Below are 57084 nucleotides of genomic sequence, written 5' to 3' on the forward strand. Positions count from 1 at the left end.
TGGCGACCGATGCCGGAGGTCGCCCCTGTGATCAGCACCCGGCCGCTCATGCGCCAAGCCTCATCTTGATGGTGCGCACCACGGGCCCGAGCAGCGGCAACTGCTCGTAGAGCATGGCGCCCAGGTCAAAATAGTCCCTGTGCTGGCACACCTTGCCCGCCTCGTCGAATTCGAGGCGGGTGGCCCCCTCCACCGTCACCGGCTCACCACCACGCAATCTGGGGTGCGAGAAGGTCATGGTCCAGCCGAGCCAGGCCTGAGGCCCTTGCTGCTGCTGACTGGTGATGACGAAGCGGCAGTAGGCGAGGCGCTGATAGAGGGCGGCAAAATAGTCGCCAAGGGCCGCCAGCCCCTCAATGCGGTGAGCCGGGTCGGTAAAGACCACCTGTTCGGCATAGACCTCGGGCAAGCGGTGCAACTGCTGTTTGTCCAGTTGCTGATAGAGGCCAATAAAGCGGGCCAGCGGCTCGTTCATCCTATTTCTCCAGAGAGCGAAACATCTCGATGGCTCTCACCCGGGCAACGGCGTGATCCACCATGGGTGCCGGATAATCCTGTCGCCCCTTGAGTCGCAGCCAGTCGTGGGGCTGATGCACATAAGCGGCGGGAATATCGGCCAGTTCAGTTACCCAGGTACGGATAAACTCCCCTTGTGGATCAAATCGTTGCCCCTGAGTGGTGGGGTTGAAGACCCGAAAATAGGGCGCCGCATCGGCGCCGGTGCCCGCCGCCCACTGCCAGCCGCCGTTGTTGGCCGCCAGATCCCCATCGATGAGCCGACTCATGAAGTAATCCTCCCCGAGCCGCCAGTGGATATGGAGATCCTTGGTGAGAAAACTCGCCACGATCATCCGCAGCCGGTTGTGCATCCAGCCGGTGGCGTTGAGACAGCGCATCGCCGCATCGACGATGGGGTAGCCAGTGCGCCCCTCGCACCAGGCGGCGAAGGCATCCGGATCCCAACTCCACGGCAAGTCCGCCGTCTCGGGCTTGAAGGGGCGATTCATGGAGAGGGTCGGGATCAGTACCAGCAGGTGGCGATAGAACTCGCGCCAGATGAGCTCATTGAGCCAGACAAAGCCGGGCTGGGCTTTCGACTGGGGTCGATAGCCCAGCCGCTGCTGGAGCGCCGCCACGCACTGACGCGGGCTGATGATGCCCGCCGCCAGATAGGGGGAGAGCACGGACGTGCCTGCGATGGCAGGAAAATCCCGGGTCTCGCCATAGTCGAGCACCGCCTGCTCCAGAAAATCGTTCAAACGGCGCCGGGCTTCCGCCTCCCCCACCAGCCAGCGTGGATCAGGCGTCAGCTCGCCGAGCGCTGCATCAACCCACTCCCGCTCGGCCAGCGGCTGCCACGGCAACGACTCGCCACGCGGTGTCGGCGCCCGATGAATGACAAACCCCTCTTCATCGAGGGCCTTGAGCCAGGCTCGGCTGAAGGGGGTGAACACCTTGAACATCTCACCCGAGCCGGTCAGCACCCGCCCAGGCGGCAATACGCAACAGCCGTTGAACCAGTGACAGCTCACCGCCTGCTCAGCCAGCGCGGCGCTGACGGCATGGTCGCGACGCTGCTCATCGATCTCGATAGCCTGATTGGCATAGAGCTGGGTCACACCCTGCTCGCGGCAGAGGTTTGCCAACGCAGCGGGCACCTCGGCAAAGGTCTCCACTCGCAGCAGATGGAGCGGGATGCCGAGCGCCGCCAGCTCGCGGCCCAACTCATCCACCTGCGCCAACATAAAGCGCTGACGGATGGGGGCCATTTTGTGCTGCCGCCACTGGGTAGGAGAGATGATAAAGAGCGCGGCGACCGGTCCATCACCGGCGCAGGCATGCCGCAGCGCCGGGTTGTCGGCAAGGCGCAGATCGTTGCGAAACCAGACCAGTTTCATGATTTTTTCCTCCCGCGTCCGCTGGCGCCAGCCGCAGCAGGTGCGTTCGCCATCAGCTCGGCAAGGCTCGCCTGCCAGCCGTGTGCTTTCAGCCACTCATCGTCGTAGAGGCGCCCCAGCTCGCCAAACAGGCGCGTGCCTGCGGGCCACTCGGCGGCCAGCTCCTGTTTGCCAAGCCCTGCCCCCAGCAATACCAGCCAGGGGGTAACGGCACGCCCCTCCAGCAAGCTGGCATGGCGCGGCTCGACCGCCCCCAGCAGTTGCACCTCATAACCCTGACCGATCAACTCGTAGGCGGCCCAGACCAGATCGAGGGGGCCGACTTGCCCCCAACTCGCCAGCGTGATCGGCACGCCCTTCTCCTGCTCGATCAGGTGGCGGGCGAAGCGGGTGTGGAGCCAGCCCAGCCACACCTGTTGCAGCAGCTCGCCATCGGGCCGTTCACGCCACAGCCCCAGCAGCCGCTCCACCAGCGGTTGCAGTACCCGGCTGCGCACCAGCTCGAACGGGTAGCTCGCCAGCAGGTCGTTAAGCTCGGACTCCGCCTTGCGCTGGTTGAAGGCAAGCAGCGCCTGACTGAACTGCTCCAGGGTTTGCTGCCAGTGATCGCTCACCGGCTCAGAATGGGGTTCGCTCAGGAGCCCCTTCACCTGCCCGATACTCACTCCCCGCTCCAGCCAGCTCAGGATCTCGCCGATCTGGCGAATATCCTGCTCGCTGTAGAGGCGGTGGCCCTTTTCGGTGCGGGCCGGTTGCACCAGACCGTAGCGGCGCTGCCAGGCACGCAGGGTCACGGCGTTGACGCCGGTGAGACGGGAGACCTCGCGAATGGGGTAGATCCCCTCATCAGCGAGAGGAGCAACTTCTTGCGATAAATCAGACATGACAACGTCCATCAAACAGAGGGGTAAGGCTCCCCGGCGCAAACCATGCGCCGGGGCAACAGAGCGGGTTCAGAGCCCGTAACGCAATTTGAGCGTATCGGGGTGCGGATTGAGATAAACCTGCTCGGCGAGATAGGGATTGGGGTACTCGCGCAGGTAGTGGCGGATCAGGGTGAGCGGCACCAGCAAAGGGAAGATGCCGGTGCGGTACTTGTCGATGGTATCGGCAAGCTCCTGCTTCTGGGCCGGGGTCAGCACCCGCTTGAAGTAGCCCTGCAGGTGCATCAGCACATTGGTGTGGCTGCGACGGTTGGCCCGCAGGGTCAGCGCGGTCATCAATCCCTTGATGTAGTTTTCGGCCACCTCCTGCAAATTGGTGGACTTGCCCAGATTGCCAAGCAGCTTGCCGAGCGCCCGGTAGTGGGTGGTGGCGTGGGAGAGCACCAGATACTTGTAGCGAGAGTGGAAGCGGATCAGCGCAGAGGCAGTGATGCCGCGGGCGCAGAGTTGCTGCCAGTCGTGGTAGGCGAAGACCCGCAGCACGAAATTCTCCCGCAGGATGGGGTCGCACAGGCGACCATCCTCTTCCACCGGCAACAGGGGGTTGGCCTCCATCAACGCCTTGGCAAAGAGGCCAATCCCCTCCTTGGCGCTCCCCTCGTTGTTGGCACCATAGACCTTGACCCGCTCCATACCGCAGCTGGGTGATTTGGCACAGAGGATATAACCGGAGATAAAGTCGAGCTGGCGCGCTTTCTGCTCGCTAAAGGCAATCAGCTTTTCGGTGACATCGAAGCTACCGTTGCTCGCCTCGGCGCGGATCTCGCCGTGACGCTTGACCAACCGGATGGCGGCACGGGGCGCACCGAGGCCAATGGCCATCTCGGGACAGACGGGGTGATAGTCAAAGTGAGCGCCAAGATCCCGTTCGCAGAAGCTGGAGCGCTTGTGGCCCCCATCGAAACGTACCTCTTGTCCCAGCAGGCAGGCACTGATACCGACTTTAATCTTGTACATGATGGCGCTCCTTGTATAAGCATTGATTCAGTTATAGCAGTTATACAAAAAAATGAAAGTTGTATAACTATTGCCGACTGATACGACACAAGGAGAAAAAAGAGATCACTGGAAAACGAAAAAACCCATGGCGAACGCCATGGGTAAAAATCAAGACACTACGGACTACTGGAAGGAGGATTAGAAGCTGTACTTCACACCCAGGCTGGAGATGGAACCTTTTTGCAGATCCCAGTTGCGATAGGTGTAATCGGCAGTCAGCGCCCAGTTCTGGTTGAGCTTGTAGGCACCACCCACCTTGAAGTCGTGCATATCGTCGGTCATGTTGGCGTAGCGGTAGGCAGTGGAGAGCTCGACATTGCCGATGTCGTAGCGCAGGCCCACTTCACCGTACATGCTGCCGCTATCTTTGCGAGCAACAGCATCCCACCCTTTGTTAGCGATATCGCTGGCAAGTTCACGCTCCAGCATGTAGCCGGTCACACCGGTTTCACCGTAGAGGTTCAGACCCGTGCTGAGCGGGGTAAATACACCGACACCAATGCTGGAGATCGACATGCTGTCGTTGCCGTTGCTGCGAGAGGTGTATTCAGTGCTGCCGCGACCATAGAAATTGGAGCCGAAGCTCTTGGAGAGATCCAGGCTCAGACCGCCAAAATCACGGGTTCCTTTGCTGTCATTGCTGAAGGTACCGTTGAGATAGTCGGATTTGGTGTGCGCCCAGGTGGCGGAACCCTTGGCGTAGCTGAAGGCATCCTGCGCCATGACGGAAGTAGAGGCAAACCCGGCCAGAACCAGAAGAGAGACAGTTGCTTTTTTCATGATGATAACTCCATGTGATTGGGCCCGTTGCTAGCGAGCTGGTATGGAGTCATTGTGCGATCAGGTTCCCGACTTGCCGAGCTGCAAGCTGTTGCAGAACCATGTCAGATGTAAGCAGATATTGCAGGGGGTGTCAGCGGCAACAAGTTGCCGGCCCACACGGTTTGCATGGGCCGGAACAACGCCAAATCAGCGGAAGACCACCTCGTCAATTTCGACACGCACCAGCGGCTGACCGGTCAATCCGGCAGGACGGGGGATCTCGAGGGCCAGCGACGGACGGGCTTGCCCCTTGCGCAGATAGGTCTCCGGCAGACGATTCTCGGCAACCCAGAAGCGGGCCTCCTGACGGCTCAGCTGCACCCCGTCAGCACTGAACAGGGTCACCATGCCACGTACCCCGACCACATTGCGGGTGCCGGTATTGCTCACCATAAAGGTCAGCAGCAGCGGGTCAGATCCCTCGATCTTGTCCAGCTTGACCACCACACCGTCACGCGCCATCTGGGCAAGCAGTTCCGGATTGGCCTTGGCCTGATCGGTCAGCACCGGAGCAGCGACGGCCACCACGGCCCCAGCCTTCCCATCAGCAGTCACGCCCTGCACGGACTCGGCCGGTTTGACTACCAGATACTCCCAGGTGAAGTCGTCGTTGAGCTGAACCTGCCGACCATCGGGCAGCGTCACCTGAGAAAGAGGGGAAGCCTGCGCCAGTACGGGGGAGAGGCACAGGGCAATCAGCAGACGGGAGAAGGGTTTCATTGGGCGAAGCTCGGTAACGGGTGAAAGGGCGACAGTATAAACAGTCCCGTCGCCCCTTGCCTATGACAGCACTCACGTTCTGGCACCCGCATCGCTTGCCCGCAGGCTAGATGGCGAGATCGTGCCGCTCTTTCTGTGCCATATCCAGGGTCACCAGATCGAACTTACTCCCCTTGAGGGCGGACAAAATATCCGATTGCATATCAAAGGCCTGCGCACGCTGATGCTCGGGCAGACGCACCCGGGCCAGGGTGGTGGAGCAGTCACACAAGGTATGGAAAAAGACCTGTGCCTCGTCCAGCCCCATGTCGGCCAGCATCTGCTCTGCCTGATCCACCATTCGCAGATAACGCTGCTCAAGCTGCCGTGGATTGGTGAAGCGATTGCTGAGGCAACCATTGCTCCCCTTGCCCCAACGACCGAGCTGACGCTTGTTGAAGCCGTAACGATAATCGCGGCGCATCAATCCGTTGTCGGCAAAAAACCAGATAGAGTTGGCAGGCAGAGACCCAAACTGAGCAAGATAATCATCACGCTCCTCCACCGCTGCCGGAACCAGCAACGGCAGATGAGTCCACTCCGGACGAGTCTGCACATACTCACCAATGCGGCGAACCGGGTCGATCAGCCCTTCAATATTTGGCAGGCGATCGCAAAAGACGATCTCGTCACTCTTGATGACCCAGTGATCGATGCCATAACGCTGGCAATAACGGCGGGCTCGGGCCACTTCGCTGCGACTACGAGTCGGATTATCGAGGGTAATTGCGTGGATTTTCACACCGGCAGCGCGGCACAGCTCGATGCTGTAGCAGGATTCCAACCGTCCCGAAAAAGAGACAACCAGCTCGTCAAAACTTGCCAGTCGCTCAATCAGCAGCTGTTCCCTGGCTTGAAAAGAGTGATCATATCCCTGATTCAGTACAACTACATTGGCACCCATTAAACAGCTCCGGATGATGAACAGGTGCAGTATTGTGCGGCAAACAAACTGAATAGACCCTTAAAGAGTCTGGTTAAAATTAAAACTTGATGATTATTTCCTGTGATTCTGCTGCTAAATCTTCATTTTGGGCGTCATAAATTCGTAATCTTGCCTGATGAACCTGATGGGCTCGCAAGAAACCCTGCGCCTGCTCCAGCGAAGTGAAGGTGAGGCGTCCTCCCTCGCTGTCGGTCAGGCAGAGGCACTCCCCTTCTGCCTCAACACAGAGCTGATAACCGCTGCCATCCTTGCAGGCGATGATCAGGGTCGCCTCGGGATAGTGACTGAGCCAATTGCGAAACCGGCCATGCTCCATAGTGCTCCTACAGGGGCATCACCCCTTACCGGTGGCAGGCAAACAGCCCAGCTCACCCAGTTGCTGACGACAACTCGCCGCATCGGTAAAGACGATCCCCCTGATACCGAGGGCCTCGGCGGCCGCAATGTTGGCGGGACTGTCATCGATGAAGAGACACTCTGCCGGTTTCAGATCGAACGACACCAGCAGATAGCGATAGATATCCGGCTCCGGCTTCATCATCCGCACCCGCGCCGAGACCACCTTGCCGCTGAAGAAGCGCCAGAAATCCTGATGCTGCTCCAGCCAGTCGATGCTGGCATGACCCATGTTGGATAGGGCATACAGAGTGTGCCCCGCCCCGTGCAGCTCGGCTATCAGGGTTAGCATAGCGGGATCTGGCAGCAGGGAGGCGGGAACTGCCTGTAAAATGGTCAGATTCTGTGCCGCAGAGAGGCCGGTACGCGCTTGCGCTTCCCGGGCCATGGTGTGGAGCGACATGGTGCCTCTGTCTACCTCCAGCCAATCCGGGTGGTTAAAGAGCTGCTCGGCCAACTGTTCGGCCCCTTGCGGACCACGCACGGAACGCACTATGCCTACCGGATCCCAGCTCACCACCACCCGTCCCAGATCGAAAATAATCGCCATCGTCTTTACCTCCCCCACTGGGTTTCAGTCATCAAAACAGAGTCAATAGAACATCGCTTATACGCCATTTTCTTAACCGGATACCCTGCCCCCATCCCTGCCCGCGGGCAAGTTTTACTTGCATCAAACCGGCAAATCCCTTAATGGTTATGACGTTACTTCAAGGACACACCTATGCACGCACCATTCTTCTTTGCTTTCTCGTTTATCCGGCCCGCTTGAGGGAAGGCCTGTCGTCGTGTGAACAGAAAGCAAAGACGCATCGAGCCTCCCCTAGCGGAGGCTTTTTTTTGCATTAATATCAATCGATTACTTGGATAGGGAACAATCATGGCAACGCTCGACGAGATCAGACAAGACATCACCCGGTTGGATCAGGAGCTGCTTGCCCTGCTGGCGAAACGCAAGACCCTCAGCATCGAGGTCGCCCGTGCCAAGCAAGCCAACCCGCGCCCCATTCGTGACCACCAGCGGGAGCAGGAGCTGCTGGTCGCCCTGATCCAGAAAGGGCGTGTGCTGGGGTTGGATGCCCAGTACATCACTCGCATCTATCACACCATCATCGAAGACTCTGTGCTCTCCCAGCAGGCCTATCTGCAGAGCCTGCTCAACCCGGAGCAGCAGGAGCCGATGACCAGCGTCGCCTATCTGGGACCGCGCGGTTCCTACTCCAGCCTGGCCGCCCGCAAATATCTGGCGCGCTACAAGGATCAGGTGATCGAGGTGAACTGCCAGAACTTCCGCGAAGTGCTGGATGCGGTGGAGTCAGGCCGCGCCGCCTTCGGCGTGCTGCCCATCGAGAACACCAGCTCGGGCTCCATCAACGAAGTCTATGACGTGATGCAGCATACCAGCCTCTCCATCGTCGGCGAGCTCACCTACCCCATCGAGCACTGTATCCTCACCGCCGTACCGACCGAGCTGAGTCGCATCAAAACCTTCTATGCCCACCCGCAGGTGTTCCAGCAGTGCTCCCACTATCTGAGCAAGCTGGAAGGGGCGCGTCACGAGATCTGCGACTCCTCCTCCAGTGCCATGATGAAGGTGAAAGAACTGGCAAGCCCGGAGGCCGCCGCCATCGGCAGCGCCGCCGGTGGCGAACTGTATGGTCTGGATGTGCTGGCCGAGCAGCTTGCCAACCAGAAAGAGAACTACAGTCGCTTTATCGTGGTGGCGCGCAAGCCCATCGACGTGGCGCCGCAGATCCCGGCCAAGACCACCCTCATCATGTCCACCTCCCAGAAACCGGGCTCGCTGGTGGAGGCGCTGCTGGTACTGCGCAACCACGAGATCAACATGACCAAGCTCGAATCCCGTCCGGTGCAGGGCAACCCGTGGGAAGAGATGTTCTATCTGGATGTCTCCGCCAACCTGCAGACCCCGGCGATGCAGGCCGCACTGGTGGAGCTGACCAAGATCACCCGCTATATCAAGGTGCTTGGCTGCTACCCGAGCGAGGATGTGAAACCCACCGCAGTGCCGCCGGTGCTGATGGGGAGCTAACCAGCCCACAACGACAAAAGGCGAGCACCTTGCTCGCCTTTTGTTTTGATGCCGGTTTTCACGGCAAGCCCATCAACTCAGAACTGACCGGCCATCAGCTGGTTGATGTTGTAGAGGGCGCGGGTATCGAGCTCCATCTCGGTGGCATAGGTATTGCCACGCGGATAGGAGGCCACCACCCGGGCACCACGCACCACACCGGCGACCGACACATCCAGCGAGTTGGAGGTCTGGGTCAGGTCACGATAGCTGCTCTGGCCGCGCACCTGCTGACCATTGAGCTGCTCGGCCAGCTCACGATAGGCATCCATCTTGGAAGCGCGAATGGCTTGCAGCATCTTCTCCGACTGGGAGGGGCCAGGCTGGATGTCGATCACCGCATAGCCCACCGCCTTGAGCACCGGAAAATCATCGGGCTTGCCACCCTGGGTGTAATCCACCACCCGGTTACCGCTGCAACCGGTGAGCAAGAGTGCCAACAGGCAACCAAACAGGATCTTCATGACTCGCACCTCACGGGGTCAGGTTGACCAGATGACCGCCCGGCCGGGCCTGACTGTCACGCATCAGATAACCGCGATTGATCGATGCCCGGCCAAACGAGTTGTTGGCACCGAACAGATATTTTTGCGGGATCAGGCTCTGGGCAGTGGTCTCCACCATCTTGGTGCGCATGTCGATAACGCGGGCGTTGACCAGGATCCCCTTGCTATTGCGGCTGAAGGTGCCAACCAGAATGCGGGAGATCGGCAAACGGGAAGAGAGCTCCTTGTAGTTTCGGCTCAGCACGAAGTCCCCCTGTGGCGTCACCTTGATGCTACCGGTCAGCTTGAAGTCCACCACCACCTCGCCGCGGCGGTTGAGCTCGTAGATAAAGCTCTCCTCAATTTGCTGCCCCATCCAGTTGGTATCCTGCAGGGTGTCGAGATCGACGAAAGAGGCAACCGCGATGGGCTCGGTCAGGGTGGTCAGCGATTTTCGCTCCATCAGCTGATCGGTCATGCGCGCCACCAGCCAGTTGAGCTCCATCCCCTGCGCCGCCTGGCGGGGGTCACCCTGATCCCGATTGATAGGGTCGGAGCCGCACCCGGTCAATGCCAGGGCAAGCGCCAACGCCGTGATGAGTTTGTTCATGGATACCTTTCCTGTATCTGCACCTGACTTATTATCGGACGCGCCGGACAAAGCTTGAGCCGGGAATGAGGCATGATTCTTGCTTTTTAATGGACATCGTCAGCGCCAACGTGCGCTGCCACTTGGAACGTGTTGTGATCCATGTCGGCCAGCAGGCGCCATTTCCTCAAAATGGCGCGGCTGCCCGCCAACTCAAGGTATCTGCTATGAAATTACCGCTGCTGTTGACCCTGCTGCTGGCCAGCCTGAGCGCCCAAGCCGAGCTTATCGAAGCGCAGGGCAGCGCCGCCATTCTGGGGGGCGATGAGGTCTATGCCCGCGAGCAGGCGACCCGCGACGCCCTGCGTCAGGCGCTGCTGGCCAGCGGCGCGGCCGTTTCCAGCGTCCAGCGTCTGGAAAATGGCAGCCTGCGATCCGAGCAGATCCAGATCCGCTCCGGCGGCGACATTCGCCAGTACCGGCTCAAGCGGGAAGAGGTGCGCAACGGCCGCATGTATATCACGCTAGTGGCCGACATTCAGGCCGAGCGCCAGATCTGCCAGACCCAGCACTTCGCCAAGGATTTGACACTGGTGAGGCTGCGGATGCGCTATCCGGACCAAGCCAGCTACGGCGCCATGGACGACATGCCGGAAAACCTCTCGCGGCGGCTATTCGAAACTCTCGCCAATGCGCCGCAAGGGGTCGCGGTGCGCCAGTGGCTGGATGAAAACCTGCGCATCGATCCGCTCCATCTGCAACAGGGAGATCGCAGCGCCCTCGAGGAGATCAAGGCGCTCAGCCTGCGTACCGACAGCCAGTATCTGGTGCTCGGCAGCATCGACGATCTCTCCATAGAGCCGCAGGGCAACCAGCTGACCAGCTGGTATGAGGATCCCGTACGTAACTTTCGCATGCAGCTCTACCTGTTTGACGGCATCAATGGCAGCCTGGTCAACCGCAAGGTCTACGAAGGGCGCGCTACCTGGACCTTTGGCAAGCGGGAACAGGTGGGCAGCAGCAGCGGCCAGTTCTGGCAGTCAAGCTATGGCCAGGAGGTCAACTACCAGTTGCAGCAGGCGGCTCAGGATCTGGTAGCCCAGCTCACCTGTGCCCCGGTCACTGCAAGAGTGGTCGGTCAGAACGAGCGAGGTCCCTACATCAATCTGGGGCGGCGCAATGGTGTCAAACTCGGCGACCAGTTCCGCATCCAGCACAACGCTGACTTCATCGACCCATACGGCAAGTCGCGCATGATGCGCAACCCGGCCGACGGCCTGTTCGAAGTGGTGCAGGTATTCGACGATGGCGCCATCATCAGCAGCCAGAACAAATATTCGCCGTTTAACATCCAGAATGGGGATTTGGCAGTATTGGAATAAGAATCAAGGGTTTAAAAGGGAGTTGCTTCTTGTATAATGCCCGCCACAAAGCTCCCGTAGCTCAGCAGGATAGAGCGGTCCCCTCCTAAGGGACAGGCCACTGGTTCGACTCCAGTCGGGAGCGCCATATAAAACAAGGGGTTGGCATCATCATGATGCTAACCCCTTGGTCGTTTTTGGCGACAATGAATCCGACCATCCAACCGTAATTACCCTCTCCTTTCTGCGTTCAGAGCATGCGCTCTCTGATAGACTGCTTCTCTTCGGCTTGTCTGTGAGGCCAAGCCCTGTTTCATCTTGCAAAGGAGTGTTGGATGTCCGGATGTTCCTGGTGGGATAGATCCACCGGTTTTGCACTGCTGACCATTGTGCTGTGGGCTTCACTGGCGGCGCTGACGTCACGGGTCACCAGCGTGTCACCACTGGTGCTGGTCGGGCTGGTGCTGTTTTTCTGCGGGGTCGGGGCCTTGCCGTTCTGGCGCCAATGGCGCGCTCGCCCCATTACCTGGCTGGTGACGGTTACGGCATTGCTGCTCTACCATCTGCTGCTCTTTATGAGTTTTCGCCATGCCCCCGTGCTGGAGGCCAACCTCATCAACTACCTCTGGCCGCTCTGCATCATTCTGTTCACCCCGCTGTTGTTGCCCGGCCATCCACTCCATGCCCGTCACCTGCTGGCTGGCGCCTTTGGTCTGGCGGGTTCCATGCTGGTGATGGTCAATGGCGAGCTGCAACTGCAGCAGGCCTATCTGCCGGGATACCTGTTGGCGCTCGGTGCAGCTGTCGTCTGGGGAGCCTACTCGGTATTATCACGCCGTCTGCCGCCAGCCCCCGCCGTGGTCACTGCAGCAGCCTGTCTGCCCGCGGGTTTGCTGGCGCTGCTGCTTGCCCGTCTGCTGGAGGGGCCCCTGCCGCTCGCGCAGATCCCCACCAGTGACTGGTGGCTGATCATCGGGCTGGCGCTGGGCCCGATGGGGGCGGCCTTTGTGACCTGGTATCTGGCACTGCGAGACGGCGATCCACGCCGGATCGGTGCCCTTGCCTACCTGACACCGCTGCTGAGTACCTTGCTGCTGGTGTTGCTCAATGGAGAAACGCTGACATCGCGCCATCTGCTGGCCGGTGCACTTATTATGGGAGGCGCCCTGCTCGGTATGCTTGGCCAACGCAACAGCGCACTGGCATCCCCAGCCAGTTAAGCCGGCAAGATAGGGCTACCTGACCATGCTGTCATAAAAACGCCATCATCCCTGTTTAGGCTCTGGCCACGCTCCCCCATGGTCTGTGCTGACAGGAATTACCCCGTGAAAATCGCCCATTACGCCACCCTATCCTCCCTTGTTTTGTTACTGGTTGCGGGAGGACAGGCGCTGGCCCTCTACCACGGCTGGCAACAGCTTGCCCGTACCAATCAGGCCCAGCATCAGCACGAGACGCTGCAACAACTGGTGACGGTGAGCCTGCAAAACAGCCTGCGTGACTACCTCAACAGCGGCGATCCACAGCAACTGACCGCTGCGGAGAAGATCCGCCAGCAAGCGCTCTCCTCGCTGGCCGCTCAGGATGATGCCGTGGCGGCCCCGCTCAGGCAGCAACTCGAGCAGATGGCGCAGCGCATCGCGCACGACTATCAGGCCGCAGGCAAGCTCTCGGGCAACAGCCAGCTGCTGCTGCAAAATGCGGAGAGTGAACTGGGCAGCCAGGCCATGGCGCTGATCCGCTATGGGGAGCAAGGCTCCAGCACAGAACAATCTGCCGCGGCACAACAATATCGCCGCGGTGCGGCCGAGATCCTGGCGGGCCTGCCGCGCCTCGCCCATTTGCGCCAAAGCTATATGGAGCAGGGCAATGAAAAGCTGCTCGAAGGGATCCGCTTCGAGCTGGAGGCTCTGCAAAAACAGGCGCAAGAGCTGCAAGCCTTGCCGCTGATCGGTCTGTATGAAGAGGCGCCCGCCGATGAGTTCACGCTGGGGGAGCCGGTACGCAAGGAGCTGGGAGATCAACCACGCAGCGAATTACGCTCGCTGCTGGGCCGCTATCCACAGGAGCTGGCCAACAGCCGCACGGCGCTTCAGCAACAACAGGCTGGCCGCCAGACCGTGCAGCAAGACATCATGGCGATGTTGCAAGCGACCAGACAGATGGGGGAACAACTTGCCCGCGAACGGCAAGCCGTCAATCAGGAGCTGGCCACCATCCTCGGCACGCTGGCGCTCTGTCTGGTGATAGTCGCCCTGCTGTTTACGCTGGTGCAACGACGTTGGCTGCTCACCCCCTTGTTGCGACTGCGCGGAGCTTTTATGCAACTCGATCAGACGGGGCAGGCCGAGCCGTTGCCTACCGGGCGCGATCGCAACGAGCTGGCCGATATTGTTGCCAGCTACAATCGGCTGATCGGTCGTCTGCAACTGGACCAACAGCAAAAAGAGGGGCAGCTGTCAGCGGTATCCCTCAGTCTGCAAGGGATGGTCAGTCAGGTTGACGAGATCCACCACAGCACCCGCACCACCGAACAGGTGGTCGACGAGAGCGGTCAGATGATGGATGAGCTGAACCAGCTGGCCGGAGAGGTCCATCAGGTCGCCGCCGACATCGCCCAGCATGCCCACCATAACGAACAGGCGATGAGCCAGAGCGAAGATCTGGTAGGGAGCATGCTGCACGCCACTCATCAGACCGGACTGGCGATTGACGAGAGCGATGAGGCGCTGCAAGCCCTCACCCGCTCGGTTGCCGATGTGACGGCCATTGTCGATGTGATCGGTCATATCGCTCAGCAAACCAACTTGCTGGCCCTCAACGCCGCCATCGAAGCGGCCCGCGCAGGGGAACAGGGACGCGGTTTTGCCGTGGTTGCCGATGAAGTGCGCCACCTCTCGGCCAATACCCAGCAATCCCTCAACCAGATCACCGATATTCTGGGGCGCCTGACCCAATCCGGCGAACAACTTGGCACTGTACTGAACCGGATCACCAGCGAATCAAGCCGCCAGCGGGCGCAGGCGGAACAACTGCGCCAGACTACCCAGGCAGTGAGAGAGATCGCCCGCAACACCGCAGTGATCGCCCTGCAGGGGGCCGACAACGCCAAAAGTCAGGAACACAAACTGGCCAGTTTTGCCGATCTGATCGCCCGTATCCATCAGCATGCCCGTCAGGTGAGTCAACTCTCGGTGCAGGTCTCCTCCCATATCCACCATCAGGCGCAGCAGATCCCCCGCATCCTCGGCCAGCAAGGCTGAACCCTATTCGCCCCGCCTCCCCACCAGATCACTTTCCCTCAACCAGGGGGAAAGTTTTTTTGTGGCACAAAATTATCTGTTATCGGCAGGTTAACTGACACCTCTTCCCCCGTACCGGATGAAAACCCGCACTGGCGCTGGCTGCGGCCTCAAGAAAACGCTCTCATCACCGTAATACCTGCCATGAGGCTGTTTACGACCTTGCCCATGATTATTTGCACTCGGTCATACTTTTGAAACGTTGAGGGAACTTTTCATTGATATTTCGCACCGCGAACGTACTCTTGGGGTTGTCCGATAGCCAAGAATCGGAACATAAAAAAACAACATGTGATGATCAGGACTGCCAACTACAGATGTGCCAAGACATCCGGGTTTGCAGGTAGCCAAGACAAGATTTTTTGCCCTTCGGGGTTTTGATTGCAATGCCAATACCGAGCGGTAGGCCCGATGCCAACTGCCGGAAAAAAAAGCTAAGTCCATAAAATCAGGAGCAATAAAAATGGAAAAAGTGATCTTCAAGCGCGCCGCTTTGAGTGCCGCTGTGGTAGCCGCTCTGGTCGCCCCCGGTATGGCGTTGGCAGCTCAGGATATGATGAGCCCGGAATACGGCCAGTCCTATGAAACCTTCGTTAAAGACTCCAAACTGACCGGCGGTCTGTTCTACTTCCAGCGTGATCGTCAGCGCATCGATGGTGACCCGACTGCAGCCAAGAAAGAAGGCAAATACCAGTCCAACCTGAGCCATTCCACCGTTCAAGCCGCTCTTAACTTCAACTCCGGTTATGCCTGGGACACCGTAGGTCTGGATCTGGGCGGCTTCGGTGCCTATGACCTGGCCGTTACCGAAAATCACCCGGTCAACCAAGAAAACGAATTCTCCTTCGCTGGCCGTTCTTGGGGCAACAACGCCAAAGATGGCTCCCCTGAAGGTGGTTTCAGCCTCTCCAACGCAGCGATGAAGCTGAAATTCCTGGACGGCGGCATCACTGCCAAGGGTGGTTATACCCAGCTGTATGTCCCTGGCCAAATCGGTGTTAACTGGTCTTATCAGCCGGGTACCTATCGTGGTGGTCAAGTTGAAGGTAACTTCGGTGGCCTCTACCTGACCTACGCCATCGCTGACGAGTACAAGGCCCCCTGGTACAAAGAGACTCAGGTCTTCTCCCGTGCCAAAGCGTGGATGGATCCGTTCGCTGATGAAAACGTCATCGACTACATCCACGGTATTGCAGCCCGTTACACCTTCGAAAATGGCACTGCTGTGACCGGTTCTTTCGGTCAGTCCGAAGGCTACATGGACAGCTACCACTTCAAACTGGCTCACAAGTTTGACGTACTGGGCGGCCTCTCCACCAGCTACCAGTTCTACGGTTCCGAGACCGAGACCTACACCAAGGGCGCTTCCCAGATCGAGACTTATGACGGTCTGGCATGGCAACAAGCTCTGACAGCCGCCTGGGGCATGGGCCCGTACGGCTTCCGTCTGGAAGGTCTGTGGACCAAGGCTGAAGGTGCGGAAGGCAACTACCTGCCCCGTCTGACCCGTGGCTACGCCAACTCTCAGGGTGCCAACGAAATTTGGTGGGACTCCCGCTCTGACTGGAACGCCAACAACGAGAAAGCGCTGTTCTTCGGCGTGACCCGTTCTCTGGATGACCTGGTTGGTGCGCCTGGCTGGTCCGTCGGTGTATCCGGTGCTTACGGTTGGGATATCGAAACCGGTCAAGGCAAGAAAGCAGCCAACGGTGAAGATACCGAATGGGCAGCCAACTTCGATGTCACCTATACCGTGCAGGATGGCAAGCTGAAAGGCACCCTGTTCAAACTGCACTACACCGACTACAACAACGACATCAGCCAGGGCGGCGGTTGGACCGATTACCCCAACATCTTCGCCTCCGAGCACGACGTCAAGTTCCACATCATCATGCCGCTTACCTTCATGTAATCAGGCAATACGATGTCAGCAAACCGGGCCACTTGGCCCGGTTTTCTTTTTACCGGTTGGCAGGCTAACATGCGAACCGGATAAGGATTTTATCCGCTAACCAGCCCGCACGCTTTTGTCAGCAGTCACAAGGACGCCATCATGCCCCGTTTTGTTCTGATCACCGGTTGTTCCAGCGGTATTGGCCTCGCCGCCGCACAGGCGCTCGGGCAGCACGGTTTTACCGTGATCGCCTCGGCGCGCAAGGCGGAAGATGTGGCCCGTTTGCAGCAACAGGGATTGCTGGCAGTTCAGCTGGATCTGGCGGACCCTGCTTCCATCGAACTGGGGGCCAGTGCGGCGCTCCATCTGGCAGGCGGGCGCCTCTATGGCCTGTTCAACAATGGCGCTTATGGCCAACCCGGGGCGCTGGAAGATCTGCCCACCGAGGCGCTCAGGGAACAATTCAATACCAACCTGTTTGGCTGGCACCATCTGATCCGTCAGGTGCTGCCGCCGATGCTGGAAGCCAAAGAGGGGCGGATAGTGCAGAACAGCTCGGTTCTGGGACTGGTTGCCATGAAGTATCGCGGCGCCTACAACGCCAGCAAATTTGCGCTGGAAGGTTATAGCGACACTCTGCGCCTCGAACTGGCGGGTAGCGGGGTACATATCAGCCTGATTGAACCGGGCCCCATCGATACCCGTTTTCGTGCCAATGCCCGCAGCGCCTTCTTGCGGCACATCGATCCGGCCCAGAGCCGTCATCAGTCGGCCTACCGCCAAACCCTGACGCGGCTGGAAAAAGAGGGGGCCACCAGCGGCTTTACCCTCCCGAGCGAAGCCTGCATCCCGCCGCTGCTCCATGCGCTGACCCACGCCCATCCCAAAGCGCGCTATCCGGTGACCACGCCAACCCGGCTGTTTGCCTTCTTGCGACGGGTATTGCCCACTCGCTGGCTCGATAAACTGCTGGCCAAATCGGCCTGATCCCGTGATTGGCGACAAGCATCCTGCCGCCCAGTTTGAGTTAGCTGTATAGCGGCGTAATCCAATCCGCCAACCTTGTTTGTCCCTCTTTTCAATAGTGCTCGCCATTGCTGTAGTAGGCACTCTTGACCAAAGGGATCACCTGCACCACCACATAGATCTGCTCCCCCAGCACCCGTTTCAAATGGCGCGTGATAAGGCGCGTGGCGGCGTCCTGCATCTCTTGTGGCCGCTCGAACCAGTGCAACTCGACAAACGGAAATCCCGTCTCTGGCTCGCCGTTGCGGATCCAGCAACTCTCCACCCGCTCCATGGTGACAAACTCCGGCTTGCCGCCGGTCAGCTCGCAAAGCTCGGTCAGCAGCGGGCCGCTCACCTGTTGCAGGGTATCGAGCGCCACGGCGCGAAAACGAAGATGGGGCATGGCAAACCTCTTGGTTATCTGAAATGAGGACTTATCATAGGAGTTATTGTCAGCAAGAGAAGTCACCCGGCGCATATTAAGGATCCCCATGAGATTTCATCGCACCCTCTTTGCCTTCCTGCTCTGCCTGCTGCTACCGCTGCACGCCTTTGCCGAGCCCGCCTTCTATCGGGTGAGCAAGGGCAACCAGCAACACTGGCTGCTGGGCTCCATCCATGCAGGTAAACCAACCCTCTATCCTCTGCCCGAGCCGGTCGAGCGCGCCTGGCTGCAGAGCCGCTCACTGGTGATGGAGGTGGACATGAACAGCATCACGCCGGATCAGTGGCAACAGACCGGCTCCCTCACCCGGCTGGTGGATGGCAAACCGCTCAAGGATCATCTGCCTGCCGAGCTCTATCAACGCACCCTGATGGCGGGGGCCCGCTATGGCATCGACGAGGCGACCCTCGCCACCCTGCGCCCCTGGTTTGCCGCCATTACCCTGACCCAGGCCGCCATGGCCCGCTCCGACTTCAAGAGTGAACTCGGGATAGACCAGCACTTTGCCGTCCGGGCCGCCAAAGAGGGCAAACCGGTGGTGGGCTTTGAGACCCTGCTGGAGCAGCTAGGTTATCTGGCCAGCGTGGGTGATAACCAGACCCTGATGCTCGCCAGCACCCTGGATGAGCTACCGATGCTGGAGAGTGGTTTCGCCGCCGTGATGAAGGCATGGCAGCAGGGGGATGAGGCGACGCTGATCAATCTGCTCAAGGAGGAGATGGCCCCGCCCGCGCTACAAAGCTGGATGGAGCAGACCCTGCTGGCCGAGCGCAACCACAACTGGCTGAAGAAATGGTCCACCCTGCCCAACGAGAGCTTTATCGTGGTAGGCGCCCTGCACCTTTATGGCGAACAGGGGTTGCTGGCGTTGCTGGAGCAGCAAGGGTGGCGCATTACCCCGCTCACCACACCGGGCCCTGTGCAGGCTCGGTAGCAAGGAGTCCAGTGAGAACGATCACAGATCGCACTGGTCATTAAACAACCTGCAAGGGAGTTGATCGGGATCATCCCGGACAGGGCAAAGAGGTATTTATCATGCCTGTCATCAACCGGGTGACAGGAGCAATAAAATGGACTTTTGGCTGGACCTGATGTTTGGCAACAGCGTGGGATTGATGTCGATGCTGGTGATTATCGGCACCTTCTTGCTCATCAGCTCTTACGCGGCCTACTTCATCTACAAGGTGATGCACTCGCAACCGCCTCATTCACAGCAACCCCATTCTCAACAACCCAAAGAGGGCAAATAATCCTCTGACCACAGGCGGCAGTTCACACTGACCGCCTGTGCTGTTTTATGGTTCGCGACTGTGATTCCCGGGCCAGGATGCACCAGTGTCCATGCCGGGTGCCCCTTATCCCCTCCCCCTTTCCCCGTTTTCTGTGCCGGTTGCGGCCGTTATAATGGCCCCCACTTTTTCTTATGGGGAGCCTGCCGTGTCTCATAACGACGAACTCTCGCTATTCATGAATGAAGTGGCCGACGTGCGGCCCATTCGCAGCGACAACATCCATCCCCATGCGGCCAAATCCGCCCCGACCGAGGCGCAGCTCGCTCGCCGTCAGGCTGCCACCGCCGAGCAACTCGCCCTCGACCACCTCACCATGGAGGCCATCGAGATGCGCGATCCGCACGAAATCGTCGGCTTCAAGCGTGATGGGGTGCAGGAGGGGGTCTACAAGAAGCTGCGGCTCGGCAAATACGAGCTGCAAGCCAGCCTGGACTTGCACCAGAAAACCCTCAACGAAGCGCGCCAGACGCTGGTGCAGTTCATTGCGGATTGTGAAGTCCGGGATATCCGCTGCCTGCTGATCCTGCACGGCAAGGGGGAGCGCAGCACCCCGCGCGCCCTGCTGAAAAGCTATGTCAGCGCCTGGTTGCCGCAACTGCCCGCCGTTATGGCGATCCACAGCGCCGAGCGTCGCCACGGCGGCAGCGGTGCTCTATACGTGCTGCTGCGTAAAAGCGAACGCAAAAAAGCGGAAAACCGCGAACGGCACCAGAAGCGGCTCGGCTAATCCGCCTCTCGCCCCCACGCCTTTGGCCCGCCTGCATGATGGTGGTCAACGATGCTGCGGCGGTGTTAGCATCGAACGGCCCCGAGCATGCCAGGTACGGGGCGGTATACCATCAGGGACGATAACAAGGACAATCCCATGTCATATCAAAAGCTTGAACAACATCAGCAGCAGATCCACCGCTTTAGCCACCTCGCCGCCATCTGCGGCTGGGATCAGGCGGCCATGATGCCGGAAGGGGGCAACGATGCCCGTGCCGAAGCGATGGCCGAACTCGGTCTGCTGATCCACCAGAAGCGCACTGCTCCCGAGCTGGGCGACTGGATTGCCAAGGCCGAGAGCGAACCGCTCGATGAAGTACAACGTGCCAACCTCGGCGAGATCAAGCGCCAGTGGCAAGATGCCAGTCTGCTGCCCGGTGAGCTGGTCGAAGCGCTGTCACTCGCCGGCAGCAAGTGCGAGCATGCCTGGCGCAGCCAGCGCAAGAACAACGACTGGGCCGGTTTTTCCCCCAATCTCGAGGAGGTGGTGAAACTCTCCCGTGACGTGGCGCAGCTGCGGGCCGATGCGCTTGGCGTGCGCCCCTACGACGCCATGCTGGCGCTCTATGAGCCGGGCATGACCAGCGCACGGCTCGATCAGATCTTCGGCGATCTCGCCAGCTGGCTGCCGAACCTTATTCAGATGGTGAGCGAACAGCAGAAGGGCGATGCCCTGCTGCTGCCGCAAGGCCCCTTCCCCATCCCGATCCAGCAAGCGCTCGGTCAGGAGGTGATGGGACTGCTCGGCTTTGATTTCGCCCACGGCCGGCTCGATGTGAGCAGCCACCCCTTCTGTGGCGGCGTGCCGACCGACGTGCGGATCACCACCCGCTACAACGAGCAGGAGTTTGTCTCCAGCCTCATGGGCATAGTGCACGAGACCGGCCACGCCCGTTACGAACAGGGGCTGCCGCGCCATCTGCTGGGTCAGCCGGTGGCCGAAGCGCGCTCCATGGCAATCCACGAGAGTCAGAGCCTGTTTTGTGAAATGCAGCTGGGCCATCATCCGGCCTTCCTCGCACTGCTGGCACCACGCATTCGTCACCACTTCGGCGAACAGGCAGCGTTTGCGCCGGACAATCTGGCCAAGCTCTACAGCCGGGTCGAGCCGGGCTTTATCCGGGTCGATGCGGACGAGGTGACCTATCCGGCCCACGTTATCCTGCGCTACGAGCTGGAGCGCGATCTGGTGGAAGGGAAGATCGAGGTGGCCGATATCCCCGAGCTGTGGAACACCAAGATGCAGCAGTGGCTGGGGCTCTCCACCAAGGGCAACTACCGCAATGGCTGCATGCAGGATATTCACTGGACCGACGGCTCGTTCGGCTACTTCCCGAGCTACACCCTGGGCGCCATGTATGCCGCCCAACTGCGCTTTGCCCTCGAGAAAGAGCTGGGCAGCATGGGTGAGGTGATCGCGGCGGGCCGCCTGCCGGAGATCTTCGGCTGGCTCGGACGCAACATCTGGTCACAGGGGAGCCTGCACAGCACCGACGAGCTGGTGCGCCGTGCCACCGGTGAAGCGCTCAATCCGCACTGGCTGCGCCAGCATCTGGAACAGCGCTACCTGAAGTAATGAGCGCAGTAAGCTAACAGCAGAGCGGAGCCCTTTTTAGTTGACCACTACAGGGCCCCGTTTTTATGGCGGTTCATTTTTATGGCGGTGCATGGCACAGCAGGCCGTCACGGCAATGCTGTAAAAAGAGAGGGTTCAGAGGGGGTCCGGGGAACCCAGCAACTCGCGCAGTTGCAGGATATTGCCCTCAGGGTCGAAGGCGTTGCGCACCATAAAGCCGGGCCCTGTCCACTGCTGTGACAACAAACCGCCGCCGAGATCCGCCGCCTTCGCTTCCGCCCAGGCGAGGCTGGAGACGGTGAAGAACAGTTTGATGGCCCCCTCTTCCCGCAGCGCCGGCGGCCGCTTGATAACGACTTGCCCAGCATAGGACGCAGGAATGGCGTGGATGAGCAGCTGGATATCGCTGTTTTCCAGCACCACCAGCTGCTCATCCTGACTGCAGACCACCATCTGCAGCAGGATACGGTAAAAGTGGGTCAGCAGGCCCGGATCCTTGGCATAGATCAGGGCACCGGCGCGAGCGGGGCCTGGCATGGAGCACTCCTCAACAGTGAACGGCTGGGTGGACAGATCTCCACCTTCTCACAGTTGCGCGCCCCATTCGATCCTTTTTAGCGGCTCGCCAGCCTCACTGCACAAAGTGCCACTGTCGCAGTGCCAGCGTCGGAGGCGGCCCCTGATCCTCCCCCAAATCTGCCATGCCCAGCGCCTCGTCATAGTGCACCCCGCCCGCACCACTCTCGGTCAGGTGCTTGGCACGCACCGCCCCGTACAAACCGCCACTTCCGCTGATCTTCATCTCGGTGAGTGGGGCATAGAGGGCGGCATAGAGCGGGGTATTGCCCGACAGCTTGATCCCATCCTTGCCGCTATACGCGGAATAGAGGGAGATAGCAGGCGTACCGCCAGCAGTCAGCCCCTGTTTGGCTGCCGTCACCTCGGCACCGGCCCCGAGATCGACCTTGCCGCTGACGATCAGGGTCAGGCTGCTCCCCTCGCTCACCGTCAACTTGTTGCTGCCAGTCATGGTGAAATCCTTGTCGATCAGCAGCACCACATCCCCCTTGATGGTGAGCTTGGCATCGGCCCCCATATTGAGGCTGTCGAGCTTGTAAACGGTCTGCTCCTTGCCAAACAGCTCCCCCTTGCCGGGTAGCGGCAGCCCGGGCTTGTGCTGGTTGCTGCTGGTGACCGAGCCGGTGGAGGGATCCGTGGTCAGCACCATCTGCTGGGTGGCCCCAAGCGTCAGGGGGCCATTGATGGGCAGCGTTGCAGGGGGGAACGATTTGGGCAACGCGGCCACATTGAGCGGGTCACACACCTGCCCGGCCACAGGTGGCAGCTTGGGATCATTGCGATACTCGGGATCCAGATACTTCTGGTTCGCCTGATCTTTAAAAAAGCCAGCACCACCATAACTGAGTTTGCCGCTGTCGATACTGGTACCCCAGTCCATGGAGACATTGCCATTGACCGCCACCTGACCACCGATGCGCCCCCCTTTCAGGGTCAAACTGCCGCCCCCTTTCACATTGCCGGAGACCCGGACAATCTTGTCCGAAGAGGGGGAGATAATGACGTCGCTCCCGGCATTCACGTTGCCGGAGATGGGAGAAGATCCGTTCAGGGTCACGGAGCCGGTCGCCCGTACATCGCCCCAAATTGGCGAATTGCCGTCGAGCACCACATTGGCCTTGTCACTAACGGTCGCCACCTTGGCATTCTGGTTAATGTTGGTGCCGCCATATTTGCCCTTGCGCGAGTCATAGCTGTCGATAAAACCGCTACCGGAGAGGCTCAGCCCTTCACACGCCACCACCGAATCCTGAAAGATGAGATTGCCGGGCTCGCGCTTGAGGGCAAACAGCGCGTTGAGGCTGGCATTGCCCTCCAAATAGCGGCCATGGCTCTGCAATGCCAGCTTGCTCCCGGCGGAGGCATCCAGCTGTTCGATGCTAAAGCGGCTACCCGCCATGGCCCCTTCGCCCTTGCTTGGCACCTTCTGCACCAGCTGAGCCCACTCTATCCGCGGTTCGGCGCCAAGGGCCTGATGCAGGGCACGATAACTCTCGTTCATCCCCTGCTCGGCACTGAGCTGCGCATTGATCTTCTTGTGAAAATTGCCGCTCAGGCGAGTTTGCAACTGGTTCTCCTGAATGCTGGTAAACACCAGCAGACTCGACAGCAGGCTCACCACCAGCACCACCAGCAGTACGGCTCCCCGCTGCCCCTGCAATCCCTTGTTCATCCCGCTCCCCCTGCTGTGGCGTTGGCACCGGATGTGGCCAACGCTGCCGCCCAGACCGCCTTGCGGCGGGCCACCTGCACCTCTACTCCCGGTGCCAGATAGCTGGGCAGCCCTTCGGGCAAGATGCGGATATTGACCAGTGCACCCTGCTGGCCGAATTCAAGATCCTGAAGATGGGCCAGCAACAGGCGCGGGCCATCTCCGTCATCGCAACTGAGTACCGGCGGCGTGAAGCGGTACTGCTCGGTAAAATCGGCGGTTTTCTGGTTGCCAAGGCAGGAGAGCACCTGACTGCCCCCCTCTACCTTGAAAGCCAGCGTCAGGCGATCAGGGGTCACGGCTATCAGCTGATCCGCCTGCTTGATGCTGTTGGTAAAGGTGAGAGTGGCAAAGCGCAGCACTTCGTTCGCCTGCTCCAACGCCTTGCTCTGCTCGACCGTGCTCTTGATCGGGGCGTAACCGGCAAAAATCGCCAGCATCAGCATCAGACCGAGCACCATAGAGATCATCAGCTCGACGAGACTGACGCCTCGTTGCCGTGAGGGGACACTCAGCATAAAGGCGGAAATCCTGCGTTCAGCTCCACCCGCTTGGCGCCGGAGACCCGCTCATCCTGCCACTCGATAGCGACCACAAAATTGTCGCTATAACGGTTCGGTAGCACCAGCCGGTGGCCATCCTGCAGGGTGAAGCGGGCAAGAAAATCGGCCTGGGTGAACCGCTCGGGCTTGCGCTGCACTTCGCACAGCGAACTCCAGATCTGCTCCACGCTGTTGCTCGCCTCTATGGTGGCCAGGGTGCTCTGCAAGCTGTAATGCGCTTGCTGCAACGAGACCACCTGCCCCTTGGCGAGACCGAGAAACACCATCACCGCCAACACCATGGAAACCATGATCTCCACCAGATTGAAGCCTTGCTGGCGGGCAAGTGCGGCGTATCTCATGAGCAGCTCCCTTGCAGCAGCTGGCCGCTCGGGGCCACGCAAAGGACCCGCTGCTCACCGAGGCGATTGGCCAGAATGATCTCGGCGTGGCTGCTGCTGCCGGTTGGCGCGATCTGGATGGGGTCAAACGGCTTGATCACCACGCCGCCACCGGGAGCCGATGCCTGACGCAACCGCTGGCTGTCGGCCATCACCTCCCAGCCACCGTTCTCGGTGCCCTGCAGTACCACCGGCAGGGTCAGCTTGACCGCTTCGCTGCGGGCAAAGCGGTATGCTGACGCGAGTTCGGTCGCGCTGCGATCGAGCCGTTCGGCCGCGAGGCGCTGACTCATGGAGGGCAACCCGACCAATAGCAAGATGGCGGCTATACCGACCGTGATCATCAACTCAATCAGAGTAAATCCGCGCACATTCATCTTATGATCCCCAGCAGTCATGGCGATTGGCCGCGCGATAACCGGTCTGATCGAGGGTCAGAGTGCCGCACTCATCCTGTTGTCGCGTCGTTGGAATGGCTTTAAGCAGGTAGTCGCCAGCATCTTGCTGGCTGTAGCTGAACTGGTAGAAATCCGTGTTGGAAGGGGTAGCAAACGTGTCTGGATAACGGCCCTGTTGGGTATAGATATGTTCGAGGGCGAGCGCCTGCTCCAGCAATTGCTGCTGCGCTTCGTAACGACGTCCCTGTTGCAGATAACCCTGATACGCTGGCAACGCGATGGCCGCGAGAATGCTGACAACCGTCATGGCGATCAACAACTCGATCAGACTAAACCCCCGGCAATGGGGCCATGCCTTACAGTCGTTCACTTATCATCCTTGGCAAGTGTTGTTGTTATTGGTCGGCCCTGGGCCGCAAACGTGATGACTTAATAATCATCAAAAATTAACTAACTCGATTGAACAACACAAAATCGCCACACTCAATGTAAAAAAGATAGTTATGTGATCTGTTATTAATTTTTAAGCACTTTTCGCCGCCACTAATCTCGCTATGCAAATAAAGCTAAGCCAATCGTGCCTACGAACCGTCCGTTATGCTCCCTTCTGTCGAGCCGAGAGATATGAATAACAGCGTGACGAAGAGTGAAACCCGGCCGTGCAATGAAAGAGCAAAAAAACCTTTGGCCAATTTTTGCTATCCCTGTCCGTTTCTGGCTAGTCACGGCCCCCGAGCCCCCTTACTCTCTTGCCATCTATTCCAGCAAAGCCGCCAACACCATGAATGCAAAGCACAGCCCTGAGTCGTCACCGGATGAGGTAATCAACACCCTCAGCCGCGAACAGTGTCACGCCGCACGGCTCGCGCGCGACGCGCGCTTCGATGGCCGCTTCTATACTGGCGTGCTCTCGACCGGCATCTACTGCCGGCCTGTCTGCCCGGCACGGCCACCGCACGAGCACAATGTGCGCTACTTCCAAAGCGCCGCGGCCGCCGAGCTGTATGGGCTGCGACCCTGCCTGCGCTGCCGCCCTGAGCTGGCCCCCGCAGCCCGTGGCGATCTGCCGGTTGAACTGGCACGTCTGCTGGCGCGCATCGATCGCGGCGAGCTGGCGGAAGGCACGCTCGCCAAACTGGCCACTGAGGCAGGGATCAGCGAACGCACCCTGCGCCGCCAGTTCGAGCAACATCTCGGCGCCTCACCAAAACAGGTGGAGCAGACGCGCCGCCTGCTGCTCGCGAAACGGCTGCTGACTGAAACCGGGCTGCCCATTACCGACATCGCGTTTGCCGCCGGCTTTGCCAGCATCCGCCGCTTCAATGACGCCTGGCTCAACGCCTACGGACTGGCCCCGCGCTCCCTGCGCCAGCAGGAGCAGCACGATGACGCGCCAGAGCACATGAGTGCGCAGCCCCGCGGCGCAACCCTGACACTGCAACTGCCCTACCGCCCCCCATATGACGTGGCGGCCATGCTGGCGTTCTACCGGCTGCGGGCAATCCCGGGGCTGGAGCGGGTAGATGGCGAGGTGTATGAGCGGCGCTATCGGGTCGGCGATCAGGTCGCGCAGGTGCGTATCGCGCAGGGCAAGGGGCATAGCCTGCAACTCACCGTGCATGACCTGCCGCTCGCGGCACTGCCCGATCTGCTCTACCGGGTGCGCCGGATGTGGGATCTCGATGCCGATATGCAGCGGATCGGTGATCTGCTCGGTCAGGATCCGCTGCTCGCCCGCTTGCAGGTGCGCTGGCCCGGCGTACGGCTGCCGGGTGGCTGGGACGAATACGAGGTGATGCTGCGCGCCATCGTCGGCCAGCAGGTCTCGGTCAAGGGAGCAATTACCATTCTGGGGCGACTGGTGGCACGCACCGAGGCACAATTCGGGGTGGCGCAATTGCCGACCCCCGCCCAGCTGTGCGAACTCGATCTCGACGGTATCGGCATGCCCGGCAGCCGCATTCGCACCCTGCGCGGAGTGGCACAAGCACTGGCCAGCGGTGAGCTGACCCTCACTACGGCCAGTGACGAGCAGTTGCTGGCGCTACCGGGTATAGGCCCCTGGACTGTCTCTTACTGGCGGCTGCGCTGCGGGCTGGACACCGATGCCTTCCCCGCCTCCGATCTGGTGCTGCAAAAAGCGCTGGGGGGTGGCACCAAGCTGCCGGTGAAGGAGGTGTTGGCGCAAAGCGCCGCCTGGCAGCCGTGGCGCAGCTATGCGGCCAGCTGGCTGTGGCACGCCATGAGTGAAGCGCCCAATTTGCTGCTCCATGCCACCGGCAACGAACAACAGCCAGATACCCAACCACAGGAGATAACCCCATGATCCGCTACGATATCCTGCCGACCCGCTGCGGCGATCTGCTGGTTGCCATCAATGAATCTGGTCTGGTACACGTGGACTTTGTGGCGGGCCTGCGGGCACTGCCCGATATGAGTTGCTGGCAGCAAGACCATGGGGCGTTGGCCCCCTTCCTCGCCGAGTTTGACGCCTATTTTGCCGGTCGCTTGCAGCGCTTCTCCCTGCCCCTTGCCGCCCGTGGTACCGCCTTTCAGCAGGCGGTGTGGCAAGCGTTGTGCGACATACCCTACGGCGAGACCCGCAGCTACGGCGATATCGCTCGCGCCATCGGCAAACCCGATGCGGTGCGGGCAGTAGGCGCAGCAAACGGCCGTAATCCGCTCTCGATCATCGTCCCCTGCCATCGGGTGATCGGCCAAAACGGCAGCCTGACCGGCTATGCGGGGGGATTGGAGATTAAAAAAGCACTGCTGGCGCTGGAGAGGGGCAATTAAAGGAGGGTGGGCAGAGAACCTGCGATAAAAAACTGCCCCTTTCCGGACGAAGAAAGGGGCTCATTGCTCAGCGTTTCAGGCTGCCCATCACATGCATTTCGCAGCGATTGCAGTCAAAGCGCAGGCGGAAGGTGTCTTTACCCATCTTGAGCTCCAGCGGCTCAGCCTTGAGACCTGGCACCTCGTTCGGGCAGAGGTTCTGGCTATAGCGGATGCAATGCTTGGTGATCATCAGCACCACTTCCCGCTCCTCCTTGTTCGCTTCATAGGCGGGGGCAATGCGCTCCACACCGTGCTCATGGAAGAACTTTTCAGCCGCGCTGTTAAGCACGTTGCCAAGGTAGGAGAGACGGTGCTGGGGATAGTTGATATCCCGCAGGGCGATCCGTCGCTCGGGGCGCTGGTAGCTGGCCACGCGAGCCGCCTCCAGCGCAGCAATGCCATCCCGGCGCAAACCGTTGAGCTGTGATGCGGCGATAAATAGCGGCCTCGTTACTGCCAACTCAATCTTGCGTGCCACAAACAGGGTATTGCCGAGTTTGCCAAGCTGATCCCGCGCCTGTTGCAGCGCCCGCTCCGGGTTGTCGGCAGGCTGCTTGTCGCAAGGCAGGGTCACCGCAACGCTGATGCCCTGCTCGTCGGTGAGCGTGAGGCTCACTCCCTCATCACACTCAGTCAGCACCATATCGACCCGGATGCGGCGATCCGCGCTCGCCTTCTCCAGCATCTTGCTGAACGCCTGATCGTGGTTGCGGTAGATTTCGGTCCCCACCTTTAGCCCCGGCATGCGTTCTGACAGGAGTAACTGCTTACCTTCGACCTTGTTGAGGCGCATCCCCACCAGCTCGTTGTTCGGCTTGAAGAAGCCCAAACCGTCACCGTTGTTGAGGGTGACCGGTTTGCCGTCAATCTCGATACCGTCACGGGTCACCTTGGTGACACGCCCGAGCGGTTCACCCACATATTTCGGGCTCTTGGTGGAGTCGATCCCCTGCTGGCGGCCATGGAGGAAGTAGTCGGTGCTGCCGCGGTTGAAGCTCTTCTTGGGGTCAGGCGTGAAGCTGTAGCTGCAACGACCAGCAGAGGCTGCGACCAGATCGGAGCGACTATCCAGAATGGCGTCCAGCTTCTGCCGATACCAGGCGGTGACGTTTTTGACGTAGTCGAGCCCCTTGAGACGCCCTTCAATTTTGAAGGATCGGATCCCCGCCTCGATCAAGGCCTCCAGGTTGTCGGTCTGATCCATATCCTTGAGCGACAGCAGGTGGCTGTCGGCCACCAGCACTTCACCGTCCGGCTTTTGCAGCGAGCAGGGCAGGCGACAGAGCTGGGCACACTCGCCGCGGTTGGCACTGCGACCGGTACGGGCATGACTGATGTTGCACTGGCCGCTGTAGGAGACGCAGAGCGCGCCGTGGATAAAAAACTCCAGCTGCACATTGGTCGCCGCACTGATCTCGCGGATCTGCGCCAGCGACAGTTCGCGCGCCAGCACGACCTGAGAGAAACCCACATCCTGCAGAAACTTCACCTTCTCCGGCGTGCGGTTGTCAGTCTGGGTACTGGCATGGAGCGCGATGGGAGGCAAATCCAGCGCCAGCAGCCCCATATCCTGGACGATGAGCGCATCGGCACCAGCTTCGTAAATTTGGTGGGTCAGGCGCCGGGCCTGCTCCAGCTCGTGATCGTGCAGCAGGGTGTTGAAGGCGACAAAGACCTGAGCGCCAAAACGGTGGGCGTGACGTGCCAGCGCTTCGATATCCTCGATGGAGTTGCCCGCCGCACTGCGGGCGCCAAAAGCCGGCCCCCCCATGTAGACGGCATCGGCACCATGGTTGATGGCTTCGATGCCGTAGGCGAGGTTCTTGGCCGGAGCCAGCAGCTCCAACCGGTTGTTGTGGCTTAACGGGTGCTTGTTCTGGTGCATGGTCTCGGGATCAGGGCGGACAGCAAATGGGCGCTACTCTAGCCCATTCACCACCCGCATGCCTTGATCCCGCTTAAGGTATCTGCGAAATACAGGATTAGATAACCACCTTGAGTGCCAGTCCCAGCAGCACCAAGCCGCTCACCTTGTCGATCACAAAGGATTTGGCTTTAAGCCACGCCAGCACAGGCCCGCGCGAGAGCACCAGCGCCACCAGCACGTACCAGACGGCATCGATCCCGCCCGCGGTGAGCATCATGATGCCCCCTTCGCTCCAACCGGTATCGGCCCGCACAAACTGGCTGAACAGAGCGATGAAGAAAACCGCCAGCTGGGGGTTAAGGAAGGCCACCATAAAACCTTCAAAGGCCCCTTGCCGACCGCGCAGTTGATGCACCTCTTCATTCCCTTCGTCACTGGCTGGTTTTGCCAGCAGGGCTTTCACCCCGAGCCAGGCAAGAAATGCGGCGCCGCCGTAGCGGATCAGATCAAACAAGATCGGAGTCTGGGTGATCAAAATGGAGAGGCCGAGCGCCGTGACCAGCGCATAGATACCAACCCCGAGGCCGTGTCCGAGCGCGGTGGCGACGCCGTGCCCTTGCCCGCCCTGCACCGTGTTGCGGATGATCAGCGCCAGACTCGGCCCCGGGCTGATGGCGCCCATCACGCAGATTGCGGCCAGTGCCAGCCAACTCGTCAGTTCCATGCTTTTCCTCTTTTGTGCTCGATATGATGCCCTGCATTCAGGGTACGGGCTGAGCCATTATGCCAGTAGTGAAAGTTATGAATAGATTCCATAACCAATGGCTATGGCACCACACAACTGACTGCGGCTAACCGCCGAGATCGAGCAGCTTGCGACTCTCGCCGACGGTACGTTGCAGGTGATCCCGCAGGAATGGGTAGGCCAGCTCGCGAAACCAGCGGTGGGCCGGATCCTGATGATGGCGCTGATGCCACAGCAGATGATACTGCTGGTCGCGGGTAGCAAAGGGCAGATCGACAAAGGTGAGCTCATGGCCGCAGGAAAGCTGCCAGGCGATATGAGCCGGAGTGGTCATCAGGCAATCGGTGCGCAGCAACACCTCCACTGCCGCCTGAAAGAAGGGAACTCTGGCAAACCAGCGCCGACTCAGTCCCTGCGGCGCCAACACCTGCTCAACCGGACTGTCCTTGTCGCCTCCCCCGCTCACCTGCAGGTGAGTCCAGGCGAGATAGTCATCGAGACTCAGCGCCTTGCCCGCCAGCGGGTGATGACGTCCCATCAGCACCGCCAGCCGATCTTCCCCCTGATGCAGACCTCGGATCTGCTCCGGTACCAGCTCGGTGATGGTAGAGACCAGATCCAGCTCGGACTGCCACAACTGCGGCAGCTGACGTTTGTCCCACAGGCTGTACTCCAGCGCTGCCAACGGCGCCTCTTTGGCGAGCGCGGCACAGATATCGGGCAGGATATGCTGGGCCACATAATCGGAGGAGGCGAGTCGAAATACCCGCTCGCAGCGGCTCGGGTCAAATCCGGGTGCCTCGTAGAGCCGCTCCAGCGCACCGAGAGAATCCGCCAGCTGGGCGGCCAGCGCTTCGGCACGCGGCGTCAGCAGCCAGCGTTGCCCCTCCCGCACCAGCAACTCGTCATCAAACTCGCTGCGCAACTGGGCAAGCTGCTTGCTGATGGAGGGCTGACTCAGGTGCAGCAGCTCGGCGGCGCGGCTGATATTACGGGTCTCCAGCAGTACCTTGAGGGTCGGCAACAAGTTGAGATTGGCTCTGAGCAAGGAGATACCCTCATCGGTGGTGAAACGCCTATCTTAGGGCAGAGGAGTCCCGCGTTTTAAGCAAAATTTCCAGCCATGCTCAGCACGTTGCAGCCCTTTGCGACCAGATGGCACAGCTGAGCTCCCCGCACATAACCATGACCACAAGATGACAGTGTTTGTCTCGTACGGCATAATTGCACGATTTTCCGCCCGCGGGCGATCCACTTTGAGAAGCGGTAACAAGATGAAATACGCCAATATCACCGGCTGGGGCAAATGCCTGCCTCCCTCCGTGCTGACCAACGACGACCTCAGCACCATCATGGATACGTCAGACGAGTGGATCTATCCGCGCACCGGCATCAAGGCCCGCCGGATCTCCCATGTCAGCACCTCGGATCTCGCCACCTTGGCCGGTCGCCGCGCACTGGCCTGCGCCGGTCTGGAAGCGAGCGACCTCGATGGCATCATCCTAGCCACCGCCACCCCGGACAACCTGCTGCCAAGTGCCGCCTCTGCGGTGCAGAAGAAGCTCGGTGCCGTCAATGCCGCCGTGTTTGATCTCAACGCGGCCTGCACCGGTTTCGTCTACTCTCTCTCGGTCGCCACCTCGCTGGTGCAGACCGGCATGATGAAAAAGGTGCTGGTGATCGGCGCCGAGCGCCTCACCTACCTGCTGGACTGGGCACGCCGCGATACCGCCGTGCTGTTTGGCGATGGTGCCGGTGCCGTGGTAATCGAGGCGAGCGAGCAGGAGTGTGGCCTGATCGCCAACAAGCTGGGCTGCGACAGCGAAGCGCGGGAGATCCTGCACGTACCGAACTTCGGTACCGATCGGGTGCGTTTTGCCGATATCGATGGGCTGTTCACCTTCAACTTCGAAGGTCCGGAGATCTTCAAACGCGCCGTGCGCGGCATGGGTGAAGCCACCAGCACTGTGCTGGCACAGGCCGGTATTGCGCCGGAGCAGGTCGACCTGATCGTGCCGCACCAGGCCAATATCCGCATCATCGAGACCCTCGCCAAGCGGATGAATGCGCCGATGGAGAAGGTGATGGTCAACATCGAAAACTATGGCAACACCTCCGCAGCCACTGTGCCCATCGCCCTGTGCGAAGCGCTGGAGCAGGGCCGCGTCAAGCCGAACTCCTATCTGCTGACCGCTGCCTTCGGTGCCGGTCTGACATGGGGAGCCGCCATCATCAAGTGGGGCGATCGCGTCACCCCCATCAAGGCGTGCGATGCTGAACTGCCCCCGTGCGACAAGAGCGCGCTGGAGCTCATCGCCCACGCCGTGGAAGGTTGCCAGAAGGCTCACGCCAACGAGGCGTGATCCTCATCAGGAGCCTGAATCCTCAGGCTCCTTCTCTCCTTTTCATCCCCACCTGGCTCTTCCCCCCACTTCGCAAGCCACTTGATACGGCAATCGCTGATACAAACAACTCCGATTTGCAGCCAATTAATTTTTTTCCGCTAACCTTATTGTGCCAACTATAAATAAAGAAAAGAGCGTCAAGGGGCACCATGACGGTTGCAGTCCCGCGCCTTTACCTCTTACCAAATAATTGCACAGGGATAAGCTACGTATGGCACAACACAAAAGTGGCGTGAACACACCGCTTTGGGAACCGGTTTGCTGGATTTGCTGCATCGGGCTTGCTCTGCTGAGCTGCCTGTTGCTGCAGCTCGCCGATGCGCTGTCACCTCTCTACCTGCTGCTCAATGTGCTGGTTGGTATTGCCGCCGCGCTCTGGACATCGAGTCACTTCCACCAGCACACACTCCGACATCGTGCAGGAGAGGAACAAACCGTCGCAACCGATCCTCTCGCCCACTCCATCATCGGGCTCGAACAGGTGTGCGAGAAGGCACTCCCCATCTGGTCCCAGCAAATTGAAAGCTCTCGTCAACAAACCGAAGCCGCGATGATTGACCTGACTCAACGCTTCAGCGGCTTGGCCAACAAGCTGGAAGAAGCAGTCAATGCTTCTCATCTGGCAGCCGGAGAATTGGGTGATGCCAATTCTCGTGGCATGGCAGGAGTCTTGAGCGAGAGCCAGCAGCAGCTCAATGAAGTGGTTGCCATCCTGCATTCCGCCCAGGCCAATCGAGACGCCATGCTGGGTGAGATAAAAAGCCTGACCACCTACACCATAGAGCTCAATACCATGGCCATGGATGTGGCCAAAATCGCCTCCCAGACCAACCTGCTGGCCCTCAACGCAGCCATTGAAGCGGCTCGTGCAGGGGAAGCAGGCCGTGGCTTTGCTGTGGTCGCTGATGAAGTGCGCAACCTCTCCCGCCTCTCCAGCGAAACCGCCCAGAAGATGACCGACAAGGTAGACACCATCAATACTGCTATCGGCCGCGCATTCCAGATTGCCGAAAATGCTGCCGCACGGGATCACGCCTCGGCGCTCAACTCGGAGCAGACAATCGAACAGGTACTGGCCCGTTTTCGCCATGCCACTGACAGCCTGGCGGAATCCGCCTCCCTGCTGCAAAACGAGAGCACCGATATCCATCGCGAAATCTCCAGCGTCATTGTCTCGCTGCAATTTCAAGACAGGGTCAGCCAGATCCTCAGCCACGTCAGACAAAACATGGAGAGCCTCTCCAGCCATCTGGTTGCTTCGGAGCAGAGCAGCAATGCGACAGGGCCAATCCAGATCGATGCCAATCGCTGGCTAGCAGAAATGGAGCTCTCATACGCCACCGACGAACAGCGCAATATTCACCATGGTCGCACCACCCGTTCTGTCAACGCGCAACCAAGCAGCGCCGACATCACATTTTTCTAGGAGAGAGATATGGGCAAAACGATCCTGATCGTGGATGACTCGGCAACTATTCGCCAAGTCGTGGGCATGACCCTCAAGGGAGCCGGTTATGAGGTCATGGAAGCCTCTGACGGCAAAGATGCGCTCAACAAACTAGATGGCAAGAAGATCAACCTGATCATCAGTGACGTCAACATGCCGAACATGGATGGCATCACCTTCGTCAAAGAGGCCAAAAAGCTGGCCAACTACAAATTTACCCCTGTCATCATGCTGACCACCGAGTCTCAGGACAGCAAGAAGCAGGAGGGACAAGCCGCGGGAGCCAAAGCTTGGGTGGTCAAACCCTTCCAGCCCGAACAGATGCTGGCCGCAGTCGCCAAGCTCATCATGCCGTGATCCGGAGCGCATCATGCAACTACAGAGTGAGCTACTCGACAACAAGGTAGTGGTGACCATGCCGGACGAGATCACCATTTATACAGTCAGCGAGCTGAAAGATGCTCTCTCACCCTTATTGCATCAGGGGAACGAACTGGAGCTGAATCTGGCAGCGGTATCCGAGATAGACAGCGCCGGGCTGCAACTGCTGCTGGCAGCGAAGAAAACCGCTCTGCAGCAGGGCACCTCCCTGGCGCTGGTCTGGCACAGCCATGTTGTGCTTGAACTGCTGGAGCTCTGCCAGCTCTCGGCCTTTTTTGGCGACCCCACCCTCATCACCCATGGCGAACGGCCCTGAGCCACCATGACAAGGAGTCACCGTGAGCATCGATCTTGATCAGGCTTTACAAACCTATATCGCCGAGGCACGCGAGTTGCTTGAAGAGATGGAGTCAGCCCTTCTATCACTGGAATCTGACCCTGACAATAGCGAGCTGATTGGTGCCATCTTTCGTGCTGCTCATACCATCAAGGGGTCGGCTGGCCTCTTTGGTCTGCAACCCATCGTCGGGTTTACCCATATTGTCGAGGATCTGCTAGACCAGATCCGCAATCAGCAGCTCACCGTCACCTCTACTCTGATTAAGGATCTGCTGGAGAGCTGTGACCATATCCAGACGCTCATCAGTGTCGTTGCAGAACAGGGCAGCACGTTAAGCGAGGGCGATGCCAACCAAGATGAACGGCTGAGGCTCACCCTCACTCGTCATCAGTGCGTCCCCCATACCACGCTGCCAGATACTGTGCATACGCCGGAACCCAAGATCGAAAAAGAGGGAGGAATTACCAGCTCCGCCTCCTTGTGGCATATATCCCTGCGTTTTGGTCCCGATGTGCTGCGCAATGGCATGGATCCGGCCGCATTTCTGCGCTATCTCGGCACACTGGGAACCATATGCTCGGTGGAGACCATCCATCAGGCGTTACCGGATTGGGAACAGTTCGATCCGGAGAATTGCTACCTAGGCTACGAGATAGACTTCGACTCGCAGGCAGACAAGACGGCCATCAGCGATGTCTTTGAATTTGTCAGAGATGACTGCCAGATCACCATCTTGCCACCCCACAGCAAGATCGCCGAGTACATCAACCTGATCGAGTCGCTGCCTGAAGATAGCGCCATGCTGGGGCAGTTGCTGGTCAACACCGGCGCCCTGACTGCAGAGGAGTTAGCAAGCGGTCTACAGACACAACAAGCGGCCCCGGCAGAACAAGCGCCCAGACTCGGAGAAATCCTGATTGCGCAGGGTGCCGTCAACGAAGCCGTTGTCGATGCAGCCCTGAAAAAACAGAATCAGACCAAAGAGAGCAAGAGCAAAGAGGGCCGTTACGTCAGGGTGCATGCCGACAAGCTGGACGATCTGATCAATCTGGTCGGGGAGTTGGTAGTCGCCAGTTCAGGGGCCAATCTGCTGGCCCAACGCACCCGCGAAAGCCAGCTGCAGGAAGCCACCTCGGTCATTGCCATGCTGGTGGAAGAGATCCGCGACAGTGCACTGCGCCTGCGCATGGTGCCTATCGGCGATACCTTCAACCGCTTCCAACGGGTGGTGCGCGATGTCAGTCAGGAACTGAACAAGGATATCACTCTGGTGATCTCCGGAGCTGAGACCGAACTGGACAAGTCGGTGGTAGAGAAGATCGGCGATCCGCTGATGCATCTGGTCAGAAACTCGATGGATCATGGCATCGAATCGGCAGAGCAACGGCTGCTGGCAGGCAAACCCCCCCGTGGCACCCTGAATCTCAATGCCTATCACGACTCCAACAGTATCGTCATCGAAATTCGGGATGACGGCGCAGGTCTCAACAAAGCCAGGATCCAGCAAAAAGCCATCGAGCGCGGCCTGATCAGCCCAACCACCACGCTGACGGATCAGGAGATATACAACCTGATCTTCGAGCCGGGGTTCTCTACCGCCGAGGCGATAACCAACCTCTCCGGTCGCGGGGTGGGCATGGATGTCGTCAAACGCAACATCTCTGCCCTGCGCGGCACAGTCGATCTGGACAGCATCCCGGGAAAAGGAACCCGTGTGCAGATCCGCCTGCCGCTTACCCTTGCCATCATCGACGGCTTCCTGGTGCGAGTCTGCGACACCCACTACGTCATTCCCCTCGATATGGTGATCGAGTGCGTTGAATTGACCCAGAGTGCACTGTCCGATACCCAGGGTCGCAATTACATCAATTTGCGTGGCGAGGTGCTGCCCTTTATCCGCCTGCAACACTACTTCGATACCAATGGCAGCAAAGGGAGGCGCGAGAACATTGTCGTGGTCAGCCATGCAGGCAAAAAATCCGGACTGGTGGTGGATGAACTGCTGGGAGAATTCCAGACCGTCATCAAACCGTTGGGGAAATTGTTCCAGCGTCTGCAGGGCATTAGTGGTTCAACCATTCTGGGGGGGGGAGAGGTCGCCCTGATCCTCGACATTCCTTCGCTTATCCAGCACGCAATCACTCAGGAATCCTGTCAGCTCAACAGGTTGACAGTGTCGCGCAACCTGCCTCAATCCAGCATCAACTGAGGGGACCATCATGTTAAAAAATTCCACCATCAAATTGCGTCTTATTGTACTGCTCTGCATGCTCTGCCTACTGCTGCTGGCCGTTGGCAGCCTCGGGTTATACAACATGCAGAGCAGCAATACCGGATTGCAGCGCGTTTACAACGACAGGGTGGTTCCCCTCAAGCAGCTGAAGACTATCTCCGACAGCTATGCCGTCTCGATCATCGACAACCTCAACAAGGCCAATGCGGGGCTGATCCCGGCAGAAGAGGCTTTGAAGCAGATACAACAGGCCCAGCAGACAATCAAAAACGAGTGGCATCACTACCAGTCCACCACTCTCACACCAGATGAACAGCGTTTGTCAGCCGAGGCGACCACCCTGTTCAACGCGGCCGATACCGATATTGGCAAGCTGGAGAAATACCTAGCCACCCAGCACGGGATGATTACTGGCATGCTGAACAATTTTGACGGTGCCCTCTATGGCTCCATCGACCCGATAGGCAACAAAATCACCGAGCTGGTCAACCTGCAGCTCAATGTGGCCAAGTCGGAATATACCGCTGCGCAATCCTGGTATGACGTGATGCTGATAACCATGGCGGTGGTTATCGCGGTCGGCATCGGACTCGCAGCCTGGTTTGGCACCCTGCTGATCAAAAGCATCATCACCCCCATCGAACAGGCTCTGCGCGTGGCCAATAGTCTGGCCGATGGCAATCTGGATGTATCGATCCAGATAGAGTCCAACGATGAAGCGGGTCAGCTCTTGATGGCGATGGATAACATGGTCAAGAAACTGGGGGCATTGATCACGGATATCGAGACGCTGGTCACCGCCGCTGTCGAACAGGGCGACTTCAGCCACAAGATTGCGCTGGAGGATCGTCAAGGATATATCAAGCGGGTATCCGAGCTGCTGAATCGCCTCTCCCATGTGACAGATACCAGCCTGGAAGATGTGATGCGCATTGCCACCGCGCTCTCCAAGGGGGACCTGACCCAACGGATCGATGAGCCCTACCCAGGAATTTTTGGCCAGACCAAAGACGGCCTCAACCGGACCATAACAGCGCTGACCAATATCATCGAAGAGGTACGTAACGCCGCCGACAACCTGACCAATGCCTCCAATCAGGTGAGCAATACGGCGCAGGCATTGAGCCAGGCCACCAGCGAGCAAGCGGCCAGCGTTGAAGAGACCAGCGCCTCTATCGAGCAGATGAGCGCCAGCATCAATCAGAACACCGAGAACGCCAAGATCACCGACAGCATGGCCAGCAACTCGGTGCTGGAGGCAACCGAAGGGGGCCAATCCGTTCAACAGACGGTGACCGCCATGCAGCAAATCGCCAAGAAAGTCAGCATCATCGACGACATTGCCTACCAAACCAACCTGCTTGCCCTCAACGCCGCCATCGAGGCGGCTCGCGCCGGAGAGCATGGCAAAGGCTTCGCGGTGGTTGCTGCCGAGGTGAGAAAACTGGCAGAGCGCAGCCAGATCGCAGCGCAGGAGATTGGCGAGCTCTCCTCCGACAGCGTCAGCAAGGCAGAGCGGGCTGGCAACCTGCTGGAGAGGATCGTTCCCTCCATTCGCAAAACCTCTGATCTGGTACAAGAGATCAATGCTGCTTCCGGGGAACAGGCCAGCGCAGCCAACCAGATCAGTCTGGCCATGAACCAGCTTAATCAGGTGACACAGCAGAATGCGGCCAGCAGCGAGGAGCTGGCGGCCACGGCCGAAGAGATGAGCTCGCAAGCCAGCGAACTGCAGCAAACCATGGCCTTTTTTGCTCTGGAGAAAAGTGCGCAGCTCAACACCAGGCCCAATGAAACCGGCCACAAGGGCATGCCTCCCAGAGGCAGTTTCATCGCCCCCCCACAACGGGCCAGCCAGCCCAATCAACCATCATCCCATTCCATTGATGACGCGGATTTTGTCCGCTTTTAACCGGAGGCGACCATGCATACATCCACCGACATCACGGTGCCATCAGCGGCCGCTGACGAGAGCAGTGGCGATGCCCAGTACCTGACATTTCTGATCAACAACGAGATGTTCGCCATCAATATTCTGGGGGTCAAAGAGATCATCGAATACGGCAATATCACTCCGGTTCCGATGATGCCGGGTTTTATTCGCGGCGTAATCAACCTCAGAGGAGCGGTAGTGTCGGTCGTAGACTTGAATGCCCGCTTTGGCAATGCACCTTCGGTCATCACTCGCCGCAGTTGCATCGTCATTATTGAGGGGGTGGCCCCGCAGGGCGATGAACCTTTAGGTCAGGATATTGGCGTTGTGGTGGATTCCGTATCGGAAGTACTGGGTATCCCACAAGCAGATATCGAGCCCCCACCCAGTTTTGGTGCCCGCATCCGGGCCGATTTCATCAGCGGCATGGGCAAGGTCAACGGCAAATTCGTCATCCTCATCGATACCGGGAAAGTGTTGTCACTCGATGAGATGGCTCAACTCAACGAACTGGCCCAGCCACAGGCAAGGTTGCCACAAGGCAACCTGCAACCCTCCTGAACAGGCCTCCATACTCCACGACATGCAGCATAAGGAAACGCTCATGACCCAATCACTCTTAGGAAAACTCTTCGGAGACAATACCACCGAAGTGAGGCAGCGGACCCAGTTACTCGACGCAATCGGCCAGCTGCAACACGCAGTCCTGGCAGAGCAGGTTCCAGCACCACTCGATCTTTCCGGTATGGACAGTCCCTTTCGTGAAGTAGGACATGCCATCAACGAGGTGGTCACCTTGCTCAGCGACAAGCTGGAACAGAGCCGCAACGACATTAAAAATAATCAGATGTTGCTCCATGAAAACCAGCTGGTTCGCAAAGCCCTCGACTGCGCCAGCACCAACGTGATGATTGCCGATACCAACCTCGACATTATCTATATGAACGAGGCTGTGACCGGCATGCTCAATCAGGCTGAGACCGACATCAAGAAAGAGCTCTACAGCTTCAACGCCAATCAGCTGATGGGCGCCAACATCGACAGCTTTCATAAAAATCCCGGCCATCAGCGCGCCATGCTGGCCAAACTCAACAGCACCTACCGCACCCAGATACAGCTGGGGGGGCGCACCTTCTCCCTGATCGCCAATCCGGTCTTCAACGATACCGGTGAACGGTTGGGGTCCGTGGTCGAATGGGCCGACAGAACCAAGGAGGTGATGATAGAGAAAGAGATGTCCGACATTGTGCAGGCCGTGATCAATGGCGAGCTGCACCGCAGGATGGAACTTGCTGGCAAGAGCGGCTTCTTTCAGGCGATGGGAGAAGGGATCAACCAGATTGCCGAAGTGATCGACAGCACCCTCAACGACGTCATCCGGGTCGTGCAATGTCTGGCAAAAGGTGATCTGACTCAACAGATTGAGGCGGACTACCCCGGTGTGTTTGGCACCACCAAGGATGCGCTCAACAAGACCATCGCTTCGCTCACCAACATCGTCACCGAAGTACGCGGCGCCTCTGACAACCTCTCCAGTGCCGCCGAGCAGGTAAGCGCGACCGCCCAGTCGATCAGCCAATCCAGCAGTGAACAGGCCTCCAGCATGGAGGAGACCAGCGCCTCCATCGAACAGATGAGCGCCAGCATCAACCAGAATACCGACAATGCCCAGGTCACCGATGGCATGGCCAGCAAGGCAGCCAAAGAGGCCGTAGAGGGAGGAGAAGCGGTCAAACTAACTGTGGATGCCATGAAACAGATCGCCAGACGGATTGGCATCATCGATGACATCGCCTACCAGACCAATCTGTTGGCACTCAACGCAGCTATCGAAGCGGCGCGGGCTGGCGATCACGGCAAAGGCTTTGCCGTAGTGGCGGCGGAGGTGCGCAAGCTGGCCGAACGCAGCCAGGTGGCAGCACAGGAGATTGGCGAGCTGGCCTCCAGCAGTGTCGAGATGGCGGAAAAAGCAGGTCGTTTGCTGGATCAGATGGTTCCTTCAATCAACAAGACCTCGGATCTGGTGCAGGAGATCAGTGCCGCTTCGGTTGAGCAATCCACAGGTGTCAGCCAGATCAACCAGGCCATGAACCAGTTGAGTCAGGTTACCCAGCAAAATGCCTCTTGCAGCGAAGAGCTGGCTGCCACAGCAGAAGAGATGAGCAGCCAGGCTGAACAGCTGCAGCTGGCCATGGAGTTCTTTACCCTCGAGGTCCACGCCAAAGAAGGTAAAGCAGCCACCTCGCATCTTCACCCCAATACCCGAGGTCGCTTCATGAACGAGAGCAATGCCAACAGTCGGGAACGAGCCGCCACAGTCCAACGCCCCACGGGCGATGGCGATTTTGTCCGGTTCTAGTCACGGGAGAGGCGTTGCCTCTCCCATCTCCGACCACACAGGTAGAGGGATAGTTTTTTGTATCAAACCCAGCTGCATGATGATGAGTTCTCCCGTTTCCAACGCTGGCTTCATCAAACGGCGGGGATAGAGCTGTCTCCAGCCAAGAAGGCGCTGGTGGCCAGCCGCCTGGCGAAACGGCTCTGTCACTATGAGCTGGATAGTTATGACGACTACTTCCAGCTCATCATGAACGATCGCAGCAGCGAACTGCAGCTGGCGCTTGATCTCCTTACCACCAACGAAACCTACTTTTTCAGGGAGCCCAAACACTTCGAGTTTCTAACGCGGGAGATAGTCTCAGCGCTCCCGCCCGAGCAACCACTGCGGGTCTGGAGCGCTGCCAGCTCATCCGGCGAGGAGCCCTACAGTCTGGCCATGACCCTCGCGGAAAAACGCAGCACCTTCAACTGGGAGATCCTGGCCTCCGATATCTCGTCCCGGGTGCTGGAACAGGCGATGAGCGGTCGCTACCCTATCGAGCGGGCGCAAAATATTCCACTGCCCTTTTTGATGAAATATTGCCTCAAGGGTGTGGGCCTGCAGGAGGGCATCTTCATCATCGATCGCAAGTTGCGGGACAAGGTGCAGTTCATGCAGATCAACCTCAATCAGGATCTGCCGGACATCGGCATGTTTGACGTCATCTTCATCAGAAACGTGATGATCTACTTCAACAAGGAGACCAAAGGGCAAGTATTGCAGCGGCTGGTACCCAGACTCAAACCCGGTGGCTACCTGCTGGTGAGCCACGCCGAGAGCCTGCACGGCCTGCACCACGGCCTGCAGCTTGTCTCTCCTTCCATCTATCAGAAGAGATAAGTCATGGCACGGGAGGTGATCCTGCAACCGGGAGAGCTCTTCTTTGGCAAGGAGGATGTGGTGGTCAGAACCGTACTGGGCTCCTGTATTGCCATCACCTTGTGGCATCCGGAGCAGAAGCAGGGGGGAATGTGTCACTACATGCTGCCAAGTCGGCGCAATCCCTCTGCCAAGCTGGATGGGCGCTATGCCGATGAAGCCCTCGCCTTGCTGCTGCAAGCGGCCAGTCACTATCCCGCCCCCATCCATGAATATGAGGCCAAGTTGTTCGGGGGTGGCAACATGTTTACCGAGCCTCAATACGCACAGAGCGACAACAATGTCGCCACCAAAAATATTCAGGCAGCCTGGCAGCTGACCCGACACCTTGGCCTTGATATCAAGGCTCATCATCTTGGCCATAGCGGCCACCGAAGCTTGCTCTTTGAGCTCAGCAACGGCAGTGTCTGGCTCCGCCATCATCGTCTGCCACATCAACGGGAGTCGCGAGAATGAAGCAGATCCGGGTCATGCTGGTGGATGATTCCGCCGTGGTCAGACAGGTATTGCAAGCGGTGCTGGAGCAAGAGCCCGATATCCGGGTGATCGCCACAGCATCAGATCCCCTGTTTGCCCAGGAAAAACTGAAGAAAGAGTGGCCTGACGTCATCGTGCTCGATGTGGAGATGCCCCGTATGGATGGCATCACTTTTCTCACCAAGATCATGGCAGAGCATCCAACCCCGGTGGTGATCTGCTCCTCCCTCACCGAAAAAGGTGCCGAGACAACCTTGCAGGCAATGGCTGCCGGCGCGGTGGACATCATCACCAAACCGACCATGGGGATAAAAAGCTTTCTGCAAGAATCTGCCCACGACCTGGCGATGGCGGTACGTGCTGCGGCCCAGGCCAATCTCAAGCGCGTGGGCAAGCCCTCCTCTGTGCCGGTCAGCACCAAACTCAACGCAGATGCCATGCTGGCGCCCAACCAGCACGCCATGGCACAAACCACCGAGCGGCTCATCGCCATCGGCACCTCGACCGGCGGCACCCAAGCGCTGGAAGCCGTGCTGACTGCCTTGCCCCGGGTCAGCCCCGGCATCGTCATCGTGCAGCACATGCCGGAGAAATTTACCGCCATGTTTGCCGAGCGGTTGAACGGGGTCTGCCAGATAGAAGTGCGGGAGGCGAGAAACAATGACCGGGTGATCCCGGGGCTAGCGCTGATTGCCCCCGGAGGCAAGCATATGCTGCTCAAACGCAGCGGTGCCTACTATCACGTCGAGGTGGTCGACGGGCCGCTTATCAACCGCCATCGCCCCTCGGTAGATGTGCTGTTTCGCTCCGTCGCCAAATATGCCGGCAAGAATGCCACCGGCATCATCATGACCGGCATGGGGGATGATGGTGCCCGAGGGTTGCGCGAGATGCTGGATGCGGGTGCCAACACCTATGCCCAGGATGAGGCCTCATGCGTGGTCTTCGGCATGCCCAAGGAGGCGATCAAGCTGGGAGCAGCCCGCCATGTACTCCCCTTGCAAGAGATGCAATACGCCATCCTCGGCAAATAATCCCTTATCGCGCGTTTTGACCATAAAAAAGTCCGGCTCCCCAAGGGGAGCCGGACTTTTTACATCAACCGGAACCAATCCGGTATCAGGCGAGCAGATTACTCTGCAGCAGGAGCTTCTTCAGCGGCCGGAGCGGCGTCAGCAGCAGGTGCAGCCGCTTCGGTCGGGGCGTTTGCTTCCTTGATGGAGAGACGTACGCGGCCCTGACGGTCCACTTCCAGTACCTTCACCTTGACCACGTCACCGATGGTCAGGTGGTCAGCCACGTTCTGCACGCGAGCGTCGGTGATCTGGGAGATGTGTACCAGACCATCTTTGCCCGGCAGAATGTTGACGAATGCACCGAAATCGGCCAGACGGACAACTTTACCTTCATAGATGCGGTTCACTTCGATCTCGGCGGTGATAGCCTCGATGCGACGGATCGCTTCCATGGCGGCTTCGTTGGCCACGGCGGAGATACGTACAGTGCCGTCATCATCCAGCTCGATGTTGGTGCCGGTCTCTTCGGTCAGCGCACGGATCACGGAACCACCCTTACCGATCACGTCCTTGATCTTCTCGGGATTGATCTTGATGGTGTGGATACGCGGTGCGAAATCGGAGATCTGGGCACGGGGAGCCTGGATAGCTTCGTCCATCACTTTCAGGATGTGCAGACGAGCGCCACGAGCTTGCTTCAGCGCAATCTCCATGATCTCTTTGGTGATGCCTTCGATCTTGATGTCCATCTGCAGCGCGGTCACACCTTCGGTGGTACCGGCTACTTTGAAGTCCATGTCGCCCAGATGATCTTCGTCACCCAGAATGTCGGACAGCACGACGAAACCTTCTTCTTCCTTCACCAGACCCATGGCGATACCGGCAACGGAGGCCTTGATCGGCACACCGGCATCCATCAGCGCCAGAGAGGAACCACAGACAGACGCCATGGAGGAGGAGCCGTTGGATTCGGTGATTTCAGAGACCACGCGCACCACGTACGGGAACTCGGCGGCGCTCGGCATCACGGCAGCAACGCCGCGCTTGGCCAGACGGCCGTGACCAATTTCACGACGCTTCGGGCTACCCATCATGCCGGTCTCACCGACACAGTATGGCGGGAAGTTGTAGTGCAGCATGAAGCGATCGGCACGGTTGCCGGTCAGCTCGTCGATGTTCTGGGCGTCACGCTCGGTACCCAGAGTGGCGACCACGATGGCCTGAGTTTCACCACGGGTGAACAGGGCAGAACCGTGGGCACGGGGCAGAATGCCGGTACCTACGCTCAGGGCGCGGATCATTTCCGGATCGCGACCATCGATACGCGGCTCACCACGTACTACGCGACCACGAACGATGCGACTTTCCAGGCTGTGGAACTCTTCGCCGATCTTCTTGGCATCTTCTTCCACACCGGAAGCAATAACTTGCTCAACCACACGACCCTTGATGGCCGCGATGGTTTCGTAACGAACAGCCTTCTCGGTGATGCGGTAGGCTTCACCCAGTTCGGCGCTCGCCAGCTCGGCAACCTTGGCTTTCAGCGCTTCGTTGACGGCAGGCGGAGTCCAGTCCCACGGCTTGGTGCCGACGGCAGCGGCAAACTCGTTGATCGCATTGATCACGGTCTGCATCTGCTCGTGACCGTATACCACGGCGCCCAGCATCACTTCTTCGGAGAGGATGGCCGCTTCGGACTCAACCATCAGTACCGCGTTGGCAGTACCGGCAACTACCAGATCCAGATCGCTCTGCGGCAGTTCGGTGGTGGTCGGGTTCAGCACATACTGACCGTTCATGTAACCCACGCGAGCAGCACCGATCGGGCCGCCAAACGGGATACCGGAGATGGCCAGTGCAGCAGAGGCACCGATCATGGCAACGATGTCGGGGGATACGGCCGGATTCACGGACATTACGGTCGCAACGACCTGAACCTCATTGAGGAAGCCTTCCGGGAACAGCGGACGAATAGGACGGTCGATCAGACGGGAGATGAGGGTCTCGCCTTCGCTCGGACGGCCTTCACGACGGAAGAAACCACCCGGGATACGACCAGCAGCATAGGTACGCTCCTGGTAGTTGACGGTCAGCGGGAAGAAATCACGGCCGTGATCGGCCTCTTTCTTGCCGACTACGGTCACAAATACGCAGGTATCGTCCATGCTGACCATAACGGCCGCAGTGGCTTGACGGGCCATCACACCGGTTTCCAGAGTGACGGTGTGTTGACCGTACTGGAATGACTTTACAATAGGATTCACGTGAATTTCCTTTTTACAATTTGGCTCTTTAAATTCGCGCACAAGTATACTTGATTCGATGCAAAAGGTAAGCGGCGACGCGAATTCTGTGAGGCAGACAACGGCTTGAAGAGCAATAAAAAAGGGGAACCTGACGGTTCCCCTTTTTCGCGAAATCTGATGGTCGATTAACGACGCAGACCCAGCTTGGCGATCAGAGCAGCATAACGCTCGGAATCTTTACGCTTCAGGTAGTCCAGCAGCTTACGACGCTGGGAAACCATGCGCAGCAGACCGCGACGACCGTGGTGGTCCTTGGAGTGCTCTTTGAAGTGACCTTGCAGATGGTTGATCTGGGCAGTCAGCAGGGCAACTTGCACTTCGGGGGAACCGGTGTCGTTGGCGCAACGAGCGTTGTCAGCAACGATTTGAGCTTTGATCTCAGCATTTAGAGACATGGTAATACTCCAGTAGAGTGTTTAAAGGTTCACAGCCAATCTCTAATTCAGCCGTGAAATGAGGGCGGTATCATAATCGTCCCCGCCCCTTTTCGCAACGATAAAGAGGCGAAACGGGAAAGACGCGCTGATACCGCCTGAGGATCACTCCTCGTCGTGATAACGCACCAGTCGCTTGGGAGCGACGCGGCCATCATCATCAATCTCGCCAACCCCGATGAACTCGCGCTCCGGGCCGACCGTCATGCGAACCTGACCGCTTTGCGGCGCACCCGCCACCTGCACGGCCTGGCCCTGATTCACATAGGCAGCCACAACAGCCAGCATGTTCACCTCGGGCAAGCTTGCTACGGCGGTGTCCATCGGCAGCAACAGCGGATCCAGCTGCTCGCGCGGCGGGATGCTCTCGGCCTTGGCCTGCTCGAAGATGCACTCGAGTTGCTCCAGGGTCAGCATCCGCTCGTACGGATAGTTGGCCACCTGGGTACGGCGCAACTGGGTCACGTGGGCGCCACAGCCCAGCACTTCACCCAGATCATCCACCAGAGAGCGGATGTAGGTGCCTTTGCTGCAGTGCACTTCAAGGCGCACTTCATCACCTTCGAAGCTCAGCAGTTTGAGCTCGAATACGGTGATGGGACGGGCTTCACGCTCAATCTCGATGCCTTCGCGGGCATATTCGTAGAGCGGACGGCCGTTGTGCTTGAGCGCGGAGTACATGGAGGGCACCTGCATGATGGGGCCACGGAACTGGTCCAGCGCCTCGATCAGGGTACCGACAGCCACGTTCACCGGACGGGTGGAGACCACCTCACCATCAGAGTCGCTGGTGTTGGTGCGCTCGCCCAGTTTGGCGGTCACCTCATAGCGCTTGTCCGCTTCCAGCAAATACTGGGAGAACTTGGTGGCCTCGCCGAGGCAGATCGGCAGCATGCCGGTCGCCAGCGGATCCAGTGCGCCGGTGTGACCGGCCTTGGCGGCGTTGTAGATGCGCTTGACCTTCTGCAACACATCGTTGGAGGTCAGGCCGGTCGGCTTGTCCAGCAGCAGAATGCCGTGCACATCACGGCCCTTGAAACGACGTCTTCGGGTCATCTCAGGCTTTATCCTCAGTCGTGTCATCCGGTGCGGATTCAGCTTCTTCGTCACGGCCGGATTCGGCCATGCGACGCTTGTCTTCACGCACAGTGTTGGTCACCAGGTTGGAGAGACGCATCCCCTCGACCAGGGTCTGGTCGTAGTAGAAACGCAGCTCGGGCACCACGCGCAGACGCATGGCACTGCCCAGCAGACTACGGATATATCCGGCTGCTTCGGTCAGACCCTGCAAGCCTTCCTTGATGCGCTCGGCATCATTTTCCAGCTGCAAGAAGGTGACGTAAATCTTGGCATAGTTGAGGTCACGGGACACTTCCACATCGGAAACGGTCACCATGCCGATGCGCGGGTCTTTCACCTCGCGCTGCAGGATCAGCGCAATTTCACGCTGGATCTGCTGTCCGACCCGACGGGTCCGGCTGAATTCTCTGGCCATATTCTATCCTGCGATAAAAGGGGGCCGCGGCCCCCTATTTTGTCTAACTCTCGGCTTACAGAGTCCGTTGGATTTCAACAGTCTCGTAAACTTCGATCTGGTCGCCTTCGCGCACGTCGTTGTAGTTCTTGACCGCGATACCACACTCGTAGCCGTTGCGAACTTCGTTGACGTCATCCTTGAAGCGGCGCAGGGATTCCAGCTCGCCTTCATAGATAACCACGTTGTCACGCAGAACGCGGATACGGTTGGAACGCTTGACCACACCTTCGGTAACCATACAGCCGGCAACGGCGCCGAACTTCGGAGACTTGAAGACGCTACGCACTTCAGCCAGACCGATGATCTCCTGACGATACTCAGGGGCCAGCTTGCCGCTCATGGCCTGCTTCACTTCGTCGATCAGGTCATAGATGACGGAGTAGTAACGCAGATCCAGGCTCTCGGATTCGATGACCTTGCGCGCAGATGCGTCGGCACGGACGTTGAAACCAACCAGGATGGCGCTGGAAGCAGCAGCCAGGGTCGCGTCGGTTTCGGTGATACCACCTACACCGGAACCCACGATCTTCACCTTCACTTCGTCGGTGGAGAGTTTGACCAGCGCATCGCAGATCGCTTCCACAGAACCTTGTACGTCAGCCTTGATCACCACGTTCACTTCGGACACTTCGCCCTCGGTCATGTTGGCGAACATGTTTTCCAGCTTGGCCTTCTGCTGGCGAGCCAGCTTGACTTCGCGGAACTTGCCCTGACGATAGAGCGCCACTTCACGGGCTTTCTTCTCGTCACGGACAACGGTGGCTTCGTCACCGGCAGAGGGAACGCCGGACAGACCCAGGATTTCCACCGGCAGGGACGGACCTGCTTCCTTGATCTCGCGACCCAGTTCGTCACGCATGGCGCGAACACGGCCGTACTCGAGACCACACAGAACGATGTCGCCCTGACGCAGAGTACCTTCTTGTACCAGTACGGTAGCAACCGGACCACGACCTTTATCCAGGAAGGATTCGATCACGACGCCGTTGGCCATGCCGTCAACCACCGCTTTCAGCTCCAGTACTTCAGCCTGAATCAGGATGGCTTCCAGCAGGTCGTCGATGCCTTCGCCAGACTTGGCGGATACGTGCACGAACTGGCAGTCTCCACCCCAATCTTCGGACATGACGTTGTAACGGGCTAGTTCGGTCTTGACGCGATCCGGGTCCGCTTCAGGCTTGTCGATCTTGTTGACCGCAACAACCAGCGGTACACCGGCAGCCTTGGCGTGCTGGATAGCTTCGATGGTTTGCGGCATCACGCCGTCGTCAGCTGCAACAACCAGAACAACGATATCGGTCGCCTTGGCACCACGAGCACGCATGGAGGTAAACGCCGCGTGACCCGGAGTATCCAGGAAGGTGATCATGCCACTGTCAGTCTGGACGTGGTAAGCACCGATATGCTGGGTAATACCACCGGCTTCGCCAGCAGCAACCTTGGCTTTACGAATGTAGTCGAGCAGCGAGGTCTTACCATGGTCAACGTGACCCATGATGGTAACGACCGGTGCGCGCGGCTTGGCTTCGGAGGTCTCGTCACGATCGGACAGTACCGCCTCTTCCAGCTCGTTCTCACGACGCAGCACAACCTTGTGACCCATCTCCTCGGCGACCAGCTGAGCGGTCTCCTGGTCGATCACCTGGTTGATGGTGGCCATGGCACCCATCTTCATCATCACCTTGATGACTTCAACGCCCTTGACGGCCATCTTGTTGGCCAGCTCGGCCACAGTGATGGTCTCGCCGATGACGACGTCGCGGTTCACCACGGCAGCCGGCTTGTTGAAGCCGTGCTTCATGGCGTTCGGCATGGCGACCTTGCCGCGCTTGCCTTTGCGGGCACGCGGGTTGCGAGAGTCGCGATCATCTTCACGACGACCGGCTTTCTTCGGTGCCTTGGCAGCTGCGGCAGTGCGGCGGCTGGTCTCTTCTTTCCGATCCAACTCGTCTTCTGCGGCTTGCGCATGCTTGTTGGTGGTCAGATGGTAGTCGCTGCTCTCTTTGGCGCGAGCGGCCTCTTCTTCAGCCCAGCGGGCTGCGTTCTGTTCCGCCATGAGACGAGCCTCTTCGGCTTTCTTCGCGGCGAGTTCTTCAGCTTTTTTCAAAGCTGTTTGTTCCTGTTGGCGCTTCAGTTCTTCTGCTTCGCGCTTGGCCATCTTTTCTGCCTCTTGCTGAGCTGTGCTACTGGCTGCTTTGGCGGGCTGTGAAGCCTGTCGAGCCTTTGATTGTGCCTCGATCCGCGCCTTTTCCTCAGCTTCACGACGAGCTTGCTCAGCCTCACGGCGAGCCTTCTCTTCAGCTTCGAGGCGAGCCTTCTCTTCGGCCTCGCGACGAGCTTTTTCTTCTGCTTCCAAACGCGCTGTTTCCTCGGCTTCCGCCTGACGCTGTTCATCTTCCAGCGCCGAGCGTCTTACATAGGTGCGAGACTTGCGCACTTCTACCTGCACTTCCTTGTTCTTGCCGCCAGTACCCTGAACACTGATGGTGCTCTTGGTCTTGCGCTGCAAGGTCATGCGGGCAGGAGCGGCGACCTCGTCACCTCCATGCTGTTTCTTCAGGTGTGCCAGCAGAGCCTGTTTCTCAGACTCGCTGACCATGTCGTCGGCCTTGCTCTTGCTGATACCGGCATCGACAAACTGCTGGAGAAGACGATCAACCGGTGTGTCGATGTCAGTGGCAAGTTGTTTGACTGATACTTCTGCCATTCATTTTCCTCCGTTTGATCTTACTCGGACTGCTCTTCTCCGAACCAACAGATATTGCGAGCAGCCATAATGAGCTCACCTGCCTTCTCGGCAGTCAGCCCTTCAATATCAGCAAGGTCATCGATACCTTGCTCAGCCAAATCTTCCAGGGTGCCCACGCCACGGCCCGCCAGAGCGTAAGCCAGTTCGCGGCTCAGGCCGTTCAGATTGAGCAGCTCTTCGGACGGCTCAACGCCATCGAAAGACTCTTCTTTTGCCAGTGCCTTGGTAGTCAGGGCATCTTTGGCGCGCTTGCGCAGCTCTTCGACCATGTCTTCATCCAGACCGTCGATAGCCAGCAGCTCGTTGACCGGAACAAAGGCGATCTCTTCCAGGGTAGAGAAGCCCTCTTCCATCAGTAGACCGGCGAAATCGTCGTCGATATCCAGAGTGCTGGTGAACAGGTTCATGATGCGGTCGTTTTCGGCCTGGTGCTTGGCACGCATGTCCTCAACGGTCATCACGTTCAGCTCCCAACCGGTCAGCTGGGAGGCCAGACGCACGTTCTGACCATTGCGACCGATGGCCTGAGCCAGGTTGGCAGCTTCCACGGCGATATCCATGGTGTGGTTGTCTTCATCAACGATGATGGAGGCCACATCGGCAGGTGCCATGGCATTGATCACGTACTGGGCCGGGTTGTCATCGTACAGCACGATGTCTGCACGCTCACCGCTCAGCTCGGCGGAGACAGCTTGCACACGGGCACCACGCATACCGATACAGGCACCGATCGGGTCGATACGACGATCGTTGGTCTTCACCGCGATCTTGGCGCGGGAACCCGGATCACGGGCAGCGCCCATGATTTCGATCATCTCTTCACCGATCTCCGGTACTTCGATACGGAACAGCTCTTTCAGGAAGTCCGGGCTGGAACGGCTGACAAACAGCTGGGAACCACGGGCTTCCGGACGCACTGCATACAGCAGGCCACGGACACGGTCGCCCGGGCGGAAGGTTTCACGCGGCAGCATGTCATCACGGAAGATCACGGCTTCAGCATTGCTGCCCAGATCCAGGATGACGTTGTCGCGGTTGCTCTTCTTGACCACACCACTGATGATGGTGCCTTCTTTATCTTTAAACTGATCAACTACTTGTGAACGCTCGGCTTCGCGCACTTTCTGCACGATAACCTGCTTGGCGGTCTGGGTAGTGATACGGTCGAAGGTCACAGAGTCGATCTGGTCTTCAACATACTCACCGATCTGGATCTCCGGCTGATCAATCTGCGCCGCTTCCAGGGTGATTTCAGCATAGGGGTTCTCCATCGCGGCTTGATCCGCAATGACTACCCAGCGGCGATAAGTGTCGTAGTCACCGGTCTTGCGATCGATTTCGACCCGAACTTCAATCTCGCCTTCATATTTCTTCTTGGTCGCAGTCGCCAGTGCGGTTTCCAGAGCCTGGAAGATCTTCTCGCGGGGTACCGCTTTCTCGTTGGATACTGCGTCAACGACCAGCAAAATCTCTTTATTCATATCCGATAGCCTCGTTAACCAAAGTTCGGCACTATGTTCGCTTTTTGGATATTGGTGAAAGCCAACACGTCGTCCTTACCATCTACTGTCAGGGTGATCATGTCGCCTTGCACAGCTTTGATTACGCCTTTGAACTTGCGGCGGTTGTTTGTTGCCATCCGAAGCGTTACCGCCGCCTCTTGGCCAACGTATTTTTCGAAATGGGCAACCTTGAACAGGGGACGATCCAGGCCTGGGGAGGACACCTCGAGGTAGTACTCCTCGGTGATGGGATCTTCGACGTCCATGATGGCGCCAACCTGATGGCTGACCTCAGCACAGTTCTCGACAGTCACACCCTGCTCGCCGTCGATATAGACACGCAAGGTGGAGTGTTTACCCGCACGGATAAACTCAATACCCCAAAGTTCAAAACCCAAGGCAACGACCGGAGCCTCGAGCAGATCGGTCAAACGTTGTTCCAACGTAGCCAAAGTCACCCTCCGAAAAACAAAAAAAGGGCATAAAGCCCAGATAGATATCGATTCAGAGTAAATTGCACATAACAAAAAGCCCCGATGTCAAATCGGGGCTTGGCGCTTTACCCTGATTGTCGCCTCGCAGCGACCGCCTTCCTGAGCGTAGGAAATGCGTGAAATTTGGTTGCGGGGGCCGGATTTGAACCGACGACCTTCGGGTTATGAGCCCGACGAGCTACCATGCTGCTCCACCCCGCGTCCGAAATCGTGCGAGATTATAGCCACTTCACTCTCTCGATACAAGACTGACTGGCTATAATACACTCGGCTTCCCGAGCTCACTGCTTAATTGGTGCCGTGGGCGGGACTCGAACCCGCACACCCTAGAGCACTACCCCCTCAAGATAGCGTGTCTACCAATTCCACCACCACGGCAAAACTCTTACTCGGGAACGTCAGTATCTTTCTTCACTGGCGCTTTGGTCTGCTCAACCTGTTGGGTTTGTTGCAGATTTTCCCATTCACTACCCTGCTTTACCTTGTTGCTGGACATAGATCCGAGCACCAGGCTGATAACGAAAAACAGAGTAGCCAAAATTGCTGTTGTTCGGGTCAGGAAACTTCCTGAACCACCGGAGCCGAATACTGTGTTCGATGCCCCTGCGCCGAAGGAGGCGCCCATATCAGCCCCTTTACCTTGCTGAATCATCACCAGACCAATCAGAGCCAATGAAACCAGCAGATAAACGACTAAAAGAATCTCGTACATTTAACTTGCACCCTTTGCCGCTTCAACAATTCCTAAAAACGCATCGCTATCGAGGCTTGCTCCGCCAATCAGTCCGCCATCAATGTCGGGCTGTGCAAACAAATCTCTCGCGTTGCTCGGCGTTACGCTCCCACCATAGATGATTCTAACTTTCTCACCTATTACCGGAGTATCCTCCGCCAAGCGACCACGTATAAAGGAATGAACCTCTTGTGCCTGCTCGGGTGTGGCGCATTTACCTGTACCTACAGCCCAAATCGGCTCGTAGGCGATGATAGCATTATCGAAAGCCATCGCGCCATTTTTCTCTATGACGATATCCAGCTCTTCAGCGATCACCTCGAAGGCTCTTCTCGCCTGCCTCGCCGCACCTGATTCACCTAAACAGAGGATGGGAATTAAGCCTGCCGCTCTGGCTGCCGCAAACTTCTCTGCGACGATAAAACTGGTCTCACCAAAGAGACGCCTGCGCTCGGAGTGCCCTACCAATACGTAACTACACCCTGCCTCAACCAGCATCTGACACGAGATTTCTCCGGTGTAAGCGCCAGTCGCGTGCTGACTCACATTCTGAGCCCCCAACTTTATTACCTTCTGCTCATTGAGCAGTGAAGCGCTAAAGTCGAGATGCACATGGGAAGGACAGAGAACCACATCTACTTTTCCGTCAACGCCGTTCAGGCACTGACTCGTAAACTGCTCTAACTGCGACCTACTACCGTGCAACTTCCAGTTGGCTGCTACAAACGGCTTGCGATGTCCCATCGGCAACTCCCTTGCGAAAGCGGGGCTGATAATATCCAGTGGATGCTCAGCTGACAAGTGCTATTTTTAAATTTTTGAATCGTTTGAACAAGATACAACCAGGACGGCTAAAAAGCCGCCCTGGCTGTTCATTAAAACGCCGACTCAACCTGCTTGGCGATGCGCTGAGCCATGTCACGCACCTGCTGTTCATGCTCCCCTTCGACCATGACCCGGATCAGCGGTTCGGTACCTGATTTACGCAACAGTACGCGACCACGACCAGCCAGCTCCTGTTCCACCTTGGCAACCTCAGCCATGACAGCATCAGCGGCCAGCGGATCCTTGCCTTCGGCAAAACGAACATTCACCAGCACTTGCGGGAACTTGCTCATGCCGGAGCGCAGCTTGGCCAGCGGCATCTCGGCACTGCGCATGGCGGTAAGCACCTGCAAGGCAGCCACGATGCCATCACCCGTAGTGGTCTGATCCAGACAGATTATGTGGCCGGAGTTCTCGCCACCGATACGCCAGCCCTTCTCTTCCATCATCTCCAGCACATAGCGGTCACCCACTTTGGCACGGGCAAACGGAATGCCCAGGGTTTGCAGCGCCAGCTCCAGACCCATGTTGGCCATCAGGGTGCCGACGACACCGCCTTTGAGGCGACCATTGCGCAGGGCATCGCGCGCGATGATATAGAGCACTTCATCACCGTCGATGAGATAGCCGGTATGGTCAACCATGATCAGACGATCACCATCACCATCAAAGGCAACCCCCAGATCGGCCTTGCACTCCAGCACCTTGGCCACCAGAGCGTCAGGTGCAGTCGAACCGACACCATCGTTGATGTTGAGACCATCCGGGGCACAGCCCATGGTGATCACTTCGGCACCCAGTTCGCGGAAAACCGACGGCGCAATGTGGTAAGTGGCGCCGTGGCCACAGTCGACCACCATTTTCACCCCATCCAGATTCATGTGGGAGGGGAAGGTGCTCTTGCAGAATTCGATATAGCGACCGGCGGCATCATCAATGCGCACCGCTTTGCCAAGTTCGGCCGACTCGACACACTTGAGCTCGTGATCCAGCTCGGCTTCGATAGCCAGCTCGACATCATCGGGCAGCTTGGTGCCGTCGGCGGAGAAGAACTTGATGCCGTTGTCGTAGAAGGGATTGTGGGAAGCGCTGATGACGATGCCAGCTTCGGCACGGAAAGTGCGAGTCAGGTAGGCAACCGCCGGCGTGGGCATCGGTCCCATCAGAATGGCCTTGAGGCCTGCCGCAGAGAGCCCCGCTTCCAGCGCGGATTCCAGCATGTAACCGGAGATGCGGGTATCTTTGCCAATCAGCACCTTTTTGGTGCCCTTCTTGGAGAGCACCTTGCCGGCAGCCCAACCTAATTTCATTACAAAATCAGGGGTGATCGGGTATTCGCCAACCTTGCCGCGCACACCATCGGTACCGAAATACTTTCTTGCCATTGTCTGTTCTCTTTATTATTTGGAAATAAAATCTTGTCCCGTCATTGCCAGCCAACCGACGCGCAATGCGTCCATGGTCTCCCGTACATCGTGTACCCTGATGATGCGGGCCCCATGCTGCATGCCGATAAGGGCGCATGCCAGACTGCCCGCCAGACGCTCATCCACCGGACGGCCCAGCAGGTTGCCTATCATAGACTTTCGCGACATCCCCACCAATAGCGGCAAGCCATAATCAAGCAGTTCCTTTTGAGCAGCCAACAGCTGATAGTTGTGTGCAAGGGTTTTGCCAAAGCCATATCCCGGATCCAGCAACAGCTCTTCACGACGGATCCCGACCGCCAGACAAGCCGCAATACGCTCATCAAAGAAGGCGCGTACCTCCCCGATCAGGTCGTCATAGTGCGGCTCGACTTGCATGGTTCGCGGCTGCCCCTGCATATGCATCAGACAGACCGGAACCCGCGCTTCGGCCGCGGCTTGCAGTGCTCCCGGCTCTTGCAGTGCCCGCACATCGTTGATCAGATGGGCACCCACCTTGCAACCCTCCCGCATCACAGCCGCTTTGGAGGTATCGAGGGAGATCATCACATCCAGCTCACGGACCATCTGCTCCACGACAGAAATGACCCTGTCCAGCTCCTCCTGCTCGCTCACATCGGGCGCACCAGGGCGGGTTGACTCGCCACCGATGTCGATGAGGGTGGCACCGTCAGAGACCATCTGGCGCGCATGGGCCATTGCCCGTTCAAACTGGTTGAAATTACCGCCATCGGAGAATGAGTCGGGCGTCACATTGAGGATCCCCATCACATGGGGACGATCGAGGGAGAGGCTGAGCCCCTTGCTGGTTAACTGCATTTTCACGTCCATCTGATAAAGAAAAACCCCGGGCAAGCCCGGGGTTTGGAGAGTCACAATTATTTGGCCGGCGCGTCGTTGGCTTTGTCGATAGTGACATCCGCCACCGG

57 protein-coding genes, 3 tRNA genes and 1 other annotated feature (2 of these 61 only partly in view) are annotated in these 57084 nt (G+C 58.6%); of the genes, 24 read left to right on the forward strand and 36 right to left on the reverse strand.

What is annotated here, in order from left to right:
* From AB5Y71_RS19355 to AB5Y71_RS19400, 10 genes are all read right to left on the reverse strand, one after another.
* A protein-coding gene (locus tag AB5Y71_RS19355) for an SDR family NAD(P)-dependent oxidoreductase (RefSeq protein ID WP_213386707.1) crosses the window boundary here: on the reverse strand, positions 1–50 show its beginning. Its footprint begins 685 nt before the window's first position; 50 of the gene's 735 nt are visible here — the first part of the coding sequence; it begins with the start codon at positions 48–50; the stop codon falls past the left edge of the window.
* Complete coding sequence (locus AB5Y71_RS19360; RefSeq protein WP_043819061.1) at positions 47–475, reverse strand: nuclear transport factor 2 family protein; 429 nt, start codon at positions 473–475, stop codon at positions 47–49. Before AB5Y71_RS19360 ends, AB5Y71_RS19355 begins: the two co-directional genes overlap by 4 nt.
* A 1-nt stretch (position 476) precedes the next feature.
* Positions 477–1898 carry a deoxyribodipyrimidine photo-lyase gene (gene phrB, locus AB5Y71_RS19365; protein WP_368172248.1) on the reverse strand — a complete coding sequence of 474 codons (1422 nt, stop codon included), beginning with the start codon at positions 1896–1898 and terminating at the stop codon, positions 477–479.
* Entirely contained in the window at positions 1895–2782 is an 888-nt protein-coding gene (locus AB5Y71_RS19370; protein ID WP_157161272.1) for a MerR family transcriptional regulator, read from the reverse strand. Before AB5Y71_RS19370 ends, phrB begins: the two co-directional genes overlap by 4 nt.
* Before the next feature lie 69 nt (positions 2783–2851).
* Complete coding sequence (locus AB5Y71_RS19375) at positions 2852–3799, reverse strand: DUF523 and DUF1722 domain-containing protein (RefSeq protein ID WP_157161273.1); 948 nt, start codon at positions 3797–3799, stop codon at positions 2852–2854.
* Between the two features lie 180 nt (positions 3800–3979).
* Positions 3980–4621, reverse strand: coding sequence for an autotransporter (locus tag AB5Y71_RS19380; protein WP_005358569.1), 642 nt, complete (start codon positions 4619–4621; stop codon positions 3980–3982).
* Between the two features lie 189 nt (positions 4622–4810).
* Positions 4811–5383: a DUF3157 family protein gene (locus AB5Y71_RS19385; protein ID WP_213386704.1), complete on the reverse strand. Its 573-nt coding sequence runs from the start codon at positions 5381–5383 to the stop codon at positions 4811–4813.
* 106 nt (positions 5384–5489) lie between these two features.
* Positions 5490–6326, reverse strand: coding sequence for a hypothetical protein (locus AB5Y71_RS19390; RefSeq protein WP_042080710.1), 837 nt, complete (start codon positions 6324–6326; stop codon positions 5490–5492).
* Positions 6327–6405: 79 nt separating this feature from the next.
* Positions 6406–6684: a DUF6482 family protein gene (locus AB5Y71_RS19395; protein ID WP_368172249.1), complete on the reverse strand. Its 279-nt coding sequence runs from the start codon at positions 6682–6684 to the stop codon at positions 6406–6408.
* An 18-nt stretch (positions 6685–6702) separates the two neighbouring features.
* The gene (locus AB5Y71_RS19400; protein WP_236319370.1) at positions 6703–7314 is read right to left on the reverse strand and encodes an HAD family phosphatase; all 612 of its coding nucleotides are present in this window, start codon (positions 7312–7314) and stop codon (positions 6703–6705) included.
* 170 nt (positions 7315–7484) lie between these two features.
* Positions 7485–7606: a sequence feature (Phe leader region), on the forward strand.
* Between the two features lie 38 nt (positions 7607–7644).
* Between AB5Y71_RS19400 and pheA the strand changes: the two genes are divergently transcribed.
* A complete protein-coding gene (gene pheA / locus AB5Y71_RS19405) occupies positions 7645–8817 on the forward strand; it encodes a prephenate dehydratase (RefSeq protein WP_021230338.1) in 1173 nt (390 codons plus the stop codon).
* Between the two features lie 77 nt (positions 8818–8894).
* On the opposite strand, the gene AB5Y71_RS19410 is transcribed toward pheA, so the two are convergent.
* Complete coding sequence (locus tag AB5Y71_RS19410) at positions 8895–9320, reverse strand: LPP20 family lipoprotein (RefSeq protein WP_005338717.1); 426 nt, start codon at positions 9318–9320, stop codon at positions 8895–8897.
* A gap of 10 nt (positions 9321–9330) precedes the next feature.
* Positions 9331–9951 (reverse strand): FlgO family outer membrane protein, encoded by a 621-nt coding sequence (locus AB5Y71_RS19415; protein ID WP_005338718.1) that lies wholly within the window; start codon positions 9949–9951, stop codon positions 9331–9333.
* 206 nt (positions 9952–10157) lie between these two features.
* Between AB5Y71_RS19415 and AB5Y71_RS19420 the strand changes: the two genes are divergently transcribed.
* From AB5Y71_RS19420 to AB5Y71_RS19445, 6 genes are all read left to right on the forward strand, one after another.
* Positions 10158–11312 carry a flagellar assembly protein FlgT gene (locus tag AB5Y71_RS19420; RefSeq protein WP_204478245.1) on the forward strand — a complete coding sequence of 385 codons (1155 nt, stop codon included), beginning with the start codon at positions 10158–10160 and terminating at the stop codon, positions 11310–11312.
* A gap of 50 nt (positions 11313–11362) precedes the next feature.
* A tRNA-Arg gene (locus AB5Y71_RS19425) sits at positions 11363–11439 on the forward strand.
* 187 nt (positions 11440–11626) lie between these two features.
* Positions 11627–12511: a DMT family transporter gene (locus AB5Y71_RS19430; protein ID WP_368172250.1), complete on the forward strand. Its 885-nt coding sequence runs from the start codon at positions 11627–11629 to the stop codon at positions 12509–12511.
* A gap of 105 nt (positions 12512–12616) precedes the next feature.
* On the forward strand, positions 12617–14554 hold the full coding sequence (locus AB5Y71_RS19435; protein WP_368172251.1) for a methyl-accepting chemotaxis protein: 1938 nt from the start codon (positions 12617–12619) through the stop codon (positions 14552–14554).
* Positions 14555–15056: 502 nt separating this feature from the next.
* Positions 15057–16505 carry an OprD family outer membrane porin gene (locus AB5Y71_RS19440; protein WP_005338723.1) on the forward strand — a complete coding sequence of 483 codons (1449 nt, stop codon included), beginning with the start codon at positions 15057–15059 and terminating at the stop codon, positions 16503–16505.
* A gap of 141 nt (positions 16506–16646) precedes the next feature.
* Positions 16647–17474, forward strand: coding sequence for an SDR family oxidoreductase (locus tag AB5Y71_RS19445; protein WP_042054211.1), 828 nt, complete (start codon positions 16647–16649; stop codon positions 17472–17474).
* A 91-nt stretch (positions 17475–17565) separates the two neighbouring features.
* On the opposite strand, the gene AB5Y71_RS19450 is transcribed toward AB5Y71_RS19445, so the two are convergent.
* The gene (locus tag AB5Y71_RS19450; RefSeq protein WP_120414912.1) at positions 17566–17898 is read right to left on the reverse strand and encodes a DUF1904 family protein; all 333 of its coding nucleotides are present in this window, start codon (positions 17896–17898) and stop codon (positions 17566–17568) included.
* 88 nt (positions 17899–17986) lie between these two features.
* Here AB5Y71_RS19450 and AB5Y71_RS19455 point away from each other — a divergent pair, with 88 nt between their 5' ends.
* From AB5Y71_RS19455 to AB5Y71_RS19470, 4 genes are all read left to right on the forward strand, one after another.
* Positions 17987–18874 (forward strand): TraB/GumN family protein, encoded by an 888-nt coding sequence (locus AB5Y71_RS19455; protein WP_120414911.1) that lies wholly within the window; start codon positions 17987–17989, stop codon positions 18872–18874.
* A 136-nt stretch (positions 18875–19010) separates the two neighbouring features.
* The gene (locus AB5Y71_RS19460) at positions 19011–19190 is read left to right on the forward strand and encodes a DUF3149 domain-containing protein (protein WP_005338733.1); all 180 of its coding nucleotides are present in this window, start codon (positions 19011–19013) and stop codon (positions 19188–19190) included.
* A gap of 187 nt (positions 19191–19377) precedes the next feature.
* Entirely contained in the window at positions 19378–19959 is a 582-nt protein-coding gene (gene smrA / locus AB5Y71_RS19465) for a DNA endonuclease SmrA (RefSeq protein ID WP_005338734.1), read from the forward strand.
* Between the two features lie 138 nt (positions 19960–20097).
* A complete protein-coding gene (locus AB5Y71_RS19470; protein WP_368172252.1) occupies positions 20098–21576 on the forward strand; it encodes a carboxypeptidase M32 in 1479 nt (492 codons plus the stop codon).
* A gap of 135 nt (positions 21577–21711) precedes the next feature.
* On the opposite strand, the gene AB5Y71_RS19475 is transcribed toward AB5Y71_RS19470, so the two are convergent.
* The 6 genes from AB5Y71_RS19475 to AB5Y71_RS19500 form a co-directional block, all read right to left on the reverse strand.
* On the reverse strand, positions 21712–22113 hold the full coding sequence (locus tag AB5Y71_RS19475; RefSeq protein ID WP_368172253.1) for a glyoxalase/bleomycin resistance/dioxygenase family protein: 402 nt from the start codon (positions 22111–22113) through the stop codon (positions 21712–21714).
* A gap of 94 nt (positions 22114–22207) precedes the next feature.
* The gene (locus AB5Y71_RS19480) at positions 22208–23827 is read right to left on the reverse strand and encodes a hypothetical protein (protein ID WP_368172254.1); all 1620 of its coding nucleotides are present in this window, start codon (positions 23825–23827) and stop codon (positions 22208–22210) included.
* Positions 23824–24384, reverse strand: a complete 561-nt coding sequence (locus tag AB5Y71_RS19485) for a PilW family protein (RefSeq protein ID WP_005338746.1) — start codon at positions 24382–24384, stop codon at positions 23824–23826. Before AB5Y71_RS19485 ends, AB5Y71_RS19480 begins: the two co-directional genes overlap by 4 nt.
* Positions 24378–24770: a prepilin-type N-terminal cleavage/methylation domain-containing protein gene (locus AB5Y71_RS19490; protein WP_005338749.1), complete on the reverse strand. Its 393-nt coding sequence runs from the start codon at positions 24768–24770 to the stop codon at positions 24378–24380. Before AB5Y71_RS19490 ends, AB5Y71_RS19485 begins: the two co-directional genes overlap by 7 nt.
* Complete coding sequence (locus tag AB5Y71_RS19495; RefSeq protein ID WP_005349592.1) at positions 24767–25186, reverse strand: GspH/FimT family pseudopilin; 420 nt, start codon at positions 25184–25186, stop codon at positions 24767–24769. The genes AB5Y71_RS19490 and AB5Y71_RS19495 overlap by 4 nt, the downstream gene beginning before the upstream one ends.
* 1 nt (position 25187) lies before the next feature.
* Positions 25188–25577: a type IV pilin protein gene (locus tag AB5Y71_RS19500; RefSeq protein WP_335813015.1), complete on the reverse strand. Its 390-nt coding sequence runs from the start codon at positions 25575–25577 to the stop codon at positions 25188–25190.
* A gap of 411 nt (positions 25578–25988) precedes the next feature.
* On the opposite strand from AB5Y71_RS19500, the gene AB5Y71_RS19505 reads away from it, so the two are divergent.
* Together AB5Y71_RS19505 and AB5Y71_RS19510 are read left to right on the forward strand one after the other, a co-directional pair.
* Positions 25989–27533, forward strand: coding sequence for an AlkA N-terminal domain-containing protein (locus AB5Y71_RS19505; RefSeq protein ID WP_335813014.1), 1545 nt, complete (start codon positions 25989–25991; stop codon positions 27531–27533).
* On the forward strand, positions 27530–28003 hold the full coding sequence (locus AB5Y71_RS19510; protein ID WP_331379049.1) for a methylated-DNA--[protein]-cysteine S-methyltransferase: 474 nt from the start codon (positions 27530–27532) through the stop codon (positions 28001–28003). The genes AB5Y71_RS19505 and AB5Y71_RS19510 overlap by 4 nt, the downstream gene beginning before the upstream one ends.
* Positions 28004–28070: 67 nt before the next feature.
* Here the strand turns inward: AB5Y71_RS19510 and AB5Y71_RS19515 are convergent, their stop codons facing one another.
* The 3 genes from AB5Y71_RS19515 to AB5Y71_RS19525 form a co-directional block, all read right to left on the reverse strand.
* On the reverse strand, positions 28071–29930 hold the full coding sequence (locus tag AB5Y71_RS19515; RefSeq protein WP_368172255.1) for a U32 family peptidase: 1860 nt from the start codon (positions 29928–29930) through the stop codon (positions 28071–28073).
* 97 nt (positions 29931–30027) lie between these two features.
* On the reverse strand, positions 30028–30636 hold the full coding sequence (locus tag AB5Y71_RS19520; protein ID WP_058057313.1) for a LysE family translocator: 609 nt from the start codon (positions 30634–30636) through the stop codon (positions 30028–30030).
* A gap of 127 nt (positions 30637–30763) precedes the next feature.
* On the reverse strand, positions 30764–31705 hold the full coding sequence (locus AB5Y71_RS19525; RefSeq protein ID WP_368172256.1) for a LysR family transcriptional regulator: 942 nt from the start codon (positions 31703–31705) through the stop codon (positions 30764–30766).
* Positions 31706–31931: 226 nt separating this feature from the next.
* Between AB5Y71_RS19525 and AB5Y71_RS19530 the strand changes: the two genes are divergently transcribed.
* From AB5Y71_RS19530 to AB5Y71_RS19580, 11 genes are all read left to right on the forward strand, one after another.
* Complete coding sequence (locus AB5Y71_RS19530; protein ID WP_021230362.1) at positions 31932–33020, forward strand: ketoacyl-ACP synthase III; 1089 nt, start codon at positions 31932–31934, stop codon at positions 33018–33020.
* A 784-nt stretch (positions 33021–33804) separates the two neighbouring features.
* Positions 33805–34488, forward strand: coding sequence for a methyl-accepting chemotaxis protein (locus AB5Y71_RS19535; RefSeq protein WP_224970223.1), 684 nt, complete (start codon positions 33805–33807; stop codon positions 34486–34488).
* 9 nt (positions 34489–34497) lie between these two features.
* Positions 34498–34866, forward strand: a complete 369-nt coding sequence (locus AB5Y71_RS19540) for a response regulator (RefSeq protein ID WP_005338778.1) — start codon at positions 34498–34500, stop codon at positions 34864–34866.
* 13 nt (positions 34867–34879) lie between these two features.
* Positions 34880–35206, forward strand: coding sequence for an STAS domain-containing protein (locus AB5Y71_RS19545; protein ID WP_005349569.1), 327 nt, complete (start codon positions 34880–34882; stop codon positions 35204–35206).
* Positions 35207–35228: 22 nt separating this feature from the next.
* Positions 35229–37439: a chemotaxis protein CheA gene (locus AB5Y71_RS19550; RefSeq protein ID WP_368172257.1), complete on the forward strand. Its 2211-nt coding sequence runs from the start codon at positions 35229–35231 to the stop codon at positions 37437–37439.
* Positions 37440–37449: 10 nt separating this feature from the next.
* Entirely contained in the window at positions 37450–39375 is a 1926-nt protein-coding gene (locus AB5Y71_RS19555) for a methyl-accepting chemotaxis protein (RefSeq protein WP_368172258.1), read from the forward strand.
* A gap of 12 nt (positions 39376–39387) precedes the next feature.
* On the forward strand, positions 39388–39957 hold the full coding sequence (locus AB5Y71_RS19560; protein WP_110303373.1) for a chemotaxis protein CheW: 570 nt from the start codon (positions 39388–39390) through the stop codon (positions 39955–39957).
* A 43-nt stretch (positions 39958–40000) separates the two neighbouring features.
* Positions 40001–41755, forward strand: coding sequence for a methyl-accepting chemotaxis protein (locus AB5Y71_RS19565; RefSeq protein WP_368172259.1), 1755 nt, complete (start codon positions 40001–40003; stop codon positions 41753–41755).
* 57 nt (positions 41756–41812) lie between these two features.
* Entirely contained in the window at positions 41813–42616 is an 804-nt protein-coding gene (locus AB5Y71_RS19570) for a protein-glutamate O-methyltransferase CheR (protein ID WP_040068586.1), read from the forward strand.
* Between the two features lie 3 nt (positions 42617–42619).
* Positions 42620–43111: a chemoreceptor glutamine deamidase CheD gene (gene cheD / locus AB5Y71_RS19575; protein ID WP_113739041.1), complete on the forward strand. Its 492-nt coding sequence runs from the start codon at positions 42620–42622 to the stop codon at positions 43109–43111.
* Positions 43108–44166, forward strand: coding sequence for a chemotaxis response regulator protein-glutamate methylesterase (locus AB5Y71_RS19580; protein WP_005338795.1), 1059 nt, complete (start codon positions 43108–43110; stop codon positions 44164–44166). The genes cheD and AB5Y71_RS19580 overlap by 4 nt, the downstream gene beginning before the upstream one ends.
* 98 nt (positions 44167–44264) lie before the next feature.
* On the opposite strand, the gene pnp is transcribed toward AB5Y71_RS19580, so the two are convergent.
* The 14 genes from pnp to ftsH form a co-directional block, all read right to left on the reverse strand.
* Positions 44265–46412, reverse strand: coding sequence for a polyribonucleotide nucleotidyltransferase (gene pnp / locus AB5Y71_RS19585; RefSeq protein ID WP_005338796.1), 2148 nt, complete (start codon positions 46410–46412; stop codon positions 44265–44267).
* Between the two features lie 167 nt (positions 46413–46579).
* The gene (gene rpsO, locus AB5Y71_RS19590; RefSeq protein ID WP_005338797.1) at positions 46580–46849 is read right to left on the reverse strand and encodes a 30S ribosomal protein S15; all 270 of its coding nucleotides are present in this window, start codon (positions 46847–46849) and stop codon (positions 46580–46582) included.
* A gap of 144 nt (positions 46850–46993) precedes the next feature.
* Positions 46994–47944, reverse strand: a complete 951-nt coding sequence (gene truB / locus AB5Y71_RS19595; protein ID WP_064338651.1) for a tRNA pseudouridine(55) synthase TruB — start codon at positions 47942–47944, stop codon at positions 46994–46996.
* 1 nt (position 47945) lies between these two features.
* Entirely contained in the window at positions 47946–48383 is a 438-nt protein-coding gene (gene rbfA, locus AB5Y71_RS19600; RefSeq protein ID WP_005338799.1) for a 30S ribosome-binding factor RbfA, read from the reverse strand.
* A 55-nt stretch (positions 48384–48438) separates the two neighbouring features.
* The gene (infB, locus tag AB5Y71_RS19605; protein WP_005338806.1) at positions 48439–51132 is read right to left on the reverse strand and encodes a translation initiation factor IF-2; all 2694 of its coding nucleotides are present in this window, start codon (positions 51130–51132) and stop codon (positions 48439–48441) included.
* Between the two features lie 20 nt (positions 51133–51152).
* Positions 51153–52655: a transcription termination factor NusA gene (nusA, locus tag AB5Y71_RS19610; protein WP_005338808.1), complete on the reverse strand. Its 1503-nt coding sequence runs from the start codon at positions 52653–52655 to the stop codon at positions 51153–51155.
* 14 nt (positions 52656–52669) lie between these two features.
* Positions 52670–53128 (reverse strand): ribosome maturation factor RimP, encoded by a 459-nt coding sequence (gene rimP / locus AB5Y71_RS19615; RefSeq protein WP_005338809.1) that lies wholly within the window; start codon positions 53126–53128, stop codon positions 52670–52672.
* A 166-nt stretch (positions 53129–53294) separates the two neighbouring features.
* Positions 53295–53371: transfer RNA gene (locus AB5Y71_RS19620), tRNA-Met, on the reverse strand.
* 92 nt (positions 53372–53463) lie between these two features.
* A tRNA-Leu gene (locus AB5Y71_RS19625) sits at positions 53464–53548 on the reverse strand.
* A 7-nt stretch (positions 53549–53555) separates the two neighbouring features.
* Positions 53556–53882 carry a preprotein translocase subunit SecG gene (secG, locus tag AB5Y71_RS19630; RefSeq protein WP_005338811.1) on the reverse strand — a complete coding sequence of 109 codons (327 nt, stop codon included), beginning with the start codon at positions 53880–53882 and terminating at the stop codon, positions 53556–53558.
* Positions 53883–54647, reverse strand: a complete 765-nt coding sequence (gene tpiA / locus AB5Y71_RS19635) for a triose-phosphate isomerase (protein ID WP_335830786.1) — start codon at positions 54645–54647, stop codon at positions 53883–53885. It abuts the gene before it with no gap.
* A 131-nt stretch (positions 54648–54778) separates the two neighbouring features.
* Complete coding sequence (glmM, locus tag AB5Y71_RS19640; RefSeq protein WP_005338823.1) at positions 54779–56113, reverse strand: phosphoglucosamine mutase; 1335 nt, start codon at positions 56111–56113, stop codon at positions 54779–54781.
* Between the two features lie 15 nt (positions 56114–56128).
* A complete protein-coding gene (gene folP, locus AB5Y71_RS19645) occupies positions 56129–56974 on the reverse strand; it encodes a dihydropteroate synthase (RefSeq protein WP_368172260.1) in 846 nt (281 codons plus the stop codon).
* A gap of 59 nt (positions 56975–57033) precedes the next feature.
* Positions 57034–57084: the final stretch of an ATP-dependent zinc metalloprotease FtsH gene (gene ftsH, locus AB5Y71_RS19650; RefSeq protein ID WP_005343537.1), read on the reverse strand. It continues 1896 nt past the right edge of the window; the window shows 51 of its 1947 coding nt (coding positions 1897–1947); its start codon lies beyond the right edge, outside the window; it ends in the stop codon at positions 57034–57036.

The organism is Aeromonas sp. R9-2, assembly GCF_040908025.1.
In the GTDB taxonomy this organism is placed as follows: domain Bacteria; phylum Pseudomonadota; class Gammaproteobacteria; order Enterobacterales; family Aeromonadaceae; genus Aeromonas; species Aeromonas veronii.

Bases quoted from the DNA above. Each gene is read 5' to 3' on its own strand.
- AB5Y71_RS19400 (WP_236319370.1), bottom strand. From the start codon at position 7,314: ATGGCGATTATTTTCGATCTGGGACGGGTGGTGGTGAGCTGGGATCCG.
- AB5Y71_RS19475 (WP_368172253.1), bottom strand. From the start codon at position 22,113: ATGCCAGGCCCCGCTCGCGCCGGTGCCCTGATCTATGCCAAGGATCCG.
- tpiA (WP_335830786.1), bottom strand. From the start codon at position 54,647: ATGGGACATCGCAAGCCGTTTGTAGCAGCCAACTGGAAGTTGCACGGT.
- AB5Y71_RS19485 (WP_005338746.1), bottom strand. From the start codon at position 24,384: ATGCTGAGTGTCCCCTCACGGCAACGAGGCGTCAGTCTCGTCGAGCTG.
- AB5Y71_RS19560 (WP_110303373.1), top strand. From the start codon at position 39,388: ATGCATACATCCACCGACATCACGGTGCCATCAGCGGCCGCTGACGAG.
- glmM (WP_005338823.1), bottom strand. From the start codon at position 56,113: ATGGCAAGAAAGTATTTCGGTACCGATGGTGTGCGCGGCAAGGTTGGC.
- AB5Y71_RS19505 (WP_335813014.1), top strand. From the start codon at position 25,989: ATGAATGCAAAGCACAGCCCTGAGTCGTCACCGGATGAGGTAATCAAC.
- nusA (WP_005338808.1), bottom strand. From the start codon at position 52,655: ATGAATAAAGAGATTTTGCTGGTCGTTGACGCAGTATCCAACGAGAAA.
- secG (WP_005338811.1), bottom strand. From the start codon at position 53,882: ATGTACGAGATTCTTTTAGTCGTTTATCTGCTGGTTTCATTGGCTCTG.
- AB5Y71_RS19430 (WP_368172250.1), top strand. From the start codon at position 11,627: ATGTCCGGATGTTCCTGGTGGGATAGATCCACCGGTTTTGCACTGCTG.
- AB5Y71_RS19510 (WP_331379049.1), top strand. From the start codon at position 27,530: ATGATCCGCTACGATATCCTGCCGACCCGCTGCGGCGATCTGCTGGTT.
- pheA (WP_021230338.1), top strand. From the start codon at position 7,645: ATGGCAACGCTCGACGAGATCAGACAAGACATCACCCGGTTGGATCAG.
- AB5Y71_RS19520 (WP_058057313.1), bottom strand. From the start codon at position 30,636: ATGGAACTGACGAGTTGGCTGGCACTGGCCGCAATCTGCGTGATGGGC.
- infB (WP_005338806.1), bottom strand. From the start codon at position 51,132: ATGGCAGAAGTATCAGTCAAACAACTTGCCACTGACATCGACACACCG.
- AB5Y71_RS19380 (WP_005358569.1), bottom strand. From the start codon at position 4,621: ATGAAAAAAGCAACTGTCTCTCTTCTGGTTCTGGCCGGGTTTGCCTCT.
- AB5Y71_RS19470 (WP_368172252.1), top strand. From the start codon at position 20,098: ATGTCATATCAAAAGCTTGAACAACATCAGCAGCAGATCCACCGCTTT.
- AB5Y71_RS19535 (WP_224970223.1), top strand. From the start codon at position 33,805: ATGCTGGGTGAGATAAAAAGCCTGACCACCTACACCATAGAGCTCAAT.
- AB5Y71_RS19410 (WP_005338717.1), bottom strand. From the start codon at position 9,320: ATGAAGATCCTGTTTGGTTGCCTGTTGGCACTCTTGCTCACCGGTTGC.
- AB5Y71_RS19495 (WP_005349592.1), bottom strand. From the start codon at position 25,186: ATGAATGTGCGCGGATTTACTCTGATTGAGTTGATGATCACGGTCGGT.
- AB5Y71_RS19415 (WP_005338718.1), bottom strand. From the start codon at position 9,951: ATGAACAAACTCATCACGGCGTTGGCGCTTGCCCTGGCATTGACCGGG.
- AB5Y71_RS19440 (WP_005338723.1), top strand. From the start codon at position 15,057: ATGGAAAAAGTGATCTTCAAGCGCGCCGCTTTGAGTGCCGCTGTGGTA.
- AB5Y71_RS19395 (WP_368172249.1), bottom strand. From the start codon at position 6,684: ATGGAGCATGGCCGGTTTCGCAATTGGCTCAGTCACTATCCCGAGGCG.
- AB5Y71_RS19375 (WP_157161273.1), bottom strand. From the start codon at position 3,799: ATGTACAAGATTAAAGTCGGTATCAGTGCCTGCCTGCTGGGACAAGAG.
- rbfA (WP_005338799.1), bottom strand. From the start codon at position 48,383: ATGGCCAGAGAATTCAGCCGGACCCGTCGGGTCGGACAGCAGATCCAG.
- AB5Y71_RS19385 (WP_213386704.1), bottom strand. From the start codon at position 5,383: ATGAAACCCTTCTCCCGTCTGCTGATTGCCCTGTGCCTCTCCCCCGTA.
- truB (WP_064338651.1), bottom strand. From the start codon at position 47,944: ATGACCCGAAGACGTCGTTTCAAGGGCCGTGATGTGCACGGCATTCTG.
- AB5Y71_RS19545 (WP_005349569.1), top strand. From the start codon at position 34,880: ATGCAACTACAGAGTGAGCTACTCGACAACAAGGTAGTGGTGACCATG.
- AB5Y71_RS19515 (WP_368172255.1), bottom strand. From the start codon at position 29,930: ATGCACCAGAACAAGCACCCGTTAAGCCACAACAACCGGTTGGAGCTG.
- AB5Y71_RS19455 (WP_120414911.1), top strand. From the start codon at position 17,987: ATGAGATTTCATCGCACCCTCTTTGCCTTCCTGCTCTGCCTGCTGCTA.
- AB5Y71_RS19370 (WP_157161272.1), bottom strand. From the start codon at position 2,782: ATGTCTGATTTATCGCAAGAAGTTGCTCCTCTCGCTGATGAGGGGATC.
- AB5Y71_RS19360 (WP_043819061.1), bottom strand. From the start codon at position 475: ATGAACGAGCCGCTGGCCCGCTTTATTGGCCTCTATCAGCAACTGGAC.
- AB5Y71_RS19480 (WP_368172254.1), bottom strand. From the start codon at position 23,827: ATGAACAAGGGATTGCAGGGGCAGCGGGGAGCCGTACTGCTGGTGGTG.
- AB5Y71_RS19445 (WP_042054211.1), top strand. From the start codon at position 16,647: ATGCCCCGTTTTGTTCTGATCACCGGTTGTTCCAGCGGTATTGGCCTC.
- AB5Y71_RS19565 (WP_368172259.1), top strand. From the start codon at position 40,001: ATGACCCAATCACTCTTAGGAAAACTCTTCGGAGACAATACCACCGAA.
- rpsO (WP_005338797.1), bottom strand. From the start codon at position 46,849: ATGTCTCTAAATGCTGAGATCAAAGCTCAAATCGTTGCTGACAACGCT.
- AB5Y71_RS19390 (WP_042080710.1), bottom strand. From the start codon at position 6,326: ATGGGTGCCAATGTAGTTGTACTGAATCAGGGATATGATCACTCTTTT.
- AB5Y71_RS19460 (WP_005338733.1), top strand. From the start codon at position 19,011: ATGGACTTTTGGCTGGACCTGATGTTTGGCAACAGCGTGGGATTGATG.
- AB5Y71_RS19555 (WP_368172258.1), top strand. From the start codon at position 37,450: ATGTTAAAAAATTCCACCATCAAATTGCGTCTTATTGTACTGCTCTGC.
- AB5Y71_RS19450 (WP_120414912.1), bottom strand. From the start codon at position 17,898: ATGCCCCATCTTCGTTTTCGCGCCGTGGCGCTCGATACCCTGCAACAG.
- AB5Y71_RS19530 (WP_021230362.1), top strand. From the start codon at position 31,932: ATGAAATACGCCAATATCACCGGCTGGGGCAAATGCCTGCCTCCCTCC.
- AB5Y71_RS19580 (WP_005338795.1), top strand. From the start codon at position 43,108: ATGAAGCAGATCCGGGTCATGCTGGTGGATGATTCCGCCGTGGTCAGA.
- AB5Y71_RS19420 (WP_204478245.1), top strand. From the start codon at position 10,158: ATGAAATTACCGCTGCTGTTGACCCTGCTGCTGGCCAGCCTGAGCGCC.
- phrB (WP_368172248.1), bottom strand. From the start codon at position 1,898: ATGAAACTGGTCTGGTTTCGCAACGATCTGCGCCTTGCCGACAACCCG.
- cheD (WP_113739041.1), top strand. From the start codon at position 42,620: ATGGCACGGGAGGTGATCCTGCAACCGGGAGAGCTCTTCTTTGGCAAG.
- folP (WP_368172260.1), bottom strand. From the start codon at position 56,974: ATGCAGTTAACCAGCAAGGGGCTCAGCCTCTCCCTCGATCGTCCCCAT.
- AB5Y71_RS19490 (WP_005338749.1), bottom strand. From the start codon at position 24,770: ATGAGATACGCCGCACTTGCCCGCCAGCAAGGCTTCAATCTGGTGGAG.
- AB5Y71_RS19540 (WP_005338778.1), top strand. From the start codon at position 34,498: ATGGGCAAAACGATCCTGATCGTGGATGACTCGGCAACTATTCGCCAA.